This is a genomic window from Bradyrhizobium sp. CCBAU 65884, assembly GCF_028128835.1.
Taxonomy (GTDB): domain Bacteria; phylum Pseudomonadota; class Alphaproteobacteria; order Rhizobiales; family Xanthobacteraceae; genus Bradyrhizobium; species Bradyrhizobium ottawaense.
This window is the reverse complement of sequence record NZ_LBJU01000132.1, coordinates 172,001-228,092: the sequence shown is the minus strand read 5'-3', so window position 1 is coordinate 228,092 and position 56,092 is coordinate 172,001. Positions and strand designations below refer to the sequence as shown.

General features: G+C 63.1%; 59 protein-coding genes (2 of these 59 cut by a window edge). 33 read left to right on the top strand and 26 right to left on the bottom strand.

Features of this window, described 5'->3' with window-relative positions; translation table 11 throughout:
• The 3 genes from XI03_RS35870 to XI03_RS35860 all read right to left on the bottom strand — a co-directional run.
• On the bottom strand, positions 1-25 hold the 5' end (the start) of the coding sequence (locus XI03_RS35870) for a nitroreductase family protein (RefSeq protein WP_271594731.1). The gene continues 410 nt to the left of window position 1, outside the view; 25 of the gene's 435 nt are visible here — the first part of the coding sequence; it begins with the start codon at positions 23-25; its stop codon lies off the left edge, out of view.
• Positions 26-248: 223 nt separating this feature from the next.
• On the bottom strand, positions 249-422 hold the full coding sequence (locus XI03_RS35865; RefSeq protein WP_212504515.1) for a hypothetical protein: 174 nt from the start codon (positions 420-422) through the stop codon (positions 249-251).
• A gap of 20 nt (positions 423-442) precedes the next feature.
• Positions 443-658 (bottom strand): hypothetical protein, encoded by a 216-nt coding sequence (locus XI03_RS35860; RefSeq protein WP_271594730.1) that lies wholly within the window; start codon positions 656-658, stop codon positions 443-445.
• A 222-nt stretch (positions 659-880) separates the two neighbouring features.
• Between XI03_RS35860 and XI03_RS35855 the strand changes: the two genes are divergently transcribed.
• A complete protein-coding gene (locus XI03_RS35855) occupies positions 881-1,630 on the top strand; it encodes a trypsin-like peptidase domain-containing protein (RefSeq protein WP_271594729.1) in 750 nt (249 codons plus the stop codon).
• Positions 1,631-2,216: 586 nt separating this feature from the next.
• Here XI03_RS35855 and XI03_RS35850 read toward each other — a convergent pair.
• Positions 2,217-2,741 carry a hypothetical protein gene (locus XI03_RS35850; protein ID WP_271594728.1) on the bottom strand — a complete coding sequence of 175 codons (525 nt, stop codon included), beginning with the start codon at positions 2,739-2,741 and terminating at the stop codon, positions 2,217-2,219.
• A 269-nt stretch (positions 2,742-3,010) separates the two neighbouring features.
• Between XI03_RS35850 and XI03_RS35845 the strand changes: the two genes are divergently transcribed.
• Positions 3,011-3,229, top strand: coding sequence for a DUF6894 family protein (locus XI03_RS35845; protein WP_271594727.1), 219 nt, complete (start codon positions 3,011-3,013; stop codon positions 3,227-3,229).
• Positions 3,230-3,361: 132 nt separating this feature from the next.
• Here XI03_RS35845 and XI03_RS35840 read toward each other — a convergent pair whose 3' ends face one another.
• The 4 genes from XI03_RS35840 to mgtA form a co-directional block, all read right to left on the bottom strand.
• The gene (locus XI03_RS35840; RefSeq protein WP_271594726.1) at positions 3,362-3,826 is read right to left on the bottom strand and encodes a hypothetical protein; all 465 of its coding nucleotides are present in this window, start codon (positions 3,824-3,826) and stop codon (positions 3,362-3,364) included.
• Between the two features lie 146 nt (positions 3,827-3,972).
• Positions 3,973-4,323 (bottom strand): c-type cytochrome, encoded by a 351-nt coding sequence (locus tag XI03_RS35835; protein ID WP_271594725.1) that lies wholly within the window; start codon positions 4,321-4,323, stop codon positions 3,973-3,975.
• Entirely contained in the window at positions 4,323-5,156 is an 834-nt protein-coding gene (locus XI03_RS35830; RefSeq protein WP_212454289.1) for a universal stress protein, read from the bottom strand. Before XI03_RS35830 ends, XI03_RS35835 begins: the two co-directional genes overlap by 1 nt.
• A gap of 90 nt (positions 5,157-5,246) precedes the next feature.
• Positions 5,247-7,790, bottom strand: a complete 2,544-nt coding sequence (mgtA, locus tag XI03_RS35825; protein ID WP_271594724.1) for a magnesium-translocating P-type ATPase — start codon at positions 7,788-7,790, stop codon at positions 5,247-5,249.
• Positions 7,791-7,881: 91 nt separating this feature from the next.
• Here mgtA and XI03_RS35820 point away from each other — a divergent pair, with 91 nt between their 5' ends.
• A complete protein-coding gene (locus XI03_RS35820) occupies positions 7,882-8,262 on the top strand; it encodes a poly-beta-hydroxybutyrate polymerase N-terminal domain-containing protein (protein WP_333936747.1) in 381 nt (126 codons plus the stop codon).
• 447 nt (positions 8,263-8,709) lie between these two features.
• On the opposite strand, the gene XI03_RS35810 is transcribed toward XI03_RS35820, so the two are convergent.
• The 7 genes from XI03_RS35810 to XI03_RS35780 all read right to left on the bottom strand — a co-directional run bounded on the left by XI03_RS35810 (position 8,710) and on the right by XI03_RS35780 (position 14,497).
• Positions 8,710-9,693, bottom strand: a complete 984-nt coding sequence (locus XI03_RS35810; RefSeq protein WP_271594722.1) for a zinc-dependent alcohol dehydrogenase family protein — start codon at positions 9,691-9,693, stop codon at positions 8,710-8,712.
• Positions 9,694-9,831: 138 nt separating this feature from the next.
• A complete protein-coding gene (locus XI03_RS35805) occupies positions 9,832-10,536 on the bottom strand; it encodes a helix-turn-helix domain-containing protein (RefSeq protein ID WP_271594721.1) in 705 nt (234 codons plus the stop codon).
• A 102-nt stretch (positions 10,537-10,638) separates the two neighbouring features.
• Positions 10,639-11,058, bottom strand: a complete 420-nt coding sequence (locus XI03_RS35800) for a response regulator transcription factor (RefSeq protein WP_271594720.1) — start codon at positions 11,056-11,058, stop codon at positions 10,639-10,641.
• Positions 11,059-11,103: 45 nt separating this feature from the next.
• Positions 11,104-11,721 (bottom strand): response regulator FixJ, encoded by a 618-nt coding sequence (fixJ, locus tag XI03_RS35795; protein ID WP_271594719.1) that lies wholly within the window; start codon positions 11,719-11,721, stop codon positions 11,104-11,106.
• A gap of 3 nt (positions 11,722-11,724) precedes the next feature.
• Positions 11,725-13,242, bottom strand: a complete 1,518-nt coding sequence (fixL, locus tag XI03_RS35790; RefSeq protein ID WP_271594718.1) for a sensor protein FixL — start codon at positions 13,240-13,242, stop codon at positions 11,725-11,727.
• A gap of 517 nt (positions 13,243-13,759) precedes the next feature.
• Positions 13,760-14,221 (bottom strand): phage holin family protein, encoded by a 462-nt coding sequence (locus XI03_RS35785; RefSeq protein WP_271594717.1) that lies wholly within the window; start codon positions 14,219-14,221, stop codon positions 13,760-13,762.
• On the bottom strand, positions 14,222-14,497 hold the full coding sequence (locus XI03_RS35780; protein WP_212454296.1) for a hypothetical protein: 276 nt from the start codon (positions 14,495-14,497) through the stop codon (positions 14,222-14,224).
• A 301-nt stretch (positions 14,498-14,798) separates the two neighbouring features.
• Between XI03_RS35780 and XI03_RS35775 the strand changes: the two genes are divergently transcribed.
• Together XI03_RS35775 and XI03_RS35770 are read left to right on the top strand one after the other, a co-directional pair.
• The gene (locus tag XI03_RS35775; protein WP_271594716.1) at positions 14,799-14,957 is read left to right on the top strand and encodes a hypothetical protein; all 159 of its coding nucleotides are present in this window, start codon (positions 14,799-14,801) and stop codon (positions 14,955-14,957) included.
• Positions 14,958-15,374: 417 nt separating this feature from the next.
• A complete protein-coding gene (locus XI03_RS35770) occupies positions 15,375-16,442 on the top strand; it encodes a hypothetical protein (RefSeq protein WP_271594715.1) in 1,068 nt (355 codons plus the stop codon).
• Positions 16,443-16,550: 108 nt separating this feature from the next.
• Here the strand turns inward: XI03_RS35770 and XI03_RS35765 are convergent, their stop codons facing one another.
• Positions 16,551-17,717 carry a ParB/RepB/Spo0J family partition protein gene (locus tag XI03_RS35765; RefSeq protein WP_271594714.1) on the bottom strand — a complete coding sequence of 389 codons (1,167 nt, stop codon included), beginning with the start codon at positions 17,715-17,717 and terminating at the stop codon, positions 16,551-16,553.
• A gap of 859 nt (positions 17,718-18,576) precedes the next feature.
• Between XI03_RS35765 and XI03_RS35760 the strand changes: the two genes are divergently transcribed.
• Entirely contained in the window at positions 18,577-19,272 is a 696-nt protein-coding gene (locus tag XI03_RS35760) for a hypothetical protein (RefSeq protein ID WP_271594713.1), read from the top strand.
• Between the two features lie 93 nt (positions 19,273-19,365).
• On the opposite strand, the gene XI03_RS35755 is transcribed toward XI03_RS35760, so the two are convergent.
• Positions 19,366-20,919, bottom strand: a complete 1,554-nt coding sequence (locus XI03_RS35755) for a hypothetical protein (RefSeq protein WP_271594712.1) — start codon at positions 20,917-20,919, stop codon at positions 19,366-19,368.
• 210 nt (positions 20,920-21,129) lie between these two features.
• Here XI03_RS35755 and XI03_RS35750 point away from each other — a divergent pair, with 210 nt between their 5' ends.
• From XI03_RS35750 to XI03_RS35735, 4 genes are all read left to right on the top strand, one after another.
• Entirely contained in the window at positions 21,130-21,462 is a 333-nt protein-coding gene (locus XI03_RS35750) for a hypothetical protein (RefSeq protein ID WP_152102425.1), read from the top strand.
• 129 nt (positions 21,463-21,591) lie between these two features.
• Entirely contained in the window at positions 21,592-21,753 is a 162-nt protein-coding gene (locus tag XI03_RS35745) for a DUF2934 domain-containing protein (protein WP_018318410.1), read from the top strand.
• On the top strand, positions 21,750-21,935 hold the full coding sequence (locus tag XI03_RS35740) for a hypothetical protein (RefSeq protein WP_038948493.1): 186 nt from the start codon (positions 21,750-21,752) through the stop codon (positions 21,933-21,935). Before XI03_RS35745 ends, XI03_RS35740 begins: the two co-directional genes overlap by 4 nt.
• A gap of 319 nt (positions 21,936-22,254) precedes the next feature.
• Positions 22,255-22,533 (top strand): DUF2934 domain-containing protein, encoded by a 279-nt coding sequence (locus tag XI03_RS35735; RefSeq protein WP_038970857.1) that lies wholly within the window; start codon positions 22,255-22,257, stop codon positions 22,531-22,533.
• A 1,471-nt stretch (positions 22,534-24,004) separates the two neighbouring features.
• On the opposite strand, the gene XI03_RS35730 is transcribed toward XI03_RS35735, so the two are convergent.
• Entirely contained in the window at positions 24,005-25,792 is a 1,788-nt protein-coding gene (locus tag XI03_RS35730) for a peptide ABC transporter substrate-binding protein (protein WP_038970856.1), read from the bottom strand.
• A gap of 320 nt (positions 25,793-26,112) precedes the next feature.
• Between XI03_RS35730 and XI03_RS35725 the strand changes: the two genes are divergently transcribed.
• From XI03_RS35725 to XI03_RS35690, 8 genes are all read left to right on the top strand, one after another.
• Positions 26,113-26,907, top strand: coding sequence for a MetQ/NlpA family ABC transporter substrate-binding protein (locus XI03_RS35725; RefSeq protein WP_028144345.1), 795 nt, complete (start codon positions 26,113-26,115; stop codon positions 26,905-26,907).
• A 151-nt stretch (positions 26,908-27,058) separates the two neighbouring features.
• Positions 27,059-28,093, top strand: coding sequence for a putative FMN-dependent luciferase-like monooxygenase (locus XI03_RS35720; protein WP_271594711.1), 1,035 nt, complete (start codon positions 27,059-27,061; stop codon positions 28,091-28,093).
• A gap of 35 nt (positions 28,094-28,128) precedes the next feature.
• Positions 28,129-28,731, top strand: a complete 603-nt coding sequence (locus tag XI03_RS35715) for a CMD domain protein (RefSeq protein ID WP_404535455.1) — start codon at positions 28,129-28,131, stop codon at positions 28,729-28,731.
• 14 nt (positions 28,732-28,745) lie between these two features.
• Positions 28,746-29,324: an alkylhydroperoxidase domain protein gene (locus XI03_RS35710; protein WP_271594710.1), complete on the top strand. Its 579-nt coding sequence runs from the start codon at positions 28,746-28,748 to the stop codon at positions 29,322-29,324.
• A 59-nt stretch (positions 29,325-29,383) separates the two neighbouring features.
• A complete protein-coding gene (locus XI03_RS35705) occupies positions 29,384-30,541 on the top strand; it encodes an ABC transporter substrate-binding protein (RefSeq protein WP_028144349.1) in 1,158 nt (385 codons plus the stop codon).
• Between the two features lie 55 nt (positions 30,542-30,596).
• Entirely contained in the window at positions 30,597-32,420 is a 1,824-nt protein-coding gene (locus tag XI03_RS35700; protein ID WP_271594709.1) for an ABC transporter permease, read from the top strand.
• Complete coding sequence (locus tag XI03_RS35695) at positions 32,420-33,268, top strand: ABC transporter ATP-binding protein (protein ID WP_271594708.1); 849 nt, start codon at positions 32,420-32,422, stop codon at positions 33,266-33,268. The genes XI03_RS35700 and XI03_RS35695 overlap by 1 nt, the downstream gene beginning before the upstream one ends.
• A complete protein-coding gene (locus XI03_RS35690) occupies positions 33,265-34,005 on the top strand; it encodes an ABC transporter ATP-binding protein (RefSeq protein WP_271594707.1) in 741 nt (246 codons plus the stop codon). The genes XI03_RS35695 and XI03_RS35690 overlap by 4 nt, the downstream gene beginning before the upstream one ends.
• Before the next feature lie 121 nt (positions 34,006-34,126).
• Here the strand turns inward: XI03_RS35690 and XI03_RS35685 are convergent, their stop codons facing one another.
• Complete coding sequence (locus tag XI03_RS35685; protein ID WP_271594706.1) at positions 34,127-35,638, bottom strand: ATP-binding protein; 1,512 nt, start codon at positions 35,636-35,638, stop codon at positions 34,127-34,129.
• Positions 35,639-35,741: 103 nt separating this feature from the next.
• A complete protein-coding gene (locus XI03_RS35680) occupies positions 35,742-36,560 on the bottom strand; it encodes a YkgJ family cysteine cluster protein (RefSeq protein ID WP_271594705.1) in 819 nt (272 codons plus the stop codon).
• A gap of 260 nt (positions 36,561-36,820) precedes the next feature.
• Here XI03_RS35680 and XI03_RS35675 point away from each other — a divergent pair, with 260 nt between their 5' ends.
• Entirely contained in the window at positions 36,821-37,405 is a 585-nt protein-coding gene (locus tag XI03_RS35675; RefSeq protein WP_271594704.1) for a LysE family translocator, read from the top strand.
• A 27-nt stretch (positions 37,406-37,432) separates the two neighbouring features.
• On the opposite strand, the gene XI03_RS35670 is transcribed toward XI03_RS35675, so the two are convergent.
• Positions 37,433-38,497, bottom strand: a complete 1,065-nt coding sequence (locus tag XI03_RS35670) for a ketopantoate reductase family protein (protein WP_212248884.1) — start codon at positions 38,495-38,497, stop codon at positions 37,433-37,435.
• An 873-nt stretch (positions 38,498-39,370) separates the two neighbouring features.
• Between XI03_RS35670 and XI03_RS35665 the strand changes: the two genes are divergently transcribed.
• Positions 39,371-40,453: an alpha/beta hydrolase gene (locus XI03_RS35665; RefSeq protein WP_271594703.1), complete on the top strand. Its 1,083-nt coding sequence runs from the start codon at positions 39,371-39,373 to the stop codon at positions 40,451-40,453.
• Positions 40,454-40,524: 71 nt separating this feature from the next.
• Here the strand turns inward: XI03_RS35665 and XI03_RS35660 are convergent, their stop codons facing one another.
• On the bottom strand, positions 40,525-41,004 hold the full coding sequence (locus XI03_RS35660; RefSeq protein WP_028144358.1) for a MarR family winged helix-turn-helix transcriptional regulator: 480 nt from the start codon (positions 41,002-41,004) through the stop codon (positions 40,525-40,527).
• A 511-nt stretch (positions 41,005-41,515) separates the two neighbouring features.
• On the opposite strand from XI03_RS35660, the gene XI03_RS35655 reads away from it, so the two are divergent.
• A complete protein-coding gene (locus tag XI03_RS35655) occupies positions 41,516-43,087 on the top strand; it encodes a porin (RefSeq protein WP_095425962.1) in 1,572 nt (523 codons plus the stop codon).
• Positions 43,088-43,665: 578 nt separating this feature from the next.
• Here XI03_RS35655 and XI03_RS35650 read toward each other — a convergent pair.
• From XI03_RS35650 to XI03_RS35635, 4 genes are all read right to left on the bottom strand, one after another.
• Positions 43,666-44,301 (bottom strand): MarR family winged helix-turn-helix transcriptional regulator, encoded by a 636-nt coding sequence (locus tag XI03_RS35650; protein ID WP_091960795.1) that lies wholly within the window; start codon positions 44,299-44,301, stop codon positions 43,666-43,668.
• A gap of 855 nt (positions 44,302-45,156) precedes the next feature.
• Positions 45,157-46,482, bottom strand: coding sequence for a flagellar protein export ATPase FliI (gene fliI / locus XI03_RS35645; RefSeq protein ID WP_271594702.1), 1,326 nt, complete (start codon positions 46,480-46,482; stop codon positions 45,157-45,159).
• A 42-nt stretch (positions 46,483-46,524) separates the two neighbouring features.
• A complete protein-coding gene (gene flgF, locus XI03_RS35640; protein ID WP_018318430.1) occupies positions 46,525-47,253 on the bottom strand; it encodes a flagellar basal-body rod protein FlgF in 729 nt (242 codons plus the stop codon).
• A gap of 3 nt (positions 47,254-47,256) precedes the next feature.
• On the bottom strand, positions 47,257-48,042 hold the full coding sequence (locus XI03_RS35635; RefSeq protein WP_028145752.1) for a DUF1217 domain-containing protein: 786 nt from the start codon (positions 48,040-48,042) through the stop codon (positions 47,257-47,259).
• Between the two features lie 143 nt (positions 48,043-48,185).
• On the opposite strand from XI03_RS35635, the gene motA reads away from it, so the two are divergent.
• From motA to flgI, 12 genes are all read left to right on the top strand, one after another.
• Positions 48,186-49,082, top strand: coding sequence for a flagellar motor stator protein MotA (gene motA, locus XI03_RS35630; protein ID WP_028145751.1), 897 nt, complete (start codon positions 48,186-48,188; stop codon positions 49,080-49,082).
• Positions 49,079-50,020, top strand: coding sequence for a flagellar motor switch protein FliM (locus tag XI03_RS35625; protein WP_028145750.1), 942 nt, complete (start codon positions 49,079-49,081; stop codon positions 50,018-50,020). Before motA ends, XI03_RS35625 begins: the two co-directional genes overlap by 4 nt.
• Positions 50,001-50,315, top strand: a complete 315-nt coding sequence (locus XI03_RS35620) for a hypothetical protein (RefSeq protein ID WP_271594701.1) — start codon at positions 50,001-50,003, stop codon at positions 50,313-50,315. The genes XI03_RS35625 and XI03_RS35620 overlap by 20 nt, the downstream gene beginning before the upstream one ends.
• Positions 50,316-50,391: 76 nt before the next feature.
• Positions 50,392-50,781 carry a flagellar motor switch protein FliN gene (gene fliN, locus XI03_RS35615; protein ID WP_018318435.1) on the top strand — a complete coding sequence of 130 codons (390 nt, stop codon included), beginning with the start codon at positions 50,392-50,394 and terminating at the stop codon, positions 50,779-50,781.
• A 2-nt stretch (positions 50,782-50,783) separates the two neighbouring features.
• Positions 50,784-51,824 carry a flagellar motor switch protein FliG gene (locus tag XI03_RS35610; protein ID WP_028145748.1) on the top strand — a complete coding sequence of 347 codons (1,041 nt, stop codon included), beginning with the start codon at positions 50,784-50,786 and terminating at the stop codon, positions 51,822-51,824.
• Positions 51,825-51,837: 13 nt separating this feature from the next.
• Complete coding sequence (gene flhB, locus XI03_RS35605) at positions 51,838-52,923, top strand: flagellar biosynthesis protein FlhB (RefSeq protein ID WP_038970828.1); 1,086 nt, start codon at positions 51,838-51,840, stop codon at positions 52,921-52,923.
• 64 nt (positions 52,924-52,987) lie between these two features.
• On the top strand, positions 52,988-53,389 hold the full coding sequence (flgB, locus tag XI03_RS35600; RefSeq protein WP_091960822.1) for a flagellar basal body rod protein FlgB: 402 nt from the start codon (positions 52,988-52,990) through the stop codon (positions 53,387-53,389).
• Positions 53,390-53,400: 11 nt separating this feature from the next.
• Positions 53,401-53,817, top strand: a complete 417-nt coding sequence (flgC, locus tag XI03_RS35595; protein WP_028145745.1) for a flagellar basal body rod protein FlgC — start codon at positions 53,401-53,403, stop codon at positions 53,815-53,817.
• A 2-nt stretch (positions 53,818-53,819) separates the two neighbouring features.
• Positions 53,820-54,149 (top strand): flagellar hook-basal body complex protein FliE, encoded by a 330-nt coding sequence (locus tag XI03_RS35590; RefSeq protein ID WP_271594700.1) that lies wholly within the window; start codon positions 53,820-53,822, stop codon positions 54,147-54,149.
• A gap of 17 nt (positions 54,150-54,166) precedes the next feature.
• The gene (gene flgG, locus XI03_RS35585) at positions 54,167-54,955 is read left to right on the top strand and encodes a flagellar basal-body rod protein FlgG (protein ID WP_271594699.1); all 789 of its coding nucleotides are present in this window, start codon (positions 54,167-54,169) and stop codon (positions 54,953-54,955) included.
• Between the two features lie 13 nt (positions 54,956-54,968).
• Positions 54,969-55,445, top strand: a complete 477-nt coding sequence (flgA, locus tag XI03_RS35580; protein ID WP_271594698.1) for a flagellar basal body P-ring formation chaperone FlgA — start codon at positions 54,969-54,971, stop codon at positions 55,443-55,445.
• Positions 55,442-56,092 carry the 5' portion of a flagellar basal body P-ring protein FlgI gene (gene flgI, locus XI03_RS35575; RefSeq protein WP_028145741.1) on the top strand. Its footprint extends 480 nt past the window's final position, so only the first 651 of its 1,131 coding nucleotides appear in the window; its start codon is at positions 55,442-55,444; the stop codon falls past the right edge of the window. The genes flgA and flgI overlap by 4 nt, the downstream gene beginning before the upstream one ends.

The following is a 56,092-nucleotide window of genomic DNA, read 5'->3' as shown; positions in this document are numbered from 1 at the left end:
CCATCGGCATGCGGGCAGCGTACATGGCAACCGTTCCGAAAAGCAGGGATCGACGATTCATTCATGCCTCGCAGACAGTCAGCTCCGCGCAACAACAGCGGCGGGCTTTGCGATCGGCGATGCGTGTCGACTTTCGCGGAGCGCTTTCAAACAATCCGGACATTGGCATCAGTCCGCGTAGACAAAGAATACAGCAACAAATGTCCGATGGACCACAACGGCCGCAATCCGAAGCGGACACCGCGCCTTTACGAGCGCACGCTCGAGTCTTCCGGTGCTCGACTGGCAAACTCGCGGGTTTCAGCTCGATGGGCGCGGGCGGAGCGCTTGGCAAGCCGTCCAATCGACGAATAGAAAAGCGTGATCTCAAGCACGCCGTACAGTGACAATATCATCAGCGCTTTGATTGTTTCGCTAGTCATCTCACGGTCCTCCAGCCGATCTAAATCGGATGCTTCTCTCGTTGTACGATCTCTGTAAGAGCATGGTTTGAACGAGGTTCGTAGACAGTCTGGGTCGTCGCCTTCTGCACGTCTATTTCCGGATGGGTCAGCCGGGCGGTCAGTGTGATCGCCACGATGGCGATGCTGGTGAGCAGCACGGAGACGACCACCTTCAGGTGCGTTGCCTTATCCGCGGTGTAAATCGAGTGATTCATTGCGGGCCCCTTCGTCGAGCGAGCCGAATGCGTACCGAGCGAAATCATTCTAGGCGATCAGCCGGTCGGCAAAAATCTGGGAGCTTCACCTAAGGAAATATCCGTAGGCCAGGGAAGGAGGCGGCGCGGCTGAGGCTGAGTTTGAGGCGCCTCAAATTGCATTCGATCCCAGGTCGGTAGGCTCTTCAGGCGACGTTCCTCTGATCACCTGGGTGGTGTCCTATGTCACGCAGCTCGTTTTGCCGATATCTAGGGTGGATAAGCCTCTCCGTGTGGGGTCTGGCGTTTGTCGTCGGATCCGGGCCCTGTTGGGGCGACGATCTCTACAGAGAGCAAGGCGAGACGTCCTCGACGACAAGTCTTGCTCCCCTCGTAAAACGCATCTCTCCGGCTGTGGTAGGGATACGCGGCTGGGGCGTGCCACCAGAGTCGCGCATATTCGATAGGGAAGCTGGATTTCCGGATCCTCCCTCGCTTCGAGAATGGCAGGGAGCGGGCGTTATCGTGGATGCCTTGGCGGGCCTGATCGTCACCGCAAATCACCTGGTTGCAAACGCGACGGTCGTTAAAGCGTTGCTCCAGGATGGGCGAGCGCTGAGAGCAGCCGTGCTGATCCGATCCGAGCGAGATGACGTTGCTCTACTCCGGATAGAAGCCGATGACCTTCACGCGCTGCCTCTGGAGAAACCCGGCGCACTTGAGGTGGGAGAGCCGGTCTTGGCCATTGGGAATCCCCAGAATTGGGGGCAGAGCGTGACATCAGGGATCGTTTCAGCGTTACATCGGTCGTGTCCAGGTATCGCCAAAAGCGATCTGATCCAATCAGATGTACTCGTCGACCAAGGGGGCTTGGGAGGCGCGTTGGTGAATCGACAGGGCAGGCTGATCGGAGTGATCGTCGCGCGAAGAGACGGCTTTGCTTTTGCGGCACCGGTGGAAGCGATCGAGAGGCTCTTTATCGCTGCCCAATAGGAAGTGAGTGTTTCTCGGCATCATCGCGAGAGCCGTCACGTCGCAGAGTTGCTGCTGTCCTCGTTCTCAGGCCCGTCGCAATCGCGCCGAAGTCTACCCTGAAGCCAATGCATTCAGTGAAGAGCGCGTTTGCGTCCGGAATAGGTGGCGATCAACCTGACCAGGGCTGTGACGAGAAGCATCGCAACAATGGTCTAAATCAAGCCGAAGTTCAACGCGTCGCGCGCAGCGAACAGCGCCGTGATCGGCGCTGCTATGACAAATATTATGCGGACGATCCATCCAAGCATGATTGCTCCGATCTGCGGATGCTCAGCCCGCCGCCTTCATATCTTCCGGGACTCCACATAATAGTCGGAGTAGGTATCAATGAAGCAGAATCGAGGAGGGCGATCGTTGCGCCCGGGACATCCTACTACGACGACGCACCGAACTCGAAGCCGGTGTCGAACTGCTCATCGCAAATGAAACGGTAACGTCGGACCAGCTTGCTCCGCTGCGCGGCATGTCCAGCAAGGAGAGGGAGCCGGTCGCCGCATGATTGCGCGTAAATCGGCCCCTGAGCCGAGTTCGGAGCAGCTCAAGTTCAGCCCGCGGTGCGCAGCAGCGGTTCCCGACGGTTCGTTGGCGCCTCCTGCCGAACAACGATGTCGTGCCACAGCTTTGCGACGTTCGCTTGCGTTTCGATCGCCAGGAAACAGTGACCTTCGTTGTCGAAGTCACAAAAGCGAGCGCCTGGATCACCATGCAGTTCAGCAAGGGCGGCGTTGATGGCATCGAGGCCGGTCATCACCTGCTCAATGCTCTCTAGCTTCGCGTTGTGCAGGATATCCATCAGCCGGAAGCTCTTGAGGGGTGGGTTTCCGAAGGCGATGCCAGGCTGCCTGAACTCGAATAGGACGCTGAGCGCGACAGGCATTCCCCGCAATTGGCCGAATATCGCCGCGATTTCGTCCTCACTGCAGACAGCTGGATGGGTGGAACGTGGAGGCGACGAAGCGGCATCTCGTGGCGCCATGCGGAGGCCGGCAATGACCTCATGTTCAATCCATCGTCGCACCTCAGTCGGCGCATTGCAAATCTGATCTGCGGTCAACGTAATTCCGATCATGGCGATGCCTCCTGTTTCTCTCAGCATAGGACGTCGTCTGGAAACGATCTTGATGCCGATCAATCAGTGCCAATGAGTGGCTCGGCAGGGCAGTGCTTGATCAGGATCAAGTCCGTGCTGAACGAGGCTGCTAGTTTTGCTCTTGCGTAACTCGACCCAAGGTTACGTCCCCAAGTTGCCGCCGAGATCCGCCCCCGGGACTCGGCGGCTCCCTTCGTTCAGGGCCAATGAAACCGTCTCGAATGGGCGGACCGCGCGGGAATGAGCCGATGCGCACCTACTATTTCGACATAAAGGACGGAGTGCCGGTCCGGGACAAATCCGGCCTGGAGTTCGTGAGTGATGGCGCTGCCATTGCGCACAGCAAGAGCCTTGCGGATAAGGTGCGCAGGGAAAAGCTGAAAGGCCATCCGGAACTACGGATCGTCGTTATTGACGAGAACGGCCGTGAAGTTCACCGTGAGCAAGTCTATCCGAAGGAAGATTGATCAATCTCGTGTTCACGCCGGTGTTGTCAGTGTGACTGTCTTTTCCGGACGCTGCTGCAGTGAACAACATCTCAGCAGGCGAAATCCGGCCCACGAGGCCAATGTTTGTGGTGTCCAGTCTGTGTCAACTCGTCATTTCTTCGGGGCCTTTCCGGTCGGCGCGAATATCTGATTGGCGGGCGGCGGCTGGTCGGTCGGCAGGCCTATCGCGATAAAGCTGCGTTCCAGCGAGGTGTGGCAGGCATTGCAGCCGTCGGTCAAGGCGCGCATGGAGGCGGTGAACATGCGACCATCCCCAGCGTCGATAGCATCTGCGATTGAAAGCAGCGGATCCTTCATCGTGGTTACGTTGCTTACGGGAATGCCGGGGTAGAACACGGCAGCTTGGGCCAGACTATCCGTCAACTGGCGCAATTCGAACGCAGCAAGTTCCCAGTTCTTCGACTTGCCCGCGAACCACAGTTTCAGATGCTGAAGCTGGGCCGCGTTCATGACTTCGACCAGGCGGGGCGCATACTGTCTGACAGTTGGGGAAGGTTCGAAGTCCGATTGGGCCGTGGCGGATGTGCCCACGCTTGCCAAGATCGCAAGAGCCAAGCACGAATTCCGTAGAGTCATTTGACTGGTCTCCAGAAATCTCGTTTCCTTGATATGGCTCGCGAAGCACGCGCCGAAGGCTCCACCAAGCAGGGCCGGAGATGCTGAGCCAACTCCGATCAGGCCGCTGTGGCGTGCGCGAGCCCTCATTGCTCCAACGTCTTCAGGAAGGCGATGAAGTCGCCGACCTGGTCGGCGTCAAAACGAAATTCCGGCATCGCTGGATGTCCGGTGACGATGCCTTCGGCCAGGGCCTCTTGCAGCATCTCGACTGGATATCGTTCGTGTAACGTCCTGAACGGGGGAGCGATCTTGAGCGGGCTGGGACTGACCTTGTCGGTTGAGTGGCACCTGGCACAATACAGCAGCGCAAGACGCCGGCCTTGCTCGACGCTTGAAGCCGCAGTTGGGCTTGAGAAGAAAATCAGAACTGCAGCGAAGAAGACGCCAGCAATGGCTTGCTCAGCTCCGAGAAACACCCTCACATCGTGGTCCATCAGTGCGACATCATGACAGGAACAGTCATACTGCGGAACATCTCCTGCGTGACGCCGCCGAACACCGTTTCCTGAAGTCGAGAATGGCCGTAACCGCCCATGACCAGCAGGTCGAGGCTTTCATCCGCAGCGATCGACAGGATGCTCGCTTGCAGATCGCCACGGTCGGATTGAAGCGAAACGGCCTTTGCCGGCAAGCCCTTCCGCGCGAGGTGTGTCAGAAGCCGTTCGGGCGATGCGTCGGACGGTACCTCGGACGCATTGAGGGTGATGGTCGTCAGAGCGTCTGCCTCGGTGATAAATGGCATTGCGTCCCGTAAGGCGCGGGCGGCAAGGCGACTGCCGTCCCAGCAGATGCCGACGCGTGCCGCCTTGAGCGTGCCCCGGAAAGTATAGGGAATGAACAGTAGGGGCCCACCCGACTGCAAGAGGAGCTCCTTCGGAAGCTGGTTGTCGAAGGTATCGCAATCCGGATCGCCTTGTGACACGATCGTCAGATCATAGAGGCGCGCCGCTGCCCCAGCTTTCGAAACGGCCTCGGCGATAGTCTCGCTCAGTGCGTATTTTCCGTAGTTGATCCGAGCGTTCTTCGCCTCAACCTCGAAAATGCGCAGTGCTGCTTGGGCACGTTCCAGCGCATGTTCATACTCGAATTGCAAAGACGCTGCGATGGCTGCACCGCCTTCCGCAACAAACGGCACGTTCGTGGAGGCATATCCTGTTGCAAGTGCATCCAGATGCGCGCCAGCACTCATCGCCAGGGAAACGGACGCGTCAATGGCGGGTCGCGGTGACCGCTCTGTTGGAATATGCACCAGTAGATCTTTGAACATGCGTGCCTCCCGCTCCGATCTTGCCGCCAAAGAGCAGCACATGTCGCCATTGGGAGTCTTGACGCACGTCAAAGCGGCAGACAGCGCGCGTTACGGACTCGAAACCGCTAGGCGCTTGGCCATCTCCGCAGAGAAGAGATAAGCAGCCGCGATAGCGCTGATCGTCGCCAGCAGTGCCGCGGAAGGTGGGGTAAAGCCGAACAGTCTTCCCCATGGTCCGAGCGCAAGGGCCAGGCCGGCAGCGAGAGCGCCCAGAGACGTAGCGATCAGGATAATATGGGGATGGTTTGCGCGCCACGGCATCCGGCGAGACCTGATTATGAAAATCACCAGGATCTGCGTCGATATTGATTCCACGAACCACCCGGTCTGGAACTGCGCCGCATTCGCTTCGAATAGCTTCAGAAGAACGGCGAAGGTAATCACGTCAAACAGGGAAGAAACAATTCCCATGATGATCGTGAAACGAAAGATGCTTGCCATGTTCCAGGCTTCCGGTTGCGCAAGGTCTTCGCGGTCGACTTCATCGAAAGGGATGCCGATTTCGGAGAGGTCGTAGATTAGGTTGTTCAGCAGGATCTGCAGCGGCAGCAATGGCAGGAACGGAAGAACGATCGAGGCCAAGGCCATGGAAAGCATGTTGCCGAAGTTAGAGCTCGTTCCCATTCGCACATACTTCAGTATGTTGGCAAATGTTCTGCGGCCTTCGCGCACACCGGCCGCAAGCACTGAAAGATCGGGAGCCAGCAGGATCAAGTCGGCGGCTGCGCGGGCGACTTCGGTCGCGCCCGTGACGGATATGCCGACATGGGCCGCGTGGATGGCCGGGGCATCGTTGACGCCGTCCCCCATGAAACCGACCACGTGATGGCGATGGCGGAGTGCGGCAATGATCCGTCGCTTCTGATCAGGATCGATGCGGGCAAACAGATCAATATGGTCGACCCGGGCCACCAGCGCTGCATCTGTGAGCCCGGAGATCTCAGCTCCGGTCATGATACGATCCGACTGAAGACCGACCGATCGAGCGACGTGAGAGACTACTGCGCCGTGGTCGCCCGAGAGAATTTTCGCTGTTATGCCTAGCGAGGTAAGGGCTTCAATGGCTGAGGCCGCATCCTGCTTCGGTGGATCAGCGAATACACAGAAGCCAATCATGGTCAGATCCGCCTCGTCGCCAACAGCAATCGTCTGCTGCCCGGGCGGGATTGATCTGACGGCGACGGCAAGAAGCCGAAGACCGTCGCGGGCATATTGATCCTGGATGTCCCTCATTTTTTGCTGCCAAGCGGCGTCGAGCGGATGGGCCAGACCATCGATGTCCACGGCGACGCAGCGGGCCAGGATGGATTCCGGAGCGCCTTTTGCGATCAAGATGTGTTCGTCGTTCTGTGCCACCAGTACCGACAGGCACCTTCGCTCGAAGTCGAACGGCACTTCCGAGAGTCGAACCCAGCCATCTATGGCGCCGTTACGCGCGGAGAGTATTGCATCATCGAGGGGGCTTCTGACGCCGGCCTGGAAGGTGCTGTTGAGGTACGCGAGGCTCAGAACGCGATCGTTAGGTCGCCCCTTCGGATCGACATTCGCTTCGAGCGTGATTTTGGCTTCCGTCAGCGTGCCGGTCTTGTCCACGCAAAGCGTGTCCATGGCACCCAGATCATGGATTGCGGACAGTCGCTTGACGATAACTTTTCGGTCCGCCATGCGTAGCGCGCCGCGGGCGAGCGTCACCGTCATCACCATGGGCAGCAGCTCAGGCGTTAGTCCGACGGCCAGTGCGATTGCGAACAGGAAGGACTCCAGCGCGGCGCGTTGCGCGACGAGATGAGCCAACAACACAAAGAGGGTCAGAAAGAGCGTAAGCCGAAGGATCAGGAGTCCAAGCTTATGCACACCCTGCTCGAGAGCCGTTGGCGGAGCATTGGCAGCCAGTGCCGCAGCGATCGCGCCAAACCGGGTCTGGCCTCCGGTTTTCACCACCAACATCCTGCCGCTTCCGCCGACAGTACTAGTTCCGGCGAACAGGGCATTCGTCGCCTCCGCCGGCGATGCCGCGGAGCAGGGAGCGTCCGTTTTGAAGGCAGGAAACGGCTCACCCGTCATCAAGGCCTCATTGATCTGCAATTCCTGGGCATCAAGGACGATGCCATCGGCGGGTATGAGGTCGCCGACACGGAGCTTCACGATGTCTCCGGGGACGAGCGCCGTCACCGGTACCGTAACGTCCTTGCCATCGCGGACGGCGTCAGCCCGAATGGCCACCGATTCGCGCAACGCTTCGGCCGTTAGCTCGGCGCGATGTTCCTGAACAATGTCCAGTGTGATGGACAGAGACAGCACGGTTGCGATAATTACAAAACTGCCAACGTCGCCGCTTAATCCGGATACGAGGGCAGCCGCCAGGAGCATCGCAATCAACGGGTTCCAAATGCGTTGCCCAAGCTTGCGCAGGACCGATCGGCTTTGAGAGGCGTCAGCGTGGTTTGCTCCGAACATCGCCAGGCGCCGGTCCGCTTCGACCTGCGATAGCCCGTTCGGACCGGAGCCGAGCGCGCGGTAGAGGGCGTCCTTTGATGTTTGCCAGAACTCGGCAGCGGCCAAAGCTTTGTCCGCGCTAGGCTGTTCGATCATAGACGGGCTCGCCGAGCTATAGGTCACAGAGCAGGAAGGTAGGAGGCAGTTCAACTTCCGAGTTGATGCAGCTCAATCGCTGTCGGACGACATGGTTAGGTTGCTGGCGCCAAAGAGGTTCACCATGTCGCTTCCAGCATCCGTCGGCCGTATTCCCATTGCTTCGAATTCTGATGGGATCCCCGTCCAGCCCACGCCTATTGAGGCAAAGGCGACAGCACAGCCGTCCGGCTCCGATGCAGCCGTCGATGACATCGATCGATCCTTCCACGCGGCGCTGGCGCGGTTGACCGGCGGTATCTCGCCGGCAGCGCTGGCCCTGGCTTTTGCCGACTGGCAACTGCACCTTCTGGCCTCACCCGGTAAGCAGGCCAGTCTTGCCGAACGGGCGATCCAGAATGGGTTTGATCTTGTCGATGCGATGGTGCCGAGGCATGCGGCAGATCCGCGAGCGAGACCGGCCTGCCATTGACCTGATAGCGCCCCTCGGCGACATCATTGTTGAGGAACAGGCGCCGCAAATAGTCCGAATGCACATGCCGATGTTTGCCGTCGGCACGTTGCCGACCACGTCGCGCCGTGGAAGTCGACATACAATATCAACTTCCTTGCCGATGCAGACATCACCTACGTTCTGACGAGTGGCGGACACAATGCCGGCATTGTCGCGCCGCCAGGCGAAGAGGGGCACAGCTATCAGGTGCGTACAAAGAAGGCTCATGATGACTATCTCGGCCCGGACGAATGGATCAAGTGTGCACCGTCCCACGAGGGGTCATGGTGGACGGAATGGACGCGATTTCTCGCCGCACATTCCGGTCAGCCTGTTCCGACCTCCTTGGCTGCAGATTCGGGGCAGAAGAGCGCGCCCTTGGATGAGGCGCCGGGCTCTTACGTGCTCGAGCAGTAGACGCGGCAGTCACGGCCGCAAAACCGCTGCGCCAGTCAGCTTGCCTTCCCTCAGACAGGCGAGCGCTTCATTGGCCTCGACGAGCGGGAATACCGTCGTGTGTGTCTGGATATTGATCTTTGCGGCGGCGGCGAGAAAATCGATGCCGTCCTTTCGCGTGAGGTTTGCAACCGATACGATTTGCCGTTCACCCCAAAGAATATGATAAGGAAAGCCTGGAATGTCAGACATGTGAATGCCGGCGCACACAACGCGACCGCCTTTGCGCACCGAGCGCAGGGCGAGCGGCACCAGCGCTCCGACCGGCGCATAGATGATGGCGGCGTCGAGTTCCGTCGGCGGAATGTCCTCTGAAGCGCCGGCCCAATCTGCGCCGAGCGAGAGCGCAAGTTGCCGTGCTTCCTGGTCGCCGCCGCGGGTGAAGGCGTAAACGTGCCGTCCCTCTGCGCGGGCCACCTGTGCCACGATATGGCCGGCCGCGCCAAAGCCATAAATGCCGAGCGTTTTGCCATCGCCGGCCATCACCAGGGATCGCCAGCCGATCAGCCCGGCGCAGAGCAGGGGTGAAAGAGCTGCGTCCTCGCCATGCTCGCCGAGCGGAAAGCAATATCGGGCGCCGGCGACGATGTGGCTGGCAAAGCCGCCGTCGCGCGTGTAGCCGGTGAATTCGGGACGATCGCACAGATTTTCCTTGCCGGTGCGGCAGTAAAAGCACTCGCCACAAGTGAAACCGAGCCATGGAACGCCTACGCGCATGCCCAACTCCAACTCATTGACGCCCGGGCCAAGAGCATCGATGCGTCCCACGACTTCATGGCCCGGGATAATCGGATAGGAAATGTCGGGTAGCTCGCCATCCATCACGTGCAGGTCAGTCCGGCACACGCCGCATGCGCTGACCTTGACGCGGACCTCGCCGGGGCCGGGGATCGGGTCGGCTCGTTGCTGGAATGTCAACGGCGCGCCGCGTGCGGAGAGAACCATCGCGTACATGTCGCATTCCCGCGGCTCGAAGTGCATCGTCCGGGTCTTGTCCCGTCGGATCTAAAGTCAGTGTTCGCCGTTCGCTACGCCGGCGCAACATGCGACTTCCCGGAGTTCTCGAAGGTGGCCCAGATACTAGGAGGACAATCAGGCGTCGAGATTGTGCAGGCGCTGGCGGTTGCGCAGCACAATCTGGCGAGCGCCAGAGAAACCGAGAATGCCCTGGGCCTGAAGCTGAGACAGCGCGCGCGACACGGTCTCGAGCGTGAGGCCGAGATAGTCGCCGATGTCGCGACGGCACATCGGCAGCGCCATCATGCCCGCGACGGCGAGGCGGCGGTCCATTTCGAGCAGGAAGGTAGCAACGCGCTCCATCGCAGTCTTACGTCCGAGAAGCAGCATGTGATTTTCGGCGTGGCGCAGCTCCGAGGCGGTCATGGTCCAAAGCTTGCGGGCGACCTGGACGTCGGTGCCGGAGGCCTTCTCAAGGCTCGCACGCTTCACCAGGCGCACCGTGGTGTCGATGATGGCCTCGGCGGCGAGCCGGTGACTGGCACCGGATTCCAGACCGAACACGTCGCCGGGAAGGTGAAAGGCGCCGATCTGGCGGCGGCCGTCGGAAAGAAGCTTGTAGCTGCGCACCGCGCCGGTGACGACCTGGTAGACATATTCGGCCGGCTCATCCTCGCCGTAAATCTCCTCGTCCTTGCGGTACGAGAATTCCGTGGCGACGAGGCCGGCATGGCCGGTGATCGCACCGAGCCGATCGGCGACCGGATCGATGGAAACGGCAACCTTGCTGCCGCTGATCGGAGTGTTGATCGCCTTGGTGTTGAGTAACTGGGTGAGCATCTGAGCCATCTCCGTTGTGATGACCAATGCTTACGCGGGATTGAGCGTCGCGAAAGTTCGAGCGATATCTTAAGGGGGCCTACCTACGTAGAATCCCGCAGGTCAGTGTCCGCGCCGGTCCTGGATGGCCCGGCGGATACATTTGACCAGGTTTTTATCGAGAAGAAGGGGCTTTAAAACCACGTCTTTCACCCCGGCTGCCGCGGCCCGGGTCGAGATGCTCCTGTCCGGATAGCCGGTGATTAGGATCACGGGCACATCGCGATCAAACTTGCGCAACCGGCCGGCGAGTTCGATGCCGTTGATGTCAGGCATCTTGTAGTCGATCACGTAACAATCTGCACTGGGCATATCGCCAGCATTCAGGAGCGCCGTTGCACTCCGAAAGGTCCGCACGGCAAAGCCTTCGGTTTCCAGCAAGAACCGCAAGGATCCCAGAACTGCGGCATCGTCATCGACCACAAAGACGGTAGATTTTGCAGGGGGCGACAGCCGCTCATTGTGCGAGCTGATCTCAATCATGTCGTCTTGACTAGCAGAGGATGTGAAGAAGGGCCTTGACGTGGCTCAATCGTTGAGCAGACCGGCGCGCATCGCCAGCCGCACCAATTCCGACAGGCTGTTCGCCTGCATCTTGGTCATCACGTTGGCCCGATATACTTCGATCGTGCGTGGGCTGATGTCGTAGTCGCGGGCGATCAGCTTATTTGAGAGGCCGGCGACCAGACCTTGCATAATCTGGCGTTCGCGGGGACTCAGGGAGGCAACACGCGCGGCGATGTCTTGCGCGATCGCTTCGTTCTTGGCTGCCGGCGCTGCCTGGCGAAGCGCCGATTCGATCATGGCGGTGAGGGGATCGTCTTCGAACGGCTTCTCGACGAAGTCGACCGCCCCGAGCTTCATCGCCTCGACGGCAAGCGGCACGTCGCCGTGACCGGTCATGATTAGGATCGGAAACGGGCTGTGCTGCGCCTTCATCCGCTTCAACAGCTCGATCCCGTCGAGCCCGGGCATGCGCACGTCGGAAACGACGCAGCCGAAGGCGAGGCCGGGTAGCACATCGAGGAAGGCTTGCGCGGTGTCGAACAAGGTCACCTTGTAGCCTGAGGAATCAAGCAGGAAGTGCAGCGAGTCCCGCATCGCCTCGTCATCATCGATAACGTAGACAATTCCCTTGGCGGTCATGGGTCAGGCCTCGTCGGCTGCCGGAAGGGTGAAGCGGAATGTTGCGCCGCCCGATGGATTGCACTCGGCCCACATGCGGCCGCCGTGAGCCTCGATGATCGAGCGGCTGATCGACAATCCCACGCCCATGCCGGTCTCTTTGGTGGTGAAGAAGGTCTGGAACAGGTTTGGAATCACGTCATCCTGGAAGCCGGAGCCGGTGTCGGAGACCTGCACCTCGATCATGTCGTCAGCCACGACAGTGTTGGTGACAACCAGCTCGCGATGCGACGACTGCGCCATCGCCTCCAGCGCGTTGCGGAACAGATTGACCAGCACCTGCTGGACCTGCACCCGGTCGGCCAGCACAAGATCTGCGTCCGGATCGAGCGTGAATCGGAGCTGCACGTTCTGCTCGCGCGCGCCGGCAAGCCCGAGTGCGCCGGCCTCCTCGATCAGCTTGGACAAACTCTCAACCCGCTTCTCGGATTCGCCGCGCGAGACGAAGTCCCGCAGGCGCCGGATGATCTGGCCGGCGCGCAGCGCCTGCTCGGCGGCGCGGTCCAGCGCATTCTCGATCTTCGGCATGTTCGGATCGCTGCTGCCGGCGAGCAGCCGCCGCGACCCCTTCATGTAGTTGCTGATCGCCGCCAGAGGCTGGTTCAGCTCGTGCGCGAGCGCGGAGGCCATCTCGCCCATCGCGGTTAGCCGCGACACGTGAACCAGCTCGGATTGCAGCTCCTGGAGCCGCGCCTGGGTCTGCTGTTGCTCGGTGAGGTCCCGGACGAAGCCGGTGAAGAAGGGCTCGCCGCCAGACTGCATCTCGCCGATCGACAAGTGCATCGGAAAGGTGGTCCCGTCACGCCGCCTGCCAGTCACGATGCGGCCGATACCGATGATGTGCGGATCGTGCGTAGTGCGGTAGCGCGCAATGTAACCGTCATGGCGTGAGCGGTCGGGCTCCGGCATCAGGATGCGGACGTTCTGGCCGATCGCCTCAAGCTCGGACCAGCCGAACAGGCGTTCGGCGGCGGTGCTGAAGAGCTGGATAATGCCCCGGCCGTCGATGACGATCATGGCATCGGGAACGGTGTGGAGGATCGAGCGGAGGTGAGTCTCGCGGGTGCGCAGCGCCTCCTCGACCTGCTTCTCCTCGTCGATGTCGAGCAAGATGCCGCTGAGATGACGGGCGGCGCCGGCCTCGTCCCGGATCAGTCCCGCTCGTGCTCGGATCCATTGTCCCCGGCCCGAGGCATCGGCGACCTTGAACGATACGTCGAGACCGCCCCCGTGCTCGGAGACGCGTTTGATCGCGCCCTCGACGCGCTCGCGGTCGGCGGGCGCGAGACGTGACAGGAGGAGCTCATAGCTTGCCGCCTGGTCCCGTGCGATGCCGAGCAGCGTCCTGGCGGTGTCTGACCACTCCAGATCGCGCGTCTTAAGGTCCAGATCCCAGGTGCCGACGCCGAACCCCTCTATCCGGACCCGGAAATGCTCGCCGCGACCGTCGTCTTGTGGATGCGTTACGCGGGTCGGCGACAAGCTACTGCTCCCACTCTGCCGCGGCCGGTCGGATGCCGCGAATTGTGCAGGCAATTTCGCCCAAGGTCGCGCTGTACGCAAGTTCGGAGGCTGATTCCATTGGTGGATTCCCCGCTGCGCTGCAGGGCGGCTCGAGCTAGGCCATACGCGGCCGTGATCGTCAGCCTGGCGCTCGATCAACCGAACGACACGCGCCTTCAGGGCGCAGGCGAATTTGCTGAATAGTTCGAGGCGGGGGCCGTCGCTGTCGCGCGCGCAGTTTCTCTCCCCTCGACTTTGCGGATGGCGCTGAGGCCCATGCCGCGCCTCGATCGGGCCCCGCTTTGCCAAGCTTGAGGCGCAATGCCGCGCCGCAACCAGAAACCGCGGCGAACATGCGGAGTGGCGCAGCGTCATGGATTTTCCGGCACGATTTGTGCCGGCACAGGCGCGCTGCACCGACATCATCGCCAGCGGCGCATCTCAGCCAGTTGATTGCCGATCTCGCGTTGCTGGGCAAGCCGCTGTGCGCTGGTGGCTACGGGGGCGCAACAGGCGGCTTCCGCAGGCTCTTGACTGCGATCGCGACTAGCGGCGTGAGAAGCGGTAGCAAGCCGCTCAGCGGATGGTGGATCGTCCCCGTCACTTGAGAGTGGAGCGCGCGCGCCTCGAGCTGAATGGCTTCGATAGTTGCACCATGAATTTCATTGGCGAGCTCGATCTCGCGTCCTGACGCCGGCCGCCCTGCGACGACGAACAGCATCGCCGCGATGACGAAATTGATCGCGCCGAGAATGGCAGCCGCGACGATTGCGCTCCAGATCTGGACCAGGGCGAAATAGGCCGACAATTCGAGCATCAGCAGACCAAAGGTGGCGATCAGCGCCGCGAAGGCGCGCAGGCCCAGCCCGATCAGGAGGTGCCGCAGTCTGATGTCGGCGATGATCCTGTCGGTACGCCAGAGTACGCGCAGGTGTTTGATGATGTTTTCCGTACTCACCTAGTGTCTCCTCAGCATAAATCCGACGACTACGCCAAGTGCGAAGGCCGAAGCGAGCGACGCCACTGGACGCTCTACGAGGAGGCTGTGGAGCTGCTCTTGCTCCTCACTTACGGTCTCGCCGAGTTCGGTCAGTGCGGCCTTGATCTGGTCGGCCAAGGCCTCGGCACGGTCTTTCGGCGCATCGAGTGTCTGCTCGCCGGCCTTGTTCAGCAGGCGCGTAACATCGATCTTCATCGCGTTCAGTTCGTCGTTCACGCTGCCGGTGTCGAACATTGGCGGCCTCCATTGAATAGAAGAAGCTTATGTGAGCCCGCTCGTTAGAGATTGATTTGCGTCAACGGCGTGTTCCCGGTTTGACGCAAATCAATCGAGGCGCGTGGCCGTGACCTAGATACCTAGGCGGGTCAGGAGGGATCCCATGAGGATGCAAGCGTGATCTCGGAACCAATGCTTCTGGCGACGCCGTCTGGCGACGGGCTCGAACTGCGACCCGAGGGGCCATGGATCGCCGCCAACGTGTCGAGGCTTGAAGCGCTCTCTCTGGCGGCACGAGGCTGTCGATCGATCGAAGGCAGTGACGCTTGATATGGCCGGTGTCAGCTTGCTCGACACGCTCGGCGCCTGGCTTCTGGAGAAACTGTCGCGTAGGGCAGCATCCTCTAGCCGATCAGTCCACGTGGTCGGGATAGCCGACAATTTCGCCGGCCTGATGGACGAAGTGCGTCAGGTCTAGAGTAGAAGCCTCTACCAAAGTGCCGGAGCGGTCTGGAAGGAGCCCGTCTTTGGGAAGCTAAGCCGCCTTGAGGCGCTATCGCACGGTAAGTTGCCGGTAACCTGCGGGTAGCTTGCCCGTTACATGCGGTACGATCGGTCGGAACTGGGCCGTTCAGCCTATAAATCTCCTGGGCGAGAATGCCGCTCAAAGGGCCTCGGCGCGGTGGCTCGTCTGAGACGCCGCCATTAGAGATATCATCCGCCTGGGTGAGCGGGGCCAAGGTGACACGTTAGTATCTAGGTCACTCTTCATCGCAGGAGCGGCGCGGTCGGCTCTTACTAATTCCGATGACACTCTAGATTACCGACTAGAGTGTCCTGAATCGCGTTGCCGTTTGCCTGTTCCCATAAGAAAATGGACGGTGAGGAGGGGCCGATGCCTAACAATCCGCAATTCATCCACCTATTAAGCTGCGGCGAAAAGCCGGGCCGAGGACAACCATTCCACGCGACCATCAGGGGCGTCATTGATGAAGCAATGCGCGTCAACGACAACGCCCCCCATATCGCCTTCCCACGCGAGCCGGTTCGGCTGTTCGGGATCGATCCTCTCGACGTGGCCGACCAGGCCTGCAAGTTACTGAGCGTGGGCAAGGACAGGAGTGGACGTCGGCTGAGAAAGAGCTGCGTTGGGCTTATTGCAGGGGTCGCAACGTATCCAATTCCTAAGTGCGACATGGGAGGATTCGCCTCCGACTCTGACGTCTATAGTCTCTGGGAACAGAAGACGCTCGACTTCCTGAAGAAGGAGCACGGCCCAGCGCTGAGAAGTGCTCTGCGTCACGAAGATGAAACTCACTTCCATATTCATTTCTACACGGTGCCTAGCCTCGCCGACAGCGGACGCTTGGATTTTCGCCACGCGCATCCAGGTCGATATGCTCGCGCGGATGCCGTCGATCGCAAGGTGAGCTCAGGAGCTCAAGACGCCGCCTATACCAACGCGATGGTAGCGTACGCAGATCGATTCCACGCAGAGGTGGGTCTATTTTTCGGTCATGACCGAGTTGGTCCTCGTCGAAGGCGCGTGGATCGCGATCGCCATAAGGCGAACCGGTCTGCTACGGAGCACGTCGAGCGCGCCCGAGCAGAGCTCGAACTTGATTACCGTGTGGACCTTTCGGAAAGCGAAGCCGATGAACGCTCGCTCCGTGTAAGCAAGCTTGCCTTCATCGCGGTGGCCGTGGAACACGAACGGAAGCTCAGGGCTGAGATCGGTCGCCTGAAGGCAGAAAAGAAGCGCCTGGAAGCCGAAATTCAATATCTGCGTCAGCAAAACGGTGAGGATCAAGTCAGCGAAATTTTCGCATCCGAGGATTTTCCGGAGCCATCTAAGCACCTCCGCGCGATAGACAGTCTCGCTTTTTTGGCCGAACTGGATACTCAACCGGGAGAGACTTTGGGTGCTGAAGATTCACACGAGGTGCGTAGCTTGCTTCCATGACCGCCAAATTGGAGCCAATTAGGTCGAAATGAAAAATTCGGCGCCGTACGAAAATTGATCGAAACGGCGCCGATCCATCGAAGTGCTCGTGCTCGATTACAATTGCATCTAATAGTTGGTTTTGACCCACGAGAGAAAAGCCTCTCGTGCAGAAGCCGACGCTGCCGACCACGCAGATTTCAGTGCACCAAGACCGATCAGGTCGTCCGCACCTGCAATCGACACGGGAGACTGCGCCACGAGGAGCGATGCGGCTTCCGACGACTCTGTCACCGGTGACGGCTCATTCATTTCTTTGCACGCCTGCACGGCAGAGACCTTGGCACCTGCCGTCGCCTGCTGAATGAGATTTTCTTGGGTAGCAGGGGGCAACAGGAACAATGCATCGAGCTCTGCGCCGTGGTCGAGACTGGTTCCCACGACCCGCGCTAGATTAGTGTGCCCGTTCTGAGTGGCCCTTTGAACGATGCGCTGGATTGCGCGCTCGGACTTACCGGTCCGCTTGGCGGTGTCGGCGCTAAACGACGCAACCGCCAATTTGGCGGTTGCGTTATTGCGTCCCATTGCCACGTTCGCAGCGGCGGCCCCACGCGCTTTGCTCTTTCCGTACATTTGCTCATGGAGCGCGCGTCGACGGGAGATAAGAATCGCTTCTTCAGCAGGGCTGAGCGCCGCACGAACGAGGTTCTCGTCGATCTCCCACAGCTCCGCCTCCGCATCGGAGAGTGGAACGACGCGGCAAAGAATAGTGTCCACACCACGAACGCGAGCGGCATTGATCCGCTGCATCCCGGCGACGAGTAGGAATTTACCAGGATTTGCAGCGTCGGGCCGGACAGTCGGCGGCTGGATGACGCCGAGGGTCGACATGGACTCGACCATGACCGGAGTGAACTCGTCAACGACCCCACGGTGCCGATGGGCCGTCGAGATGTCAGCGAGAGGGACCAGCCTAAAAGCATCCATTCGAGCGCCGCCGTCTGCCGCAGGGGAACCATCGAAGGGACTGGACAACAGCAATGTTGCGCCAGACGTAGGGTCGGGGGCCTTGCTGCCGCACGAAGAAGCGTTCGGATGCTTGGCTGCCTGCGCAAGGTTGGAGGCGGGGTCTGACGCATTATCCGGCCGCGGCGAGCAGTGGATAGTGTGCTTGGGGCGCTGCAGCCTGGGAAAGCCGTACGGGCGGCAAACTGGCGCAAAATGCTGACGCGCTTCGACCGAAGTGGAATCCAGACTCCCCAAGTCACCCTCAGTGTCGACCGCGCGCTGTTCCACTCGTCTCTCCTGTTTGCTCAGCTCATGGGCGTTGCGTGGATAGATTATGCCGGATGCATGGGTTGCTGCAAAATCGCACGGAATGGGCAGATTTGTTGACACCGTTCGACCAAGTCAGGAGATATTCGGTGGCTCGCTGAAAGCCTCGCGAAAAAATATTTTGGAGAAGCCGTGCGGCCGAAGAGCGCCGTGGCTCGGCCAATAGGAGTAGCCGCTTTTGCGTTAGGAAGGGTCCGCTTCCGGAATTGCAAAGAGCGCAGGCCAAGAAACATCCCAGATGCGACTGAGCATTGAGACTTGTCCGCGGACTTGTCCTTAGACCGAGCGTCATGGGCCGGGGTCAGAGCGACCGGGCTGCAATCCCTGGCATGTGCGCGGAGAGCTAAGGAGAATTGAGCGATAAGATACGGTGTGCGGTGTCATCAACATATCGCGTTCAGCGTTGGGACTAGTCCGGGGACCAGTCCGACAAGCCGCGGGCGGCCCAGCCGCCGAAATTGCTTTCCAACGTCTGTGGAAGTCACAAATTAACACGCCTTAACCATACGGGAGCTTGAGAGGTTGGCTTGTTGAGGTTGCCGACCTAATTATGGCGGGTCCACCGCTCCTGAGGGCGGTCGCGCGGGTCACGGAGAGTCCCGCCGGAAGTTTCCGACCCAGAGTCACTCCGTGACTGAAGGCGGTGAAAGGCCTCTCCGATTTTGGCCTTCATCCTGGCAAAACGGCTACGCGCACCCCCGAAAATCATTTGAAACGAGCCCCGGCACGTCAATCGACGCGCGGCATTTTTGCTCGCGCGCCGCGACGGGCGTTTCGGTGGCCAAGCGTAGGGAGACTGGTCTCGCGACTAGTCCTTTCAATGACAGCGCACACCGCCAACACCACCTCTGGAAACGATCATGACTTCGTTGAAAGCTCGGAATCCGACCCGTGCGACGAATCTGAATTCAATGAAAAGCTCGCCGAATGGGGGCTGGAGCCGATCAAGGCCTATGCTCGCATCACTAGCCAGAAGAAGAAGGTCTCCCGGGCGGCCGAGAAAAAGCGAGAGTACCGAGCGCAGCGGAAAGTGGAGGGCTTCGACCAATACGTTGTCGAGGTGCCGGCGGACGAGGACGCAAAGCGTACCGTATATGCGGTGGCGCAGGCGGTTGTCGGTGACAAGGACGATAATATGAACATGCGTTCGATCATCCTGTCGGTTGTTTCAAATCCGTTGCTGCTCAGACTCGCGGAGCGCGTTTCCTCATCCCAGATCGACGTCTCGTCGATTGTCGAGCTGATTGAAAGCGGGGATTGGACGGAGGTCGCCGCGATTCAGACAGTCCATCCTTCGCTGGTCAAGGACATCGTGCGCTTGGCGAAGTCCAACGGCGAGTTCCTGTCCGTGATTGCTTGCCTTGTTCGTCATGAGGAGGACATCTCGGCCGGCTCTGCCAAAGGTTTGCTGGAGGCCGCAGCCGCGGCGAACGATTGTCGCGAGGTTGTCAGGATGGTTGAAGTTCGGAAGCGGGGTGGCCTCCTCAGCCGAGTGCTCGGTTGGGTGCTCCGATAGAGGCGGTGGAGCCTGCGTCGAGAAGACACAAGTTTCGTGACGTCGGCAATCCACGGCAAGCTGAGCAATCCTGCGACGGGCAGGGAGTCCGCCCTAGCGAAGCTTCTTAGCCTTATAGTATCTTGTTCGTGGGCTCGCACTGGGCTTCGGCATGGTGCCGCCCGCGTTCAGGAAGGCCTGGGTGAGTGCGTCGGACCAGGCGCCCATAGCTTCAGCCTTTTCCTCCATGCGCTGTGACACCGAGTAATATTCGCGCGTCGTCGGCGACATCTCTTTGTCTGAGTCCGGTAGCGAATGCGCCAGCACGAGGGAAGCCGCGACAGGGCTGATGCGCTTCTCCAGAAATTTCGTCATGGCGGCGCGAGCCAAATGCAAGCTGAAATACGGCAGCCCATCGAGAGCGCCGTCGCGGCGCATTCGGAGTAGGTGCCGGTTGAGGGAGTTCGGATAGACCGAGACGTCATCGTTTTCCGGATTCCGGCCTTCGCGCCGCGTCGATGCAAACACCCATTGTGACGGCCATTCGCCGTGCCTGTTTTTCACCAACTGTGTGTAATCGGCGATCGAACCGAGCGCGATGTCTACAACGGTGCGTGGGAGCGGGAGCCAGAACGGCTCTTTTGCCTTCATCGTGTCGGCCGGCCACATCGCGCGGCCCCATCCAGCTTCTCCGAACTCGTCCTGTTCGATCAGCTCACCACGCCGGAGTTTGACCGTGCTGAAGCGCCTATTGGCTGTGAAGCAGACCCACCACAATCCAAATCTGATGCCGGGCGAAATCTTGTCCTCGGCGGTGCGGCCGGCGCAGTACGCCTCATGTCGGGCCAGCACGGCGCCGATGTGCTCGACGGTGATTTTGTCCTTGCGGTCCCGATGCAGAGCTTGCCGGGCCGTGATCTCAGCCATCTCTTCCGGTCTCGGCTCGCCGGCGGTCAGCCTCTCCCACCATCGGTCGACATCCTCGGTGAGACCAGATTCGTCCGGATGCTTGTCGGCGGCCCAAGACATCGCGGCGCGGAAATAGGTGACGCATTTTTCGCGTTGCCGATGCACGCCGGCGCGCTTGTCGGGATCTCGCGGCACGACGCCGTTACGTGCTTCGTTGAGCAGCGGCCTGTTGAGCTCGGTCAGAAGCAGCGGGTGAAGCGCCCGGTAGGATGGCTTGGCGAACGCGAGGCGCACGTCGTCACAAGTTCCCTGGCTCGCCGGCTTCATGCGTCGATTGATCCACCTCGGCTTGGCGATCATCGCCTGGTACTCGCGGTCGAGATCGGCCCAGGTCCAGGTTGGCGGCTTGAGCACCTCTGGTGCGGCCTCTGGAGGCGCCTGATCAAGCTTGCCCCCGGCCATGTCGGCATAGACTTGCTTGGCTTTCTCGCGAGCGTCTCGAAGCGAAAGATAGGTCGGATCGACGTGGATCCCCGTGGCGGAGCCGATCTTGCGCGAGAGGCCGTACGCACGCACGATCCACCGCACCGACCGCCCCCGCTGCCGCAGGGTCAGATAGCGCTGCTCTGTGTCATTCCAATCGGCGATCCGGCCGCTGTCCGTCGCCTTCTTGGCGGCGGCAATGGCTTGGTCAACGACCGCTGGTGTAATCCGCTCGCGGAACTGCTGCGCCTTCTTTTCGTTCGCTGCTTCGGCCAAATTGCCACCAATCCGTACAAGTTTCGTACAAACGATAGTAGGCTAACTTGGTCGACGACGAGCTAGATGCAAGCCGTTCCCGGGCAATTTCGCCACAAAGGTCCTGGTAAAGTTACCAAGGAGGCATCACAACCCCTAAAACACGGGAATCATAATCCTGGGGTCGGGGGTTCGAGTCCCTCTCCCGCTACCAATATCCCCGAGCTTCGCATGTCCATCCTCCAAGAGGCGTTGCACGACCTGCTGCGTGTCCTGGCCTTTGCGACCTGGGGATGTGCGGTCGTAATCTTGGCGATGGCGATACGCCTGGCCTTCTTGAGAGCCGGAGCGTCGCCCGAGTGGCGCGGCCTGCTGACGCTCAGGCGTCCGTTGGCGAGCGAGCTCTCGCGGGAATTCCACGCGGCCAATGGTCAGCTCATGCGTCTCATGCTTGCATTCGCCGCGATGCTAGGCATCGGCGCCCTGCTGTTCTGGCTGGATACCCTGCTTCTTCCTGTCTCAAGTAATTTGATGAGCGTGCTATCGCCCGGCGCGCGCGATTAGGAACTCCCGCGCACGATGGAAGCTTGAATCCGCGGGTCAGCCTCGCCGCCGATCGCTGGCCTGCACGGCCCGCCTCCAAGCCCCCCATACCCCCCAGGGTGGGCCGTGCTTCACCAGAGGAGACGAGAATTGTCCGACCCGACCGAGCAAGAGATCAGAGAACGCGCGCACCGCCTGTGGGAGCAGGCCGGCAAGCCCGAAGGCCGCGAAGAAGAATTTTGGAACGCGGCCGAGCAGGAGCTGCGCAACGAGGAAAAGTCGAACACGCTGCGGACGCCGGATACGCTGTGACCGACAAGACCTGCCCATTCTGCCAGGGTCTGGGATGGGTCTGCGAAAACCATCCGCTCCGGGCGTGGAGCGAGAAACTCGGCGGCTGCCGATGCGGTGAGGGCATGCCCTGCACCTGCAACACGACTGAGGATCCGGAAATCAGAGTGGTGATCGTCGAAGCCGACACGACGTGGCACTAAAGCATGACCCGGAAAAGTGCGCAGCGGTTTTCCGAAAAGATCATGCTTAAACAACAACCTGAAGCGCGATGGCGATTCATCCTAATCGCATCGCGCTTTAGCGGCGTCGACTCGATGTGATGGTGCGTAGGATGGGTGAGCCCTTGCGAATCCCGTCATGCGTCGACGTCGTCCAGACCCCGATGGGTTTCGCTTCGCTCACCCCATCCTACGCTCTTCCATCCCGCGCGCTTTTGCCGAGGGAACAGACCATCCCCGAAAGGAATTCAATCTCCGAACAGCACGGGCTCTGGCAACATTTCCCACGGCAGTGTCGGCGGTGGACGAGCAGAAAAAGATAGAGCACCAGATCGAACTCGCCACGCGAGCGGCCGCGCTCGTCAAGGACGAAACCACCGGCCAGCGTTTCCGAAGTTTTGCCGAAGAGCTGAAGCGAAAGCTCCGCCGCATGATGCGGCGCGGCCAGGTGCGCGCACGCGCCTACGAGCTCTGGGAGCAGGCGGGACGGCCGAGCGATCGCGAGCTGGAGTTCTGGCTCGAAGCGGAGCGGCAGGTGGAGGAAGAGCGCGAGGAGCGGAAGGGGGCGGGTGGTTCGTAGGCGGAAGCTCCACTTCGATTGAGGGAGATCACGTTCGGACATCGTCATGCCCGGGCTTGTCCCGGGCATCAACGTTCTTGTGCTGCGGAGCAACAAAGAAAAGCCGCCGGGCTCTTCACCCAGACGGCCTCAAAAGTCCCTAGCTGTCGATCGCCTCCGCAGCCTCACGCGTACCGCCGTTACCTTGTTTGCGGCCATGCTGGGTCATTGTAGGGGAGGGCCGCTGATTCTGCTGTGATCTGAAGCACACAGTGGAAAAGAGGATGGGGAGGGGAAGGTCCCGTGCCGCATGAGAGCTCGGTAGTAGGATGGGTTGAGCTCTTGCGAAACCCATCATGCCTCGGCGTTGGGAACATCTTGATGGGTTTTGGTCTCGGGGCCGCGGGAGCTAGGCTTGTGTTCCATGGAGACTGAGGGCTTGTTTAGCAATCGCGACGATTGACTTGTCTGCCCATAACCCACCCTGTGTCGCCCTCCGTCAACCCCTCCCCACAAAAATATTCCACTTTACCGAAATTCGGTTTCGGCGTATGTGTCGTCCATCCCGGCTCACCAAGAGGGGCGATCATGTGTCGTCACGCATCGCGAGCCGGGCTTGCGGTGGACGCGGCAGCGTCGGCACGAGAGGCGCGGGCAGGGCGGGTAGTCCCTGTGAGCCCGAGGCTTCGTGCGACGAGCGGCGCTGCTAGGCTTCGTCTCGTCTGTAAGGTTCCGGCTTCGTCGACAGGGCCAGGAAAAACTGCGGCGAAATGGCGGGCCGTGCGTACGGCAAAACCGTGTGGTCCTGGCCGTCGTTGCCACGGTCAAGTCCTTGCGAAGGTGCGAGCGAGCCCAACCGGGCAGACTGCATCATCCAATTCGCGGGGCGAGGGAGGCCAGAAGGAATGGTCGGCTCCCGGGAGATCACGGCATAAGCCGTCCAACCACCGCGCAGGGAAGGCCGAGTGATCGGCACCACCTGTATGCTGCTGTGCGGTTCTTTCTGCGTGTGCATTTCGCGCAGCGGACCGCGGGTGCGAGCTGGCACCCGGCCTTCCCTGCGCCCTCTTGGCTAATGAGGGCACGAGATGAAGCAAAGCTCGGGCGAAACGCGCCGCGAGAATGCGAAGGCGTGTCTGCGAGCTGAGCTGCGTGCCACAAACTCGATCTCGCAGGGTGGGCAAAGCGGAAGCGTGCCCACGCCTTGTTGCTTATGGAGAGAGATCGTGGGCACGGCGCTATGCGCCTTTGCCCACTCTACGGCACTGCCGCTGGGATGCGCACTGGCGCATTGTAATGACGGTGGAGAGAGCGGGCGTCATAACTCCGCTCTCGTGCCCCGGACGCAGCGCAGCGCTCTTGCGGTGCGCTGCAGAGCCGGGGCCCATGTCGCTGCGCCCTACCGTGCCGCCCCTGGGTCCCGGCTCTGCGCGGCAGCGCGCTATGCGCGTTGCCGCTTGTCCGGGACACGAGAGCCTTCCCGCGGTGCCCCTCAAACCCGATACCACGCCGCCAGATTCCACGTGATGGTGTCCCAGCCGGAGATGTCGATCATGAGGTTGTTGGCGCCGGCGTTGACGATGGGGCGTGAGAGCAGCGGCAGGAACACGTGGGCTTCGCAGAAGATCTCGTCGACCTTCATCAGCAGCGCGGCGCGCTTGACCGGGTCGAGCTCGTTCTGCGCGGCCTTGTAGGCCTTGTCGGCTTCGGGATCGGAATAGCGCGAGTTGTTGCGGCCCAGCCATTTGTTGTCCTTGGTGGCGATCTCCCAGGACACGCACTGGTTCAGCAGGCGCTCCGGGTCGGGCTGCGGCTGCGTGGTGTTGTACATCTCCATGTCGGCATAGAATTTGGAGTAGGTGTCGGGATTGCCGACGTCGGAGGAGAAGAACACCGATGCGGTGACCGACTTGAGCTCGATGTCGATGCCGGCCTTCTGGCAGGCCTGCTTGATGATGGCCTGCGTCTTCTGGCGCGGCGCGTTGATCGAGGTCTGGAAGACGTATTTGAGCTTCTTGCCGTCCTTCTCGCGGATGCCGTCCGCGCCCTTCTTCCAGCCGGCCTCGTCGAGGATCTTGTTCGCCTTGTCGACGTCGAACTCGTATTTGAGCTTGGGCGATTTGAACTGCTTGGGCGCGTTGACGAAGCTCGCGGTGGCGATGCCGCCGCGGCCGTAGATGAATTTCTGGATCGAGTCGCGGTCGATCAGGAGGTTGATCGCCCGGCGCACCGCGGGATCGGACAGCGTCGGGTGCTTGGACTTGACGCTGGAGCGCTCGCCGTCGATCTCGGTCCACGGGTCCGTCGTGTTGAGGATGATGAACTCGACATTGCCGGACGGCGTGATGTCGAGCTTGCCCTTGCCGCCCGCCTCCATGCGCTTGAGCACCTCCTCCTCCACCTGCATGTTCCAGGCAAAGTCGTATTCGCCGGTCTGCAGCACGGTGCGCGCCGCGGACACCGCATCGCCGCCGCCCTTGATCTCGAGCGTGTCGAAATGCGGCTGGTTCTTGATGTGATAGTCGGGATTGCGTTCGGCGCGGATCAAATCGCCCGGCTTGAACTCGACGAATTTGTACGGGCCGGTGCCGACCGGTTTCAGATTGGCCGGTGCCTCGCGCGACTTGGCGCCGGCATAGTCGCCGAAATGATGCTTTGGCAGGATCAAGCCGACCGAGCCGACGAAGGGATCGGCCCAGAACGGCGTCGGCGCCCTGAAGATCACCTTGACGGTGTGGTCGTCGATCTTCTCGACCTTGATGTCCTTGTAGGATCCCGTGGTGTAGGCCGCAGTGGCGAGATCGGCGGCGTATTGCCAGGTGAAGATGACGTCGTCGGCGGTGAAGGGCTGGCCGTCATGCCATTTGACGCCCTGCTTCAGCTTCCAGACCACGCTCATGCCGTCGGCGGCAAGGCTGCCGTTCGCCTTGGTCGGGACCTCGGCCGCGAGGCACGGGATGAGGTTGCCCTCCTTGTCCCAGCCGGCGAGCGGCTCGAAGAACACGCGCGAGGCCATCTGGTCCTTGGTGCCGAGCGCGAAATGCGGATTGAGCAGGGTCGGCGCCTGCCAGAACAGCAGCTTGAGCGGGCCGCCGCCGCCGGCCTTGGTCGGCTTGTAAGGCAAGGTGGCATCCGCCATCGCCACGTCGTGCCAGAGCAGGATCTGGCTCGCGATGGGCGCTGCGATTCCGACCGCGGCCACCTTCTGGATGAACGAGCGTCGGGACAGCGTGCCTTGCTTCACCTCCGCGACCAGACCCCGGATTTCGTTCTCGTTCATCAGATGACCCTCCACCGCGAAGACAAATCGTCGCCGGCGGCCATCATGTTGCATCATGCACGAGGCGGCAATGCCGGCGTGACTGCCGGGCCATGCGACGAAATGACGATGGGGAACGCCCTTGCGGGCCACGGCCCGGACCACCGCCCGGGAGCGGCGTGGGTGGTCATGGCGAAACTCCGGCGCTGTTTGCGCGTTCGTTCCCCACATCGGATCGAACGGAGAAGCGTTGTCCGCGCCAGGCGGCAAATATGGTTTTCCATTTCATTGATTTCATCCGGCGGAGAAGCGAATACGGTTCCAATCATTCTCGCCGTGCCATGGAGACCAAGATGTCGTTTCGCTTCCCCCTGATGCTCGCAACCGCGCTCGCCGCCTGGTCGGCAGCAGCCACCGCCGAGACCATCAAGATCGGCGTGACGCCGGGCCCGCATGCGCAGATCCTGGAGGCAGTGAAGCCGATCGCCGCCAAGCAGGGCCTCGACATCCAGCTGCTCGAATTCTCCGACTATGTCGTGCCGAACGCCGCGCTCGATGCCGGCGAGATCCAGGCCAATTCGTTCCAGAACCAGCCATATCTGGACAACCAGAAAGCCGACCGCGGCTACAAGATCGAGGCCGTCGGCCTGACCGTGAATTTCCCGATCGGCGTCTATTCGAAGAAGCACAAGGCCATCGCCGACATCCCCGAGGGCGGCAAGGTCTCGATCCCCAACGATCCGACCAATGGCGGCCGCGTGCTGCTGTTGCTGCGCGACAAGGGCCTGATCAAGCTGAAGGACGGCACCGGTTTCAAGCCGACGGTGCTCGACATCACCGAGAACCCGAAGAAGCTGAAGTTCATCGAGGTCGACGCGGCGCAGGCGCCGCGCGCGCTCGACGATGTCGACGCCGCCGCGATCAACACCAATTATGCAACCCAGGCGGGCCTCGATCCGGTCAAGGATCCGATCCTGCGCGAGGACCCGAAGGGCCCCTATGTCAACTTGATCGCCGTGCGCACCGCCGACAAGGACAAGCCCTGGGTCAAGATCCTCGTCGACAGCTACCACACGCCGGAGGTCAAGGAGTTCGTCCTGACCAAGTTCAAGGGCGCGGTGCTGCCGAGCTGGTAGGCAATCTGCCCAGCTCCAGCGCAGGGGCGATCCCGGCGGGCAGCGTTGCGTACGAGCCTTTGCGTATGAGCCCTGCGCAATGCCCGCTTGTCTGGAGCAGCAGTAACCGACATCATCGGCAGCCTGGTCATCCCAGTCCGACAGGGGTCGCATGAAACGCTTTGCAAATCTGAAACGCCTGGGATTTTTCACGCGGCTTTTGGACGAGGCCCCGCCCGCCGAGCGCTATCGCTTCGCGGCCGAGCAGATCGTGCGCGCCGAAAAGGCGGGCCTCGATTCTGCGTGGATCGCGCAGCATCATTTCCACGAGCGCGAAGGCGGCCTGCCGTCGCCCTTCACCTTTCTCGGCTACGTCGCCGCCCAGACCTCGCGCATCCGCCTCGGTACCGGCATCGTGACGCTGCCGCTGGAGAATGCGGTGCGGGTGGCGGAGGACGCAGCCGTGCTCGATCTGATCTGCGACGGCCGCTTCGAGCTCGGCGTCGGCACCGGCGGCAATCCGTCGGCCTTTGCCGCCTTCGGCCTCGACAGCGCCCAGCGCAACGAGATCTTTGCCCGCAATCTGGAGGTCGTCCGCTCCGCCCTGGTCGGCAAGCCGCTCGAGGGTGGCGACACGATCTATCCGCAACGGCCGCAGCTGGACAAGCGGATCTGGCAGGCCACGTTCTCGGTCGCGGGCGGTGCCCGAGCCGGCAAGGCCGGTGACGGCCTGTTGCTGTCGCGCACCCAGCCGCGGACCAAGGAGGCGCCGAAGGCGACGCTGGCCGAGATCCAGAATCCGGTGATCGATGCCTATCTGGAAGCGCTGCCCAAGGGGGCCGAGCCCCGCATCATGGCCTCGCGCAGCGTGTTCGTCGCCGACGATCATCGCGAGGCGTTGCGGCTTGCAGACATTGGCTTGCGGCGTGCGCTGCCGCAGTTTCTCAAGGGCGGCCACGCCAAGCCGGGCGAGACGCTGGAGGAGATGATCACGGCGTTCGACACCCATGTCGGCGGCGCCGACGAGGTCATCGCCTCGCTGCGCGCCGATGCCACACTGGAGCGGGTGACCGATCTCGTGTTCCAGGTGCATTCGGTCGATGCCCCGCATCCCCACGTCCTGCGCTCGATCGATCTCGTCGCGGAGAAGGTCGCACCCGCGCTGGGCTGGACCCGGACGGCGCCCGACGTGGCGCTGGCGGGCTGATTGGACATGAAGAGCATCGCGTTGCACGAGGCCGAATGATGACTACGCAGGATATCATCGACACACTCGCCGGGATCCAGCCGGGCTCGGCGCTGGACGCCATCCGCGCCCGCCGCCTGCAGGCGCGCGAGAACGCGCAGAAGAGCTATCTCTCGCTGTTCGAGCCGATCGACGCGGGCGATGTCTCGCTGGCCGAGCGCGCGGCCGTCGCCGCCTTCGTGACCGGGCTCCATGGCGAGTCGCCCGTTGCCACCTTCTATCGCGACAAGCTTGCCGCAAACGCGGACGGTGCGCGCCTGCTGGAGGCGATCGACGCCGAGATTGCGCGGGGCAGGACCTCGGGTCCCTATGGCTCGTATCCCGCCGGCCCACTGTCGATCGAGAACACGGCCGGCCTGATCTATCGCGTGAGCGCCGCGAGCAAGCCGGCGCTTGGTGCGAAGCTCGCAGCAGCGCTCGAGCATGCACACCTCCTGGTGTTCCGGCCCCGCGATGCCGCAGCCGCCGACATGAAGGCGCTGCTTGACGCCGGCTGGTCGACCACCGGCATCGTCACCTTCTCCCAACTCGTCGCGTTCCTGTCGTTCCAGGTGCGGGTCGTCAGCGGCTTGCGCACGCTCGCCGCGGCGAACGCATAAGAGGAGACCGCATCATGAGCGCCGCCGTCAACCCGCCCGTCGTCTTCACCCAGGACGAGCTCGGTTGGGTCTCGTGGATCGATCCGCTGCCCGAGGCCGAGCTGACCGAGCGGCATTACTCGGGCCTCGTCGATCGCTCGCGCGCCAAGTCGGAATATTTCCGCCTGCTGGTGCGCGATCCCGAAGTGCTGGAAGCCCGCACCAAGACCGACAAGGACATCTTCTACAACGTCGCCGACGGCTTGCCGCGCGCCGAGCGCGAGCTCGCGGCGGCCGCGACCTCGCGCTACAACGGCTGCATCTATTGCGCCTCCGTGCATGCGCGCTTCGCCAGCACCTATTCCAAGCGCCGCGACGACGTGCAGCGCCTGCTCGACGAGGGCATCAAGGCCGACCTCGGCGAGCGCTGGAATGCCGTGGTCAAGGCCTCGGTGGCGCTGGCTGCCACGCCGATCGCGTTCGGGCCCGACAATATCTCAGAGCTGCGCCGCGCCGGTCTCGACGATGCCGAGATCGTCGACGTCATCAACGGCGCCTCGTTCTTCAACTGGGCGAACCGGCTGATGCTGTCGCTCGGCGAGCCCTCGAAATAGCCAATCTCGGCGGCACAAGAATTGCTGCTTGTTTCAACATTGAGTGGATGGAGCCGTGCATGAGCAACATCGATCGTCGTAGCCTGGTGAAGGGGTCTCTCGCCGCCATGATGGCGGGAGCGGCCGTCTCGCGCGGCGCCTTCGCGCAATCGTCCGAACCGATCCTGCTCGGCGTCAGCGGCCCCCTGACGGGACCGAACGCGCAATATGGCACGCAGTGGAAGCAGGGTTTTGATCTCGCGCTCGACGAGATCATGGCGGCCGGCGGCATCAACGGGCGCAAGCTCGCTTATCAGTTCGAGGACAGCCAGAGCGATCCGCGCCAGTCGGTGGCGATCGCCCAGAAGTTCGTCTCCGATCCCCGGATCGTCATGGAGCTCGGCGACTTCTCCAGTCCCGCCTCGATGGCGGCCTCGCCGATCTACCAGCGCGGCGGCCTCGTGCAATTCGGCTTCACCAACTCGCACCCCGATTTCACCAAGGGCGGCGACTTCATGTGGAGCACCTCGGTCAGCCAGGCCGACGAGCAGCCGCTGCTGGCGGCTTATGCGGTGAAGCGCCTCGGCCTCAAGAAGCTCGCGGTGCTGCACCTCAACACCGATTGGGGCCGCACCAGCCGCGACTATTTCGTCAAGGCGGCGAAGGAATACGGCGCCGAGGTCGCGGTGACCGAGGGCTACATCGCGGAGGAGCGCGACTTCCGCTCCACCCTGGTGCGCGTGCGCGACGCCAGCCCGGACGGGTTGATCCTGATCTCCTATTATTCCGACGGTGCGCTGATCGCCCGTCAGGCGCGGCAGGTCGGCCTGAAGCAGGTGATCTGCGCCGCGAGCTCGGTCTACTCGCCGAAGTTTCTGGAGCTCGGCGGCGAGGCGGTCGAGGATGTCCATCTCGGCACGCGCTATTTCCCCGAGGATCCCAGGCCCGAGGTGAAGAAATTCATCTCGGGCTTCAAGGCGAAGTACGGCGGGCAGGAGCCGGACGCCTTCAACGCTTATTCCTATGATGCGATGAACATGGCGGCCGCCGTGGTCAAGATCGGCGGCACCGACCGCCGTGCGGTCCGCGATGCCTTCACGAAAGTGAAGGACGTCTCCAGCGTCATCTTCGGTTCCGCGACGTTCGACGTCGAGAGCCGCCGCGTCAAGGGCGCCATGAACGCCGAACTCGTCGTGCGCAAGGGGCAGTTCGCGCTCTGGGACGGCAAGCCGACCTGACCTGATGGCCGGGGCATTCGCTTCTGCCGCTTCTCTCTCTCCTTGGGGCCATCGCGTGTCTTCCTGGCTCGACTACACGATCAACGGGCTGATCGTCGGCAATGTCTATGCCCTCGTTGCGGTCGGGCTTGCGCTGATCTTCGGCGTCAGCCGGCTGATCAACTTCGCGCAGGGCTCGATCTATCTGGTCGGCGCCTATATCGGCTGGGTCGCGGTGGTGCAGCTGCATACGCCGCTGCCGCTCACCATCATCGTGGTCGCGGTCGCTGCCGCGATCGTCGGGTTGATCATCGAACGGTTCGGCCTGCGGCCGCTGCAGAACTCGGTGCGCATCGCGCCGCTGCTCGCCACGATCGGCATCAGCTTCGTGCTCGATCAGCTGGTGATGCTGACCTTCTCGCCCAATCCGCGCGCGCTGCCGAGCCAGTTGCCGGATGTCCGCTTTCAGGTCGGCGGCGGCACCATCGGCCCGCTCGATCTCTTGATCGCCGGCGTCGGCCTCACCAGCGCGATTCTGTTGTTCGTGTTCCTGCGCTACTCCAAGCTCGGCTGGGCCGTGCGCGCCACCGCGCAGGATCGCGATGCCGCCATGCAGATGGGCGTCGACGTCAACCGTGTCAATCAGGCGGTGTTCGGCATTGCCGCCGCGCTCGGCGGTGTCTCCGGCATGCTGGTCGGCATGTACTACAACCAGATCGACACCGCGATGAGCCTGCAGGCGACGCTCAAGGGCGTCGTCGCCGAAGTGGTCGGCGGCGCCGGAAATGTGCCCGGCGCGGTGATCGGCAGCCTGCTGCTGGGCCTCGTCGAAAGCTACGGCGTTGCGGTGTTCGGCACCAGCTACCGCAATCTGTTCGCGTTCCTGCTGCTGGTTGTCGTGCTCGTATTGCGGCCGAACGGCCTGTTCGCGAGCGCGCGGCAGGCGCCGCCCGAGCCGCTCACCGGCACCTTCATCGCGCCGAGCCGCCCGGTGCGCATTCCGCGCTGGGCCTTGGCTGTTGCGGCCGCGATCTTCGCGGTCCTGCCGCTCTTCTCGGTGTCGTTCTACGTGCTGCAGACCCTGATCAACGCCTGGCTGCTCGGCATGCTCGCGCTCAGCCTGACGCTGGTTGCGGGCACGATCGGCCAGGTCTCGCTTGGCCATGCCGCGCTGCTCGCGATCGGCGCCTACACCTCCGCGCTGTTGTCGCTGACCTTCTCCGTGCCGGTGGGCCTCTCGATCATCGGCGGCGGCCTGATGTGCGCCGCGCTCGGCACGGCGCTGATCTCGCCGTCGTTCCGGCTGCGCGGGCATTACGTGTCGATCGCGACGCTCGCCATCGGCGAGATCGTGTCGCTGGTGATCCTGAATTGGGAAAGCGTCACACGCGGCCCGATCGGCATCTCCGGCATCCCGCCGCTGTCGCTGTTCGGCTACGATCTGATCAGCCCGACGTCGATCTACTGGTTCAGCTTCGCGGTGATGGTCGTGCTGGCGCTGCTGCAGGGGCGACTGCTGACCTCGCATCTCGGCCGCAGCTTTCGCGCCATCCGCGATGACGACATCGCCGCGCGTGCCTATGGCCTCAGCCTGAACCGCTACAAATCGCTGGCATTCATCTTCGGCGGGTTCGCCGCCGGCGTCAGCGGCGGCATCGCGGCGCACCTCTATTCCTACATCAACCACGAGACCTTCAACACGCAGCAATCGATCCTGGCGCTGACCGTGGTCATTCTGGGCGGTCTCGGCAATGTCGTCGGCGCGATTCTCGGCTCGGTCGCGCTGGTCGGCCTGCCCGAAGTCTTCCGGATCGCAGCGGAGTATCGCATCCTGATCTACGGCATCGTGCTGCTGCTCCTCGTGCGGTTCAGGCCGCAAGGCCTGTTGGGGACGATGTGATGGCGGAGCAGCACACGAACATGCTGTCCCTGCGCGGCTTGACGCGGCGCTTCGGCGGCCTCACCGCGGTCGACGCCATCGATCTCGATCTCGCCAAGGGCGAGCTGATCAGCATCATCGGCCCCAACGGCGCCGGCAAGACGACGCTGTTCAATCTCGTCACCGGGCTCGATCGGCCCGACGCCGGCACGGTCCGCTTCGAGGGTCAGGACATCACAGGGCTGTCGCCGGAACGACTCGCGGCCGAAGGCATCGCGCGCACCTTCCAGCTCGGCCGCGTCTTCGGCAATCTCAGCGTCATGGACAACGTGTTGATCGGCGCGCACACGCGGCTGCGCGCGGTGAAGCCGGCGGTGCCGGTGATCGGTCCGCTGCTGGAATTGGGGTTGGCGCTGCTGCGGCCCGCGAGCGTCAGGGCCGAAGAAGAGCGGCTGCGCGAGGAGGTGAAGGCCATCCTCGCCCGCTTCGGCGAGCGGCTGCTGCCGCGGATCGACCAGCCCGCCTATAGCCTGTCCTACGCCAACCGCCGCCGCGTCGAGATCGCGCGCGCGCTCGCGCTCAAGCCGCGCCTGTTGCTGCTCGACGAGCCGACCGCCGGCATGAACCCGACGGAAACAACGGAGATGCAGGGCCTCGTCGCCGAGCTCAAGGCGGAAGGGCTGACCATCCTCCTGATCGAGCACAAGCTGGAGATGGTGATGCGTCTCTCCGACCGCGTCATCGTCATGGACGAGGGCAAGAAGATCGCGGAAGGGCCGGGCGAAGCCGTGCGTGGCGATCCCAAGGTGATCGAGGCCTATCTCGGGCACGGCCTGTCGGGAGCGTCGGAGCAGGAGAGCGCGGCATGACGGCGAGCACACCCGAACCGCTGCTGGCGCTGTCCAACGTCAACACCTTCTACGGCCAGGCCCAGGTGCATTTCGACCTGTCGATCACAGTCGCGCGCGGCCACATCGTCTGCCTGCTCGGCGGCAATGCCAGCGGCAAGTCGACGACGATGAAGATCATCTTGGGCCTTGTGAAGCCGCGCTCGGGCGATGTCACGTTCGACGGCGCCTCGCTGCTTGGCCTCTCGACGCCGCAGATCGTCCGCCGCGGCATCGCCTCGGTGCCGGAGGCGCGGCGGCTGTTCGCGGACATGAGCGTGCGTGAGAACATCCTGATGGGCGCCTTCGTCCGCAACGATCGCGACGCGATCGCGCAGGATCTCGACAAGATGCTGACGCTGTTCCCGAAGCTCGGCCAGCGGCTGTCGCAGCGCGCCGGCTCCTTGTCCGGCGGCGAGCAGCAGATGGTGGCGATGGCGCGCGCGCTGATGAGCCGTCCCAGGATGATCGTGATGGACGAGCCGACCATGGGCCTGTCGCCGCTCTATGTCGACCGCGTGCTGGAGCTGATCCGGACCATCAATCAGGAGGGCGTCTCGGTGTTCATGGTCGAGCAGAACGCCAGCCTCGCGCTGGAGATCGCACACGAAGCCTATGTGCTCCAGACCGGCAAGATCGTGCTGTCCGGCCCGGCGCGGGCGCTGAAGGACGACCCTCGAATCCGCGACGCCTATCTCGGCGGCTCCGAGGCTGCCTGACGCAATGCGCTGACCTCTCCACGTCATGGCCGGGCTTGACCCGGCCATCCACGTCTTGCCTCCAGGCACGAAGAACGTGGATGCCCGGGACAAGCCCGGGCATGACGACCTCCATCCCGCTTCAAGCCGAAGCCGCGCTCGCGACCTGCTCCGCCGGCAGATCATCGCCATTGGGATCGCCGGGGGCCGTGGCCCAGGCCAGCTCCACCAGCGTCACGATCCTGCGTCCGCCGCCGTCGAGCTGGACGACGATCAGGCCCTGCTCCTCCATGTAGCCGAGCAGCCGCTGCGCCCGCCGCAGCGAATGCGAGCCATAGGCCCGCGCGATCGCGGCGTCGCCGGGGCATGGCCAGCCTTCCTTCGCCGCGCGCGCGATCATCATGAATACGCCCTGCATGTCGTCCGGCAAAATGGATGCGCGCAGCGATACGTCCTGCCAGGCGTCGTCTTCGGCATGCTCGGCGCCGAGCCCCGCGCGTGCGCGCGTCAGCATGCGGCGGAATTCGGTAAGGTCAGGGACGGCCGAGCCCAGTCCCTCGATCCGGCAGCGGACCACGAACTCCTGATAGAGCACGCCGACGGCGCGGAAGCCGGCGTCGGGCGCGGCGAGCACGGCACGCAGCGTGCGATCGACGCGTTCGCGCCGCTCGGCGAGCTCCTCGGCGCTGACCGGCACCTCGTCCACTTCCGGCTGGATCACCGGCGCGGCGGCCTTCGCGGCGCGGAGCTGCTCGAGCAGATCCGGCGCCGGCCGTCGTTGCGGCCGGCTGGCATCGGGCGGCGGCGCGGCCAGGATCATGGCGCGCATATCTTCCGTGGCCGCCTCCGGTAGCGGCATCAGCCGCGGCGTGGAATTGCGCGGGCTTGTATCGGTCGGGCCGATGTTCAGGCGCAATGGACGGCGAGACAGCGCAGGTCCCAGCGCCATGAACTGCCCACGCTCGAGATCGCGGAAGGACTCGGCCTGCCGCCGCTCCATGCCGAGCAGATCGGCGGCGCGCGCCATGTCGATGTCGAGGAAAGTGCGCCCCATCAGGAAATTCGAGGCTTCCGCCGCGACGTTCTTGGCGAGCTTCGCCAGCCGCTGGGTCGCGATGATACCGGCCAGCCCACGCTTGCGGCCGCGGCACATCAGATTGGTCATGGCGCCGAGCGAGAGTTTTCGCGCCTCGTCCGAGACTTCACCGGCCACCGCTGGCGCAAACAGCTGCGCCTCGTCGACGACCACCAACATTGGATACCAATGGTTGCGGTCGACCTCGAACATCCCGCCGAGAAACGCCGCGGCGCGGCGCATCTGGTTCTCGGCGTCGAGCCCTTCGAGATTGAGCACGGTGGAGACGCGGTGCAGCCGCGCGCGCTCGCCGGCGACCTGAAGGCCGCGCTCGGTGTGATCCTCGGCCTCGATCACGAGATGGCCAAAACGCTCGGCCAGCGTGACGAAATCACCTTCGGGGTCGATGATGGCCTGCTGCACCCACGGCGCGCTCTGTTCCAAGAGCCGCCGCAGCAGATGCGACTTGCCGGAGCCCGAATTGCCCTGCACCAGGAGACGGGTCGCCAAGAGTTCCTCGAGGTCCATGGCGGCCGCGGCGCCTGCCGTGGTCTGCCCCATCTCGATTGCAACCGTCATGCCCGACTCAAGTCCCCGTCATTCGCGGACAGGGGCTTATCAATACCGTCGCGGCGCGTCGAGCGGCACGGCGCTGATCAGGCCGCGTTGCCCACGGCGGCGTTCAGGCGTGATTCGATAGCCGTAAAAGTGCGGGCCGATAGGGGGCTTGCGGATCGTCGTCCTCGTTTGCGGGGATCGCGCAGGAGCCGAATTCCTGCCTGATCCGCTCCATCTCGGCGATGCGCGCATGCAATCGCTGCAAATGCTCCGGCGATGTCGCCCGCCAGAATTGGAACGTGTCGGCCGTCAGCGGCACGAACGCCGTGCCAAACAGCGTCGGCTCGGGAACGACGGTGCGTCCGAGCAGCAGGAAACGGTCGGCGCCGGAGACGACGAGAGTGGCATAGCCGCGGTTTCCGATCCGCTTGATCCCATTCAGCGACCATTCGGCGAGCTTGCTGAAATAAGGCTCTTCGCGCCAGCGATCGGGGCAATGGTCGTCGACCGTGACGTTCACGGCATCCTGGCTGAAATGGACGATGATGCCCGACTTCGCCGGGAACCAGTCGTCGTCGAGATGCCCTTGCAGCCAGGCGCAGACGAAGGAGCGGCACATCTGCGGGCGGCGGTCGTAGATGGTGCAGCCGGTGCCCGTCTGCCAGTGCTTGCAGAGCTGGTTCACCGGCTTGTCGACGGCGGCCACCTCGAGAATGTCGCAGCAGGCGTTGCAGGATCCGCATTGCCGGGCGAACGGCGCCGTCTTCGGCTGGCCGGCTGCCTTGAAACCCTGGCCGTCGCGGACCAGCAGCTTCTGCTTCTCCAGAGTGTTCAAGGCGCGCTCGACCTTGAGACGGGACAATCCGGTCGCGTCGATGACACTCTTCATGGTTGTCGCGCCGGCCTCCACCGCGCGAGCGACCTGCAACGTCGACTGATCCATCTTCGATGACTTGTTCTTTCGCCCGTCAATCCGGCTATCGCGGGCAGGCTTGGAACCCGCTGCCCGCAGCCGGCATCTGGAGTCTCTGCCGAGGCATCCCGGCGGCCTCTGTTACGTAAGGACAGACCTCGCATGGATGCAAATTTTTCGCAAATCGGCGGCCACGGAATGGGCGGATTCGGGTCGAATCCGGGCTTTGAGGACCGGATTCGATGATGAAGATCAAACCGGCCTGGCCCGGGGCCTGCTAGCTCAGGCGCATGAGCTTCCTGACCTTCTTCACGGCGACCTATTTCCTGCTGGCCGTGCCCGGGCCGACCAACACCTTGCTCGCGACGTCGGGCGCGGGGATCGGCATCGTGCGCTCGCTTCATCTGCTTGTGGCGGAGCTCGCCGGCTATCTGCTGGCGATCGCGCTGCTGCGGCTGGCGCTCGGGCCCATCGTCATGGATATCCCGCTCGCGGCCGTCCTGCTCCGCGTCGCGGTGACCATCTACATCCTGTGCCTTGCCGTCATGCTCTGGCGAGTCAACACGCGCGAGCTGCGCGACGGTGCACCGGTGACGTTCGGCCAGGTGCTGCTCACAACCCTGTTGAACCCGAAAGCGCTCGTCTTCGCCTTCCTGCTCCTGCCACTTGGAGCTGGGCCGCTTGAACTGTTGCCCTGCTTGGGCGCGATTGCGCTTCAGATTGTCACCGCTGGCGCCGCGTGGATCACTCTGGGCGCAACGCTCGGCCGCGGCGCGCGCCGTCTCGGGCATCCCGACCTCATCACGCGCACCGGCGCGGTCACGCTTGTCGCGGTGACCGGCCTGATCTGGCTTCAATCATTCCTGAGCGCGTGAGCGCCGACGTCACCGCAAGCAGCGCGCTTATTGCGCGCCGGATCCGCCCTGCACGATCTTCTCGTTCAATTTCAGATCGACGGTCTCGACGGTGCGGTCGATCTCGGCATTGGGCACGCCCAGCTGATGCGATATCAGCTTCACCAAGAGGTCGACGCGCTCGATGAAGGGGGCGCCGCTCGCGACCGCGCGCGCCGCCGATGACGGCTTGAGCAGGCTCTCGGCGGCCTTGGCGTATTTTGCGAACGGCACCTGGTCCTGCGGATCGGCGCCGAGCTTGCGGGCGATGGCATCGACGTGGTCGTAGATCGTCTGCGAGCGCTTGAGGTCGCCGTGCACGGCGTCGCGGATCGACTGCGGATCGTGCGGCGTGATGCAGCGGTAATTGCCGGTGAGCAGCATCGACCATTTCGCCAGCGGCACGAACAGGGAGTCGAACACTTTCAGCTTCACCGGCACATCGTGGCCGTCGAGCGTCACCGCATCGATGTCGGCCTCGAGCTCGCGCAGCACCTTGTTGTGCTTGTCGTCGGCGAACACCGACGCCTTGAAGTTGGTGGGCAGGCCGACGTGAAGCACGTTCGCGGCCTCTTCCGGCGGACGGAAGGCCTGCGGGTCGGGCGAGCAGAGCGTCACGAGGCCCGGCTCGAACCGCTCCCACACCTGCGCATTGGTGTAGGCCTCTTCCAGATCCATGTCGGCGAGCGCCGGGATCCGCTTCAGATAGGGCAGCGGCGGCATGTTCATGATCGACAGGCACGGCAGCTTCGCCGCGGCGATCTTGACCATGAGAACGCGCACGGTGTGGTTGGTGTATTGCGGCTCCTGCATCGCAAGGCCGACCATGTCGTAGCGGGAGAGGTCGACGTTGGCCGGGGTCACGGCGTCGAGCTTGCCGGGCAGGTCGCGCGAGAAGATCGCCCGGTGCACCGCCTCGTCACGCAGCTTGATGCGCACCTCGGTACCTTCGCGATTGATCAGCTCCGCGGTCTTGGCGCGGCAGACCAGGGTCACATTGTGCCCCGCCATCAGCAGCTTCGTGCCCAGCAGCGAGCCGTAAGAAGCCCCGAGAATCAATATGTTGCGCGCCATATTCCGTCCCTTTGACAATGTGTGTGATTTTTGAGCCCCGGCCGTCATCCGCGGGCGAGTTGGCGGCATGTAAAGCGAACTGCGCGGAGATGGCAACTGGGATAATGCATACAAGGCGCGCCAGGATCCCGGCGGCAGGGGTGTCGCGAAGAGCATTATCCGGCAATCTTTCCGCCCGCCGGCAAGGATCAGGCTTGCGCGGCGCTCATCCGCGACGAGCCCCAATTTGACGCCGACGGGTCCTCGCTGTCCCGCCACCTGCGGGTGTCAATCGGCTCACTCAACGCCATACGACTTTACCGAATCCAAGTAGGCCGGAGGATGTCTCGCTCGTCCGGCTCAGCGTGAGGTGCGATCCTACGTCGTCACATGTCGCGTGCCGATGATCGTCACGTTGGCTTCCCGCTGTTTTCTTCTTGTCACATTGCCTTTCGGCATTGATGAAAGCGGCAATCCGCCGCATCCCTCACCATATCGTGCTTTCACAATGCCGGCCTACGCAGGCATGTATTTTACGTCGGCGAAGTGACGTCATTTCGGTTCGCCGATCGCAACAAGAAACGACAAGGCCCGCATCGCAAGTCTGTCGCAAGACTGGCGGAGTGCGCGGCAAACAACTGTGTTCAGCGATGGAGCTGGGACGTGACGATTGAGTTGGGGCGGCCTCGACCTTGTGCCCAAGCGGGTTGGTTGGGAATGGTGGCGAAAGACGTCGACGCGGCGGGCAGCATCGACAGGTGCAAGCGCGATGGACGCGATCAGGGGCGGCAGCGATCGCGTCGAGCAGATGTGCTGGGTGCTGCGCAGAACGCGAAGCCGGCAGGTCTGGGCGCAAGTCCGGGCAAGCGTTGACGGCGCCGCTCGGGGGCTGACATGGAAGGTGATCATTGGCCGCACGGCTCGTGCGACGGCGCCGGGCAAAGCCTGGCGCGCCTGCGGGATCGCGCGTCCCAATTTTTCCAGAGCCTGTCCGTCGCGGAGCTTGGGCGTGAGACGCACCGGCATCTGTGGATTTCGGACTGGTTGAAGGTCGCGGACGACTACCGGACCTTGGCCGAATCCGCGCACCAAAACCGTTCCGCCTGGGTTTCGCGGGAAGCGTGGCTCTGTTCGCTGACGGCCCTCGAAGTCGTCAGACGCTTGTCTTGTCCGGGAGATGTCGAAAGTGCCGGCCTCGCAGACGAGGTCGGCATCAGCCTGAGAGGTTTCGAGGCGGAGGCCGGTCTGGCGATCGAGCGCGTCAAGATCGATTGCTTCGACCAAGGGGCGCTGGCCGGCTTCTTTCTGCCGGCGCTCCATCGTGGAGCTTCCGCGCCGACGGTCATCTGTCTCAGTGACGAGGACATCACCCTGGGCTCGATGATGAGCAGGCTGTTGCCGGCCTCACTCTGCGGGACCATGTCGCTCCTGTTCGTTGATGCCGGCAATTCGACGGTGCATCGCTCCTTCAAGCCGGAGCACAGGCTTCAGTGCTGGTTGGACTATCTGGAGGCTCGCCCCGATGTCGATGCGCGGCGGATCGCAATTTATGGCGAAGGGGAGGGCGCTTCTCATGCGTCCCGCCTTGCCCTCTCGGATCGCAGAATAGCGGCCGCCGTGTGCGACGGCGGCCTTCTGACGCCGGTGATGCGCAGAGCATCGCTTCGCTGGATGACCGGCTTCGGGCAGGCCGTCCCTGACGGAGCCTCGACGGGTTCGCTGCCGCCGTCGCGTCGACTTCCGTGCCCGCTGCTCATGGTCGTCGGGAGCCGCTCCATGATATGGGAGCAGGACGCCCTGGATCTGCAAGCCGGCTATCGGCAGACCGGAGCAGATTGCTCGGTCGTCGTGCCCAACAATGTCCGGCACCCGCTCGGCGAGGTCGAGAATTTCATCGCTGTCGACGACTTCGTCTTCGAATGGCTCGGCAGCAAGCTCGGAACGGCCCGTCAGCTTGACCCCGTGACCTATCTCTAGCGCTTGGGGGTATCGTATTCGAGAGCGGTGTTTGCCGACATGCTTCGGTCGCCTCGAAGCCGAGGCGCGCGTCACGACACGTCGATAGCCAGCAATCGTGCCGCCAGCCGGGCGTTCCTGCCGATCGTTGCGAGCGCGGCATTCAGTTCAGCCAGGGTCTTCTCGTCGAGCTCGTTGAAGATGGTCGAATTCAAGGCGAGCTTTCTCTTGGACAGTTTTTCGATTTCCGTCGTGGCCTTCTCCGTCAGCGACATCAGAACGAAGCGGGCATCGTCCGGTGCCGGCCGCCGCGACAGGAAGCCGCTCTTTTCGAGGCTCTTGGTCTGGTTGGTCACAAAGGCCGGGTGGACCCGCAACTTGTTCGCGATGTCGATGCCGGCGACGCCGCGCCCGTCGTCCAGTTCGGTGATCGCCATCAAGATCAGCCACTGCGGCTCGGTAATGCCCAGCAGTCCGGCCCAGCAGGTATGGATGTCCTCCAGCTGGGAGTGAATTTCGACGACGTTCCAGATGAAGTCCGTAATCGCCCTGTCGAGTTTTTTCTCGATCATGTGGCTGCCCCCCGTTTCCCTCAATTCACTCTTTTAATGGGATATTGGGGAATCGTCTCGCATATCGCGCATAGACAATGGTGGCGGACACCGCGCGGTGGAAACGGTTGGACGGTTTAGTACTTGCAAAAAGCAATTAATTAAATTACGTCTCCTCACACTCAATCTTTGCTGCTCTTGACCCTGTCGATGGACAGCGATGTGAGACCTCCAAGAAAGCCCTCGGGATGCCCCCTGAGGGCTTTTTCGTTTTGGATTAAAGAGTTAGTTGGCGTGCCGACCGCCCCTGTTGCCATCGGGCAACATCTCTGACGGAAGTTACGATTCACTAAATCAATAAATTGAGGCCGTTGTTTTTATAAACTATACGTGAAGCTACGACGGAGGGGGGGCACCTCACTGTCGTTTCAGTCCGGACCTTCAGTGCGGACCTGAATTGAACGGAAATTAAGTGGGTCAAGCGGCCTCCTCCGAGGAGCCGAGCCCCCTGAACCGACCTGGAGGTTTACTAATGAAGTTGACGAAGACGCTCTTTCTCGGCTCGGCTGCCGGCCTGATGGCCGTCTCCGGGGCGTTCGCAGCCGATCTCCCCGTGAAGGCGAAGGCCGTCGAATACGTGAAGATCTGCTCGCTGTACGGCGCGGGCTTCTACTACATCCCGGGCACCGACACCTGCATCAAGCTGGGTGGTTATCTGCGCGCTGAAGTCGCGTTCAACACCAACAGCAACTACGGCATCTCGAACGGCTCTCCGGCCGGTGCGCACAACCGCCTCAGCAACTACTACCAGATGCGCGCTCGTCAGGATCTCAACATCGACACGCGCACCGCGACTGAATACGGCGTCGTCCGTACCTTCTTCGACGGCGTGTTCACCTGGACCACCGGTGGCTATCAGGGCTCCGGCTCCGCGACGGGCGGCACGGTCTATACCGGCAACCTCGGCCTCAACACCTCCGGCGCCACGCCGGCGCTCGTTGGTTCGTCGATCAACGGCACCGACGGCAACACCTCGGGCGGTTCGCTCGGCGTGTACTACGCCTTCATCCAGTTCGCTGGCTTCACCATGGGTAAGGCCGTGTCGCAGTTCGACGCGCCCTGGACCAACTATCCCGGCAACAACATCGACAGCCTCGTCGGCGGTTCCGGCACGGTCACTGGTGTCAACCAGTTCACCTACACCGCTGACTTCGGTCAGGGCGTGACGGCGTCGTTCTCGGCGGAAGACGCGACGGCTTACTACCAGGCCGGCAACGTCAACCTGACCGGTGCGACCGCAGGCAGCATGGTCGGCGGCACCTACGGCACCAACGCCATCGGCGGTTCGCGTTCGCCGAACCTCGTCGGTATGGTCCGTGTCGACCAGGCCTGGGGCATGTTCCAGGCGTCGGTCGCTGCGCATGACAACCACGTCGCCTACTACGGCGCGAATGAAGCCACCGGTCACCCCGACGACAAGTGGGGTTGGGCGGTTCAGCTCGCTCTGTCGATCAAGAACATCCCGACCGGCGCGGGTGACGTGATCAACATTTCGGGCGTCTACACCGACGGTGCGACCCGCTACAACTTCCAGAACCTGGCGGGCAGCAGCTACTCGATGTTCGGCAGCTCGGGCGTTGCCTATCAGAGCGTCGGCTTCGCCTATGCTCCGGACACCGTGTTCGTCACGGGCGGCCAGCAGGAAACCGTCAAGACCTGGGGCTTCCGCGGTGCTTACACCCACAACTGGGATCCCTACTGGAACACCGCGCTCTACGGCGCCTACGCTCAGGCGCAGTACGGCTCGGTCGCCAAGACCGCTCTCTGCGGCGCTGGCGGTGCAGGCGGCGTGTTCGGCGGTCTCGCCGGTGTGACGGGTTGTAACCCTGACTTCGCCGTCGGCCAGGTCGGTATCATCACCCGCTGGACCCCGGTCAAGAACCTGACGTTCTCGGGCGACCTGAACTGGACCCGTCTCGACCAGAAGTACTCGGGCACGGTCGGTTACGCCGGTGCCGGCACGACGGCCAAGCCGGCCGCCCTGTACGAGCTGAAGGATCAGGACAGCATCACCCTGCTGCTCCGCGCCCAGCGCAACTGGTAAGATCTTTCGAACCACGTGATGAACACCCGGCGGGAAACCGCCGGGTGTTTTTTTGTGCGCCCATCCCGCGTGATGCCTGACGCCCCCGTTTGCCCGGATGGAGCCGACGGGTCGCGCGAAGGCGCGGCCGATGGCGTAGTCCAGGGCATCTCTTACCGTGCGGTCCCGGATTGCGCTGCACTCCATGCGGGCTACGGGACCTTGCTGTGTCGCGGCTCCCGTCAATCCGGCCGCGCGAAAAATATGTCGTTTATCCGAAATTCGGTTTCGGCGCATGGGCGCCTCGCAATGACGGTGGAGGGAGTGCTGGCCGCACTCCGCTCTCGTGCCCCAGACGCAACGCAGCGTCCCCCTGGGCGATGCGAAGCATCGTCCAGCAGGACGGTGCGCTGCGGAGCCGGGGCCCATCTCTCCGTGCCATACCGGGTCGTCCCTGGGTCCCGGCTCTGCGCAGCAACGCTCCGCGTTGCAGCTTGTCCGGGACATGAGAGGACGGAGTGCGTCGTTCGAAGGCAGGCGCGGCTACGAAGCCATCTGCGGGCTGTGCCGCAACCACTCGCGCGGAAATTGCGTGCGCCTCAGCCTTGGCTTGCCATCCGCGCGCGGTCGAGATGCTCCTCGATCTTGGGGCGGTCGCGGGTGCGCTCGAAACTGGTGCACAGCAGTTCGGTCTCATCGAGCGAGACCGGAGCGCGATACAGCCGGCACATGAATTCGGCGCTCGCGCGACCTTTGGAGGTGCCCGGGCCGCGTTCGGCGAGAAACATGCAGTCCCGGCAGACGCTGGCATCGAGCCGTTGATGGGCCGCGTCGAGGTGATTGAGAACTTCGCGGAGCGAGTCGCGCAGCCTGACGCATTCGTCGTTGCCAAGCGAGGTGACCGCATTCACCACGTGATTGATCGGGTCGTGCTGGTTCAGGCATTTCTCGCCCTGGGCGGTGACGTGCAGGACGACAGAACGCTTGTCCTCTTGCGACGGCTTGCGCACCAGAAAGGATTTGCTCTCCAGCGTCTTCACGATCTGCGATGCAGTTGCTCTGGTGGCGCCGATGAAGCCGGCCAGCGCGGATGGCGTGCGCGAAAACCTGTTGGCGCGGCCGAGAAAGCGCAGCGCCATCCATTCGCGATCGCGCAATCCATGCTGATTGCCCTCGAAATACCAAGCCCTCGCCGCCTGAACCAGCAGCTCGACGGCTTCCCGTGCCAACGGCATGAATCTACCTCGTCCCCGGAACTTCGTCTGCGGCGCCCCGAAGCCGCTTTGCACCCTGGCCCGCGAAACCTTCGAAAGACATCGAACGGTTGCAGCTGTCCGGCGAACACGTCGTGTCGAGCTCTCGTTCGAAGGAACGAATCGCAGTGCGCCCGATCTGGACTGATGCGCGTCGCGTGCTTCGGAGTGACGGACTGCGTCGTTGGCATGCCAACAGCGTCGTCGCACGGGAGCCCGAGTTGCCGTCGCCAGCCGACGATGGATCGGAATAGTTCAACCGAAGCCCCTGAGTTCAAGTCACACGCAGACGTTTCTTATATTCCGTCGAAACGATGAATGAGCTTCTCAACAAAATCAAGTAGAGACGCTCGCGCAGCCCAGATGTCGTTGCAGGCGAATGTAACGTTCAAGACAATCTCGCTCATCGGGACACATGATGGTGAACGCAATACGCTGCCCGGCAAGCAACATGCACTCAATTCTGCGACGCCGTGATTGCACGGCATCCTGCTGATCGTGATCGACGCAAATTGATCGAAGCTTGTGCATGACGACGATGAGTTCGGCACGTCATCCACAACTTGTGGGTGGAGCCGGAGAATCGTCAAGGGAATTCGGAGGAATTACACGCGCCGGTTGTTGACCGTTATGCTCGCAGAATCGCCGGTGCGGTCCCTTCCGGCGCGGTCGTCCACTGCCCCACCCGAGTGGTGACGGCGCCCAGGACGGAAAACCGGCGGCGGCCGTGCGGCGCATGCGCCGGCTACGTGGCGGCATGCGCAATCTCCTGTCGAAAACAACGGGGAGGAGCAGGATAGCGGCGCATGTTGCCGGCGGTCGCGGCCTCTCGCGCTGCTATTCGCCCTTGAGCATGTCCCGCAGCTCGCGGAACGGATCGGCACTCGGCGGAGCCGAAGCATCCTGCCGCATCGCGCCGTAGATACTCGGAACCATGTCGACCGCCTGGTCGAGGCCCGAATCACGTCCCGACTGATAGCCGCCCATCAGGCGAAGGTCGCGCGTGTCCTCGTATTTGGCGATCAAGGAGCGCAGCTTGCTGACCAATTCGCGCTCTTCGGGATCCCAGACGTTGTGGGCGAGGCGGGAGACCGAAGCCAGCACATCGACGGCCGGATAGCGCGCCTGGTCGGCGATGTGCCTGGAGAGCACGATGTGCCCATCGAGCGTGCTGCGGATGGTATCGGCGATCGGTTCGTTGTGGTCGTCGCCGTCGACCAGCACCGAGAAGATCCCGGTGATGGTGCCGGAACCTTCCTCGCCGGGTCCGGCGCGCTCCAGGAGGCGCGGCAGATCGGTGAAGACCGTCGGCGCGTAGCCGCGGGCGACCGCAGGCTCGCCGGCGGCGAGCGCGACCTCGCGGGCGGCGTGGGCGAAACGCGTGATCGAGTCGACCATGAGCAGCACCGATTCGCCCCGGTCGCGGAAATATTCCGCGACCGCCATGGCCGTCTTCGGCGCCAGCCGCCGCATCATCGGGCTTTCGTCGCCGGTCGACACGATGGTGACGGCGCGCTGGCGATCGTTGCCCAGCACATCCTCGATGAACTCGCGCACCTCGCGGCCGCGCTCGCCGACCAGGGCCAGCACGACGGTGTCGAAACCCTGGCTGCGGGCGAGCATCGCGAGCAGCGTCGATTTGCCGACACCGGAGCCGGCAAAGATGCCGACGCGCTGGCCGGCGCAGATCGGCGCGAACAGATCGATGACGCGTACGCCGGTGCGCAGCGGCTTGTGCACGCGTGCGCGCTTCATGGCCGAGGGCGCCTCAGCCTCCGCCGAGACCGCCTGTGGGCCCGGTGTGAGGGGCCCCAATCCGTCCAGCGGCGCGCCGAGAGCGTTGATGACGCGACCCTTCCAGCTCGGATCGGGCGCGAACGACAAGGGCGGCATCCGGTAGGCGACCGAGCCGAGGCCGCCGGCGAACTGCCGGTCGAACGGCTTGGCGATGATGCCCTCGCTGTCGATTCGCACCACCTCGCCGATCTGCGGCTTGCCGCCCGAATTGACGCCGATGAGCTCGCCGAGCCTGACGAAGCGCGACAGGCCGGAAACACGGAAATGCGTCGGCGCGATCTCGGAGATCGCGCCGCTGACGCTTGCCAGGGGAGTGCTCTGCTGAAGCTCCAGCAGCGCCCACTCGAGTTGCCGAAGAGCGTTCAAGGAAACCGTCCAACCTCAATCTCAATGCGCGCGGGGCGCGGTCTACTTGCCGGGTTCGCCCAGCGTCCGGATGGCGTTCTGCAGCGAGCTCTCGGTGCCCTCGATCATCGAATTGGTGCCGTCGAAGGCACGCGAGGCTGCGATCAGCTTGGTCAATTCCATCATCGGGTTGGCGCCGGAGCCCTCGACATAGCCTTGCTTGAAGCCGTCGCGGGAGAAATCGGCGATGGCGCTCGCGGGCCGGTCCGGCGTCACGCCGGAATTGCCGTAGCGCTCGAGATTGGCGTCAGCGGGGATGTTGAACAGGCCGATGGTGCCGATCTCGTTGTTGTCCTGGGTGATCGCACCGCTGCGCGAGATCGAGATCGGTCCGCCGTTCGGGTCCAGCGTGATCTGCGCGCCGCCGGAATCGACGACGGGAAAGCCGCTCACGGTCTGAAGATCGCCGTTGGCGGCGATCTGGAGCCGGCCGTCGCGGGTATAGACCGTGCCGTTGGGACCTGCGAAGGCGATCCAGCCCTGGCCGACCACGGCGACGTCGAGCGGGTTGCCGCTCTCGGTGATGTTGCCTTGCTCGCGCGAGATGATGTTGTCGCCGGGCGAGGAGAAGGCGACCGGGTTCGCGCCCGCCTTGGACAGCACGGTCTCGAACTTCACCACGTCGGTGCGGAATGCCGCCGTGTTGACGTTGGCGACGTTGTTGGCGATCGTCTGGAGGCGCTTTTCGAGAGCGACCTGGGCCGACAATCCCACATAGAGGGCCGATTGCATGATCTACTTTCCGAACCGGAGGGACTGAAGTTTCGAGAGCATGTCGATATCCATGCTGGCCGAGCTGGCGCCGCCGATCAGGACCAGCGCGGGATTGGTCGAATTGTCGCTCTGGGCCTGGGTCGCATCCCACATCGCCGCAAAGCGCTGCACGAATTTGGTGACCTTGGCCGGGTCCTGGAAATCGGTGAGCTTGACCCTGTTCGTGATCATCTTGGCCTGGGCGTCGATGTCGGCCGCGCTGATCGTCGAGGGCAGGCCCAGCGCGGTCTGAACCACCTGCGTCAGCGCCTTGTCCGCCAGCACCTGGTAGGCGGTCGTGATCGTGGACGCCTTGCGGGTGAAATAGAGCGCGAGCCGCAGGCCCTCGTTCTGGTCGCCGGCCTTCTGCTCCATCGTCTGCGTGACATAATGGGTCGCCGTCCCGGTCGTCGCCTGGGTGGTCTTCGTCGCGTTGCTGCCGAGGGCGGCGAAATTGAAGGCGGTGGCGAATTCCCGGTAGCGGGTGTCGGTCAGCTTGTTGGCGAAGGTGTTCTTGTTGCCGACACCCTCCGTCAGCACCTTGCGCATGAACGCCTTGGCGTAGGTCATGTCGCTGAGGCCAAAGGCCTTCATCGCGTAGGAGTAGAGGCGATAGTCCTTCAGGAAGTCGTCGATCGTCTTCACGTTGCCGATATGGCTCAGGTAATAGTCGGTCTCGCGGCTGACATCCGGCTGCGTCGCGACCTGCGTCAGCGACTTGCCCATGTCCTTGGTCAGTCTGGTGTAGTCCGCGATGGTGGATAGCATGACACGCGCCCCTCTGGCCGCTGTTGCGACGCCGCCCCAAGCTGCCGCCGATTGCTTGCGCGGGGCTGGCGAGGCGGGAAGCCAGCTTCGCGCAAGGCTCGCCGACTAGATATTCCCGGTGGGATTGGCGATGGAGCGGCGCGTTGGGCAGTTTCGTGGGGATTTTCATCACGGTAGCGGCGCTGCTCGGCGGATTTGCCGCCATGGGCGGGCATCTGGCCGTGCTCATGCAGCCGTGGGAGTTCGTGATCATCATGGGGACCGCGGTCGGCACCTTCATCGTCGCCAATCCGTGGAAGACGGTGGTGGATACCGGGGTTGCCTGCATGCAGGCCATCACCGGCGCGGTGCCCGGCCAGCGCTACTACCTTGATCTGCTCGGCGCGCTCCACGCCCTGATGCGCGAGCTCAGGGGCAAGGGCCGCAACGAGGTCGAGGCCCATATCGACGATCCCGCGTCCTCCGAGATCTTCAAGGCGTTTCCGAGCGTGCTCGGGGATCCCTCGCTGCTCCAGTTCATCTGCGACTACGTCCGCCTCATCATCATGGGCAACGCGCGCACGCACGAGATCGAGGCGCTGATGGACGAGGAGATCCACACCATCGTGAAGAGCAAGCTGGCGCCCTATCATGCGCTGGTGACGGTGTCCGAGGCGCTGCCGGCGCTGGGCATCGTCGCCGCCGTGCTCGGCGTCATCAAGGCCATGGGCGCGCTCGACCAGTCGCCGAAGCTGCTCGGCGGCTTCATCGGCGCGGCCCTGGTCGGCACCTTCGCCGGCATCTTCCTGTCCTACGGCGTCCTTTCGCCCTTCGCGATCAAGATCAAGATGACGCGCGAGAAGAAGTGCCGGCCCTACATCATCGTCAAGCAGACGCTGCTGGCGTTCATGAACGGCGCCATGCCGCAGATCGCCGTCGAGCACGGCCGCAAGATGATCGCGAGCACCGAGCGGCCGTCGATCGACGTCGTCGAGAACGAGACGATCGCAGGTCCCAAGGCCGTCGTCACCGAGCCCGAACCCAAGGCCGCCCGCGCATGATGATGGAAGACGTCGAGGTCGATCAGCGCAAGCAGCTGCCGAACTACCTGCTGGACGCGGCCGGCATATCGATCGAACGTATGCCGATGCTCAATGTGATCTTCGATCGCATGGCGGCATCGTGTACCGACAGCCTGCAGCCGATGGCGGGAACGCCCTGCTATTTCTCGGTCAACGGCATCACCAACGATCCTCTCGGCGACATTATCAAGGACTACGAGGGCAACGCGGTCGCGGCGGTGCTCTATGCCGAGCAGTGGGACTCGCGCGTCATCATCATGCTGGACCGCGACTTCGTGTTTACGATGGTCGAGGCGATGTTCGGATCCGACGGCGCGGAACCGCCGCTCGATGTCGAACGCACTTTCTCGAACATCGAGATCCGCCTGGTCCAGGCGCTGTTCGAGCGGTTCGCCAAGGCGCTGCAGAGCGCCTTCGCCGGCACGTCGAACGTCACCTTCCGCGTCGAGCGGGTCGAGACGGCGATGGCCTCGCTGGCGATCGGGCGCGCCAGCAACATGTCGATCTGCGCGAACATGATGGTGCAGGCGCTCTACCGCGGCGGCCAGATGTTCCTGATCATTCCGCACTCCGCGCTCAACCCGCTGCGGCAGAAGCTCGCTCACGTCGTCGTCAGCGACGGCCGCGCGACCGATCCGCGCTGGCGTGAGCAGATGGAGAGCGAGGTCCACCGGACCGAAGTGACGCTGAGTGCGGTGCTCGACGAGAAGATGATCTCGCTCGAGGACGTCGTGAAATTCAAGGTGGGGCAGGTGCTGGAGCTGGAGGCCACGCCGCGCACGCTGGCGCGCCTCGAGAGCAACAACCAGGTGCTGTTCTGGTGTCAGATCGGCCAGCTCGATGGCTATTACGCCATGCAGGTGGCCGATCCCGTCGATCAGAAACGGGAGTTCGTCGATGATATCCTATCTCGTTGATGCCGTGCTGCTGATCGCGCTCGCCTTCACCAGCATGCGGGTGACCCGGATGCACCGCGAGCTGGCGCGGCTGCGCAGCTACCAGGGCGAATTCTCCACCATCGTCCACGAGACCGCGGGCGCCTTCGACACTGTCATCACCGCGGCGCATGATTCCACCGCCAATCTCGGACGGCTCGCCAACGTGCTGACCGCCAAGATCGATCAGGCCCACGAGGCGATCGCAGCGCTCGATGCGAGGAGCGGGCTCGCGCCGGCTGCGACTGCAGGCGGCACTGAGGTGAACACGCACTGAAGCCGAAGCCGGCTGAACCAATACGAGCGGAACGCCAAGGCGCTCCGGGAGCGGAAATACCAAGAGGCGATACCAGATGGCGCAATCCTTCGACTATGACTCTGCCACGCGAGCACCTGCCGCCGACGAGGGGCATACCGACACGACTCCGCTGGAGCGGCTCGCGGAGATCGCCGCGCGCACGGCGGAGGAGAGCGGCAAGTTCGCCAATGTCGATGCGATCTTGCGCATCCCGGTTACCATGCAGGTGGTGCTGGGATCGGCGACCATTCCGGTGGCGAACCTGATGAAGCTCGGGCGTGGCGCGGTGGTTCCGCTCGACCACCGGGTCGGCGAGCCCGTCGACGTCGTCGTCAACGGCCGCATCGTCGCCCGCGGCGAGGTGGTCGTCGTCGAAGAGGACAATTCCCGCTTCGGTGTCTCGCTGACGGAGATCGTCGGTCCCTTGGGGCAGGGTGACAGCTGACCATGGCGGCACAGGTCGGCATCGCTCCCGTCAAGCAGCGAGGCGTTGCCACGCTGGGCGGTACGGAAAAGGTCGCGGCGCTGCTCCTGGCCATGGGCCGGCAGGCGGCCGCGAGCGTGCTCTCGCAGTTCGAGCCGCAGGAAATCCGCGTCGTCACCAAGGCCGCGGCCGAGCTGCGGCCGATCACGGCGCAGGAGCTCGAGGGGATCGTCGAGGAGTTCGCCCAGCAGTTCTCGATGGGCGCCAACATTCTCGGCACCATCGGTGGCCTGGAAGCCGTGCTTGGCGACGTGCTTCCGGCCGACCAGGTCTCGGCGATCATGACGGACCTGCTCGGCAATTCGAGCCGCTCGGTATGGGACCGCGTCTCGTCCGTGTCCGAAAACTCGCTTGCGAGCTACCTGTCCAAGGAGCATCCGCAGACCGCGGCGCTGATCCTGTCCAAGGTCAAGCCGGCCTGCGCCGCCAAGGTCATGAGCCAGCTGCCATCGAGCCTGCGCAACGAGCTGATGCGGCGCGTGCTCAGCCTCAAGCCGATCGCCGACGACGCCATGAGGGTCCTCGAGAAGACGCTGCACGAGGATCTGACGCTGAACTTCGCCCGCAACCTCGGCGCCGACACCTACGCCCGCGTCGCCGACATCATCAACAAGATGGAGCGCGGACATATCGAGGACATGCTCAAGAGCCTGTCGGAGAAGCGGCCGAAATCGGCCGAAGTGCTGAAGGAGTTGCTGTTCACCTTCGACGACGTCATCAACCTGGCGCCGAAGGCGCGCACCATGATCTTCGACCAGGTGCCGACCGATCGTATCGTCGTCGCGCTGAAGGGCACCGACAAGCATTTCCGCGAACTGATCCTGTCCGCGGTTGCCTCGCGCGTCCGCCGCGTCGTCGAGCACGAGCTCGCCATCGGCGAGCCGTCGAACCAGCGCGACGTGCTGGAGGCGCGCCGCGTCATCACCGACCTTGCGCTCGACCTCGCGGAGAAGGGCGAAATCGAGCTCAACCCCGACCAGGAGGATGAGCTGGTCTTCCGCTGACCGCTGAACGGGCATGGCAGAATCATCCGATCAGGAGAGCAAGACAGAAGAGCCGACCGAGAAGAAAGTCCGTGATGCGCTCGAACAGGGCAAGATCCCGGTCTCTCGGGAGGCTTCTATTTTCGCCTCGATGGCCGCGCTGATGGTCATTCAGGCGTTCCTGATCGGCCAGGGCGTGCAGCAATTGACGCCGACGTTGAAGAACCTCCTGGACGATCCCGAAGGCTTCCCGCTCTCGACCGGCGCGGACGCGCAGAACCTGCTAACCGTGGTCGGCCTTGAGGCGCTGCGCTTCCTGGTGCCGCTGGTCGTCACCCTCGGTGCGTTCGGGCTCGCCGCCTCGCTGCTGCAAAACGCGCCGCGCCTGGTACTGGAGCGCATCAAGCCTGACCTGTCGCGTATCTCTCCGATCAGCGGCTGGAGCCGTCTGTTCGGAACGCAGGGACTGGTCGAGTTCGCCAAGTCGCTGTTCAAGCTGGCCGCCGTGACCTCCGTGGTCGCCTTCGTGCTGCGCGCGTCGGAGGCGAAGGCGTTCGAGGCGATGTACACCGATCCGGTTGCGCTGCCGGAGATGATTCTCAACATCGCGATGCGGATCGTCTCGGCGATCTGCATCGCAACCATCGTCCTGGTGGCGATCGATCTCGCCTGGGCGCGCTTCCACTGGCGGCGCCAGCTGCGCATGACCAAGCAGGAGATCAAGGACGAGCACAAGCAGGCGGAAGGCGATCCGCTGATCAAGGCGCGCCTGCGCTCGCTGGCGCGCGACCGCTCGCGGCAGCGGATGATCGCATCCGCATCGCGCGCGACGCTGGTGATCGCGAACCCGACGCACTTCGCGATCGCGTTGCGCTACAAGCGCGAGGAGAATCCGGCGCCGCTCGTGGTGGCCAAGGGCATGGACGTGATCGCGCTGAAGATCCGCGAGGTCGCCGAGCAGAACCGGATTCCAGTGATCGAGAACAAGGCGCTGGCGCGCGCACTCTACGAGGCGGTGCAGGTCGATCAGGTGATCCCGGCGGAATTCTTCCGCCCCGTCGCCGAGATCATCTACTTCCTCCAGTCGAAGCAGGCGTCGCGGACCGAGAAGGTCCAGTAGAATTCAGAGGACGACGTCCGGCCCAACAGCTTGACGAAAGCTTAACGCCCTAGGCTTCTCCCGAATGGACCAGAACGGGGCTGTCGTGGGACCGCTTTATCTCTTCGAACTCGCATCGTCGCAGGCGCGGTACCTCGAGCTCCGCCAGTCGACCATCGCCACCAACGTCGCCAACGCCAACACGCCCGGTTTCAAGGCGCGCGACGTCGAGCCCTTCAACAAGGTGCTCGACGGCATGCCGGTGAGGCTTGCCATGACGTCGCCGTCGCACATGCAGCTGGCCGCGGCCGAGACCGACACGCGGGCGACCGCGAAGAAGGACAGCTGGGAAGTGGTTCACTCCGGCAATTCGGTCAGCCTCGAGCAGGAAATGATCAAGGGCAGCGACGTCAGTCGCGATTACTCGATGAACTCGGCAGTCGTGCGGTCGTTTCACCGCATGCTGCTGTCGAGCGCGAAGAGCTGAGGTGAATTGAGATGCTGGACTCACTGCAAGCGTCATTGACGGTCGCGAGCTCCGGGCTCGAAGCGCAGTCGACGCGTATGCGCATCGTCTCGGAGAATTTGGCGAACGCGACCTCGACGGGGCGTACCGCCGGCGCCGATCCCTATCAGCGCAAGACGATCACCTTCGATGCTGCGATGGATCGTGCCTCGGGCTCGCAGCTGGCGAAAGTCAAGGAGATCGGGGTCGACACCACGCCGTACCGCGTGGAGTACGACCCGGGACATCCCGCTGCCGACAAGGCCGGCTACGTCAAGCTGCCGAACGTCAACATGATGATCGAGATGGCCGACATGCGGGAAGTCAACCGGTCCTATGAAGCCAATCTCCAGGTCGTGAAACAGGTGAGGTCGATGCTCGGCATGACCATCGACCTCTTGAGGAGCTGACAATGCTTGAGGCAATTTCATCCACTGCGATTTCCGCAGGGCAAGCGGCGAGCCGTGCGACCGAGGCGCAGGCCATCGCGCCGGCGGCTCCGACCGCCATTCAGTCCACCGACGATGTCGGGTTCGAATCGGTGATGAAGCAGGTGACGACCGACGCGATCGGGAAGCTCAAGGCAGGCGAAGCGGCGTCGATCTCGGCGATGCAGGGCAAGGAATCCACGCGCAAAGTCGTGGAGGCGCTGATGTCGGCCGAGCAGGCCTTGCAGACGGCGGTCGCGGTTCGCGACAAGGTCGTGCAGGCCTACCAAGAAGTCGTCCGGATGTCGATTTGATCTGAAGGAATGAAGCTGTGAAATCGCTTGCCATTGCGGCCACGGGCATGAACGCCCAGCAGACCAATATCGAAGTCATCGCGAACAATATCGCCAACATCAATTCGACGTCGTACAAGCGTGCGCGCGCCGAGTTCACCGATCTGTTCTACCAGATGGACCGCATGCAGGGCGTCGCGAACGTCAACGGCGCCTCGCCGATTCCGGAAGGCGCCAATCTCGGTCTCGGCGTCAAGTCGGCGGCGATCCGCAAGCTTCACATCCAGGGCGCGCTGACGCAGACCGGCAACCCCTACGATATGGCGATCAACGGTCGCGGCTGGTTTCAGGTGCTCGGTCCGAACAACGAGGTGCAATACACCCGCGCGGGCTCGTTCAACACCAATGCCAACGGCCAACTCGTCACCATCGACGGCTATCTGCTGGACCCCGCGATCACGGTGCCGCAGGGCACGGTCGAGGTCACGGTCAATCAGACCGGGCAGGTCTTTGCCAAGCTGGATACCGAGGTGAACCCGCGCCAGATCGGCCAGCTCAACCTCGCCAACTTCGCCAACGAAGCAGGCCTCGAGCCGCTGGGCAGCAATCTCTATCGCGAGACCACGGCGTCGGGCACGCCGGTCGTCGGCCTGCCGGGCGATTCCGGATACGGCAAGATCAATCAGAAGTGGCTCGAAGCCTCGAACGTCGATCCGGTCAAGGAGATCACCGAGTTGATCTCGGCGCAGCGCGCCTACGAAATGAATGCCAAGGTCATCCAGGCCTCGGACGAAATGGCCCAGACAGTATCGAAGGGCATGCGCTAGTTCCGGTGTCTCGATGTTGAACAGGGTGGGCCTGATCGTGCGCGGGTTGGCCGCCGTGCTGCTGGTTCTGGCTTCGGCGCGCCTCGCAATGGCCGAGGAGAAGCGGCTTCCCGTGCCGGCGGTTGCGATCCGCGCTGGCGAGCTGATCCGGGACGACATGATCACCGAGCGCGCCTTCGCGCCGAGCCTGCTCGGCGTTGCCATGTTCGTCGAAGGGCGCCAGGTCCTGGTCGGCCGCATGGCGCGGCGCGCGCTGTTGCCGGGCCAGCCCATTCCAACCAACTCGGTGGAAGACCCCTGGACCGTCGCCCGCGGCGCCATGGTCAAGGTCGTGGTGGAAGACAGCGGCCTGTCCATCGTCACTTACGGCTCGGCGATGCAGTCGGGTGCGTCCGGCGCGCTCATCCCGGTGCGCAATACGGATACCGGGGTGATCATCAGGGGCGTTGTCCAGCCGGACGGCACCGTGAAGGTCGTGGACGGGTCATGACCAGAATCCTGCTTGCGCTCGTCCTGCTGCTTTCGGCCGCCAGCGCCCATGCCGCCGTCCGCATCAAGGACATCGCGGACATCAAGGGTCTGCGCGAAAACCAGATCGTCGGTTACGGCCTCGTCATCGGCCTGAACGGCACCGGCGACACGCTTCGCAACGCTCCGTTCACGGAGCAGTCCCTGCAATCGATGCTCGAGAACATGGGCATCAACGTCCGGAACGAGACCACGAGCACCAACAATCCGACGCGTCCGACGACGCTGCGCACGCGCAACGTCGCCGCCGTGATGGTGACTGCGGACCTGTCGCCCTCGATCGGGCCCGGCGAGCGCATGGACGTGACCGTGTCGTCGCTCGGCGATGCGACGTCGCTGCTCGGCGGTACGCTGGTCATGACATCGCTGCGCGCGGCGGACGGCGCCGTCTATGCAGTGGCGCAGGGCGCGATCACGGTGGCCGGCTACAGCGTCGGAGGCCAGGCGCAGAACGTCAGTCAGGGTACGCCGACGGCCGGGCGCATCCCGAACGGTGCGCTGGTCGAGCGCGAGGTGCAGGGAAGTCTCCACGAGATGGAATTCCTGGTGCTGCAGCTGAAGAACCCCGACTTCGTCACCGCAACACGCATCCTGGACGCCATCAACCGC

Coding starts and splice junctions, on each gene's coding strand:
- XI03_RS35865 (WP_212504515.1), bottom strand. CDS start 422: ATGACTAGCGAAACAATCAAAGCGCTGATGATATTGTCACTGTACGGC.
- XI03_RS35860 (WP_271594730.1), bottom strand. CDS start 658: ATGAATCACTCGATTTACACCGCGGATAAGGCAACGCACCTGAAGGTG.
- XI03_RS35855 (WP_271594729.1), top strand. CDS start 881: ATGTCACGCAGCTCGTTTTGCCGATATCTAGGGTGGATAAGCCTCTCC.
- XI03_RS35850 (WP_271594728.1), bottom strand. CDS start 2,741: ATGATCGGAATTACGTTGACCGCAGATCAGATTTGCAATGCGCCGACT.
- XI03_RS35845 (WP_271594727.1), top strand. CDS start 3,011: ATGCGCACCTACTATTTCGACATAAAGGACGGAGTGCCGGTCCGGGAC.
- XI03_RS35835 (WP_271594725.1), bottom strand. CDS start 4,323: ATGGACCACGATGTGAGGGTGTTTCTCGGAGCTGAGCAAGCCATTGCT.
- XI03_RS35830 (WP_212454289.1), bottom strand. CDS start 5,156: ATGTTCAAAGATCTACTGGTGCATATTCCAACAGAGCGGTCACCGCGA.
- mgtA (WP_271594724.1), bottom strand. CDS start 7,790: ATGATCGAACAGCCTAGCGCGGACAAAGCTTTGGCCGCTGCCGAGTTC.
- XI03_RS35820 (WP_333936747.1), top strand. CDS start 7,882: ATGGTTAGGTTGCTGGCGCCAAAGAGGTTCACCATGTCGCTTCCAGCA.
- XI03_RS35810 (WP_271594722.1), bottom strand. CDS start 9,693: ATGTACGCGATGGTTCTCTCCGCACGCGGCGCGCCGTTGACATTCCAG.
- XI03_RS35805 (WP_271594721.1), bottom strand. CDS start 10,536: ATGCTCACCCAGTTACTCAACACCAAGGCGATCAACACTCCGATCAGC.
- XI03_RS35800 (WP_271594720.1), bottom strand. CDS start 11,058: ATGATTGAGATCAGCTCGCACAATGAGCGGCTGTCGCCCCCTGCAAAA.
- fixJ (WP_271594719.1), bottom strand. CDS start 11,721: ATGACCGCCAAGGGAATTGTCTACGTTATCGATGATGACGAGGCGATG.
- XI03_RS35780 (WP_212454296.1), bottom strand. CDS start 14,497: ATGTTCGACACCGGCAGCGTGAACGACGAACTGAACGCGATGAAGATC.
- XI03_RS35770 (WP_271594715.1), top strand. CDS start 15,375: ATGCCTAACAATCCGCAATTCATCCACCTATTAAGCTGCGGCGAAAAG.
- XI03_RS35760 (WP_271594713.1), top strand. CDS start 18,577: ATGACAGCGCACACCGCCAACACCACCTCTGGAAACGATCATGACTTC.
- XI03_RS35750 (WP_152102425.1), top strand. CDS start 21,130: ATGTCCATCCTCCAAGAGGCGTTGCACGACCTGCTGCGTGTCCTGGCC.
- XI03_RS35730 (WP_038970856.1), bottom strand. CDS start 25,792: ATGAACGAGAACGAAATCCGGGGTCTGGTCGCGGAGGTGAAGCAAGGC.
- XI03_RS35725 (WP_028144345.1), top strand. CDS start 26,113: ATGGAGACCAAGATGTCGTTTCGCTTCCCCCTGATGCTCGCAACCGCG.
- XI03_RS35720 (WP_271594711.1), top strand. CDS start 27,059: ATGAAACGCTTTGCAAATCTGAAACGCCTGGGATTTTTCACGCGGCTT.
- XI03_RS35715 (WP_404535455.1), top strand. CDS start 28,129: ATGATGACTACGCAGGATATCATCGACACACTCGCCGGGATCCAGCCG.
- XI03_RS35710 (WP_271594710.1), top strand. CDS start 28,746: ATGAGCGCCGCCGTCAACCCGCCCGTCGTCTTCACCCAGGACGAGCTC.
- XI03_RS35705 (WP_028144349.1), top strand. CDS start 29,384: ATGAGCAACATCGATCGTCGTAGCCTGGTGAAGGGGTCTCTCGCCGCC.
- XI03_RS35695 (WP_271594708.1), top strand. CDS start 32,420: ATGGCGGAGCAGCACACGAACATGCTGTCCCTGCGCGGCTTGACGCGG.
- XI03_RS35690 (WP_271594707.1), top strand. CDS start 33,265: ATGACGGCGAGCACACCCGAACCGCTGCTGGCGCTGTCCAACGTCAAC.
- XI03_RS35685 (WP_271594706.1), bottom strand. CDS start 35,638: ATGACGGTTGCAATCGAGATGGGGCAGACCACGGCAGGCGCCGCGGCC.
- XI03_RS35680 (WP_271594705.1), bottom strand. CDS start 36,560: ATGGATCAGTCGACGTTGCAGGTCGCTCGCGCGGTGGAGGCCGGCGCG.
- XI03_RS35675 (WP_271594704.1), top strand. CDS start 36,821: ATGAGCTTCCTGACCTTCTTCACGGCGACCTATTTCCTGCTGGCCGTG.
- XI03_RS35670 (WP_212248884.1), bottom strand. CDS start 38,497: ATGGCGCGCAACATATTGATTCTCGGGGCTTCTTACGGCTCGCTGCTG.
- XI03_RS35665 (WP_271594703.1), top strand. CDS start 39,371: ATGGAAGGTGATCATTGGCCGCACGGCTCGTGCGACGGCGCCGGGCAA.
- XI03_RS35660 (WP_028144358.1), bottom strand. CDS start 41,004: ATGATCGAGAAAAAACTCGACAGGGCGATTACGGACTTCATCTGGAAC.
- XI03_RS35655 (WP_095425962.1), top strand. CDS start 41,516: ATGAAGTTGACGAAGACGCTCTTTCTCGGCTCGGCTGCCGGCCTGATG.
- XI03_RS35650 (WP_091960795.1), bottom strand. CDS start 44,301: ATGCCGTTGGCACGGGAAGCCGTCGAGCTGCTGGTTCAGGCGGCGAGG.
- flgF (WP_018318430.1), bottom strand. CDS start 47,253: ATGCAATCGGCCCTCTATGTGGGATTGTCGGCCCAGGTCGCTCTCGAA.
- XI03_RS35635 (WP_028145752.1), bottom strand. CDS start 48,042: ATGCTATCCACCATCGCGGACTACACCAGACTGACCAAGGACATGGGC.
- XI03_RS35625 (WP_028145750.1), top strand. CDS start 49,079: ATGATGATGGAAGACGTCGAGGTCGATCAGCGCAAGCAGCTGCCGAAC.
- XI03_RS35620 (WP_271594701.1), top strand. CDS start 50,001: ATGATATCCTATCTCGTTGATGCCGTGCTGCTGATCGCGCTCGCCTTC.
- fliN (WP_018318435.1), top strand. CDS start 50,392: ATGGCGCAATCCTTCGACTATGACTCTGCCACGCGAGCACCTGCCGCC.
- XI03_RS35610 (WP_028145748.1), top strand. CDS start 50,784: ATGGCGGCACAGGTCGGCATCGCTCCCGTCAAGCAGCGAGGCGTTGCC.
- flhB (WP_038970828.1), top strand. CDS start 51,838: ATGGCAGAATCATCCGATCAGGAGAGCAAGACAGAAGAGCCGACCGAG.
- flgB (WP_091960822.1), top strand. CDS start 52,988: ATGGACCAGAACGGGGCTGTCGTGGGACCGCTTTATCTCTTCGAACTC.
- flgC (WP_028145745.1), top strand. CDS start 53,401: ATGCTGGACTCACTGCAAGCGTCATTGACGGTCGCGAGCTCCGGGCTC.
- XI03_RS35590 (WP_271594700.1), top strand. CDS start 53,820: ATGCTTGAGGCAATTTCATCCACTGCGATTTCCGCAGGGCAAGCGGCG.
- flgA (WP_271594698.1), top strand. CDS start 54,969: ATGTTGAACAGGGTGGGCCTGATCGTGCGCGGGTTGGCCGCCGTGCTG.